Source organism: Synechococcus sp. MW101C3 (assembly GCF_002252635.1).
Lineage (GTDB): Bacteria > Cyanobacteriota > Cyanobacteriia > PCC-6307 > Cyanobiaceae > MW101C3.
In genome coordinates, this window is the sequence record NZ_NQKX01000005.1 from 1 (window position 1) to 53,952 (window position 53,952).

Here is a 53,952-nt window from a genome sequence, read left to right on the forward strand (position 1 = left end):
CCAGCCGACAAACACGAAGCGGTCGCGCTTGAGCCAGTCATCGAGGACGTCGAACCATCCCCGAGCCGAAGGCGCGCGCCCTACAGCAATCGTCATGATGAAGAGGCTTCATGAAGCTTTACAAGGGCACTGTACGGAAATCAGCCGGTGGCCGGGGCTTCCGCCGCCCTGGCCCGGGGGCAATGAGTACTTGCACTCACCGGCTCCGTCAGCCCCAGGCCTTGCGGCCGCCCCGCTCGTCTGAACCGCACCGGAAGCAGCCCTGAATCCAGCCCCGAGCCAAACCGGAGCCAACCGGGAGCCGGCCGGCCCTTCAGCGGAAACCGCAGCGCCGCGCCATTCGCCAGAGTGGCGGCTGCCCTCACCGAAATCGCCGTGTACGTCGTCGAGCTCTCGCTCAAGCTCAGCCCCATGCCCGTCTCGGTCCAGCGCAAGGAACTGGCCGACGCCCAGGCCCTGTATGGCCAGATCAAGGCGGTCCTGGAGAGCGGTCAACCGCGCGTGCTCGAACTCAGCTGCGAGAAAGCCGAGGAGAAACTGGTCAGCCTGCTGAGCAGTGAGCTGGTAGCCGTTCAGCTCTACGAACGTTCGGCCGCGGGTGGCACCGGCACCAAACGTCCCGGCTTCAGCGTCGACAGTTGACCAGCTCGCCACCGGCCCATGCCAGCGCCGGTTTCTCCGCCCCTGATCCTCCGCTGGTGGTGGAGAACCTGGGGTTCCGCTGGCCCAACGGCAGCCTCGCCCTTGACCACATCAACCTCGAGGTGCCCCGTCCAGGGCTGTGGATGCTCGTGGGGGGCAACGGCAGCGGCAAGAGCACCCTGCTGCGGCTGATCGCCGGGCTGCTCGATCCGCAGCGAGGGCGGATTCACCGCCAGCGCACGCCGGCTCTGGTGTTCCAGAACCCCGACCACCAACTCTTGCTGCCCAGCTGCGGCACCGACCTCCAGCTCTCGTTGGCGGAGGGCCTCAGCCGTGAGGAGCGGCGCTGGCGGGTGGCCGAAGCCCTGGCCCAGGTCGGCTTACCTGGCCTGGAAGGGCGGCCGATCCACACGCTCAGCGGCGGCCAGAAACAGCGGGTGGCCATCGCCGGTGCCCTCGCCAGCGGTGCCGACCTGCTGCTGCTCGACGAACCCACCGCCCTGCTCGATCCAATCAGCCAGACGGAGGTTCTGGAGTTGATCCATCGCCTCTGCCACCGGCAGGAGCGACCCCTCACCGCCCTCTGGATCACCCATCGGCTGGAGGAACTCGAGCGCTGCGACGGGGCCGTGCTGATGGAAAGCGGGCGCATGGGCCGCTGGCAGGACGGGCCGGAACTATGCCGGCGCCTTCGCGGCAGGGTCTCCCTCTTGCCTGGCGGCGCGACCGAGGGGTAGGTTCACCGGGTTGCCATCCTCGGTAGCTCAGCGGTAGAGCGGTCGGCTGTTAACCGATTGGTCGCAGGTTCGAATCCTGCCCGGGGAGTTCCTGTTCGCCTTGCCGCAGCGCTGCCTGCCGGTTGTTCACGTTCCGGTGGCGCGGTTGCCAGGATCGTGTCCCATACTTCTGCGAAAGCAGCTCATACGGCCTCTTCGAATCCAACGGATTGCCGCTGTCACCCGCCCTGCGCCGCCCATGAAGCCCTGCATCCTGCTGATCGAAGACGACAGGGACATGCGTGAGCTGGTGGCTGCCCATCTGATGCACGGCGGCTTCCAGGTGGAATGCGCCGAAGACGGCATCAAGGGCCAGGCCCTGGCCCTGCAGGCCCATCCCGACCTGATCCTGCTCGATCTGATGCTGCCCAAGGTGGATGGCCTCACCCTCTGCCAGCGCCTGCGCCGCGATGAGCGCACGGCCGGGATCCCGATCATGATGATCACGGCGCTCGGCGGCACCAAAGACAAGGTGAGCGGCTTCAACTCCGGCGCCGACGACTACCTGACCAAGCCCTTCGATCTCGAAGAGCTCCTGGTGCGGGTGAAAGCACTGCTGCGGCGCATCGATCGCGCCCCTCTGGCCGAAAAACACAACGAGATTCTCAATTTCGGGCCTCTCACCCTGGTGCCCGAGCGGTTCGAGGCCATCTGGTTCGATCAAGCCGTCCGGCTCACCCACCTGGAGTTCGAACTGCTCCACTGCCTGCTCCAGCGTCACGGTCAGACCGTGGCCCCCTCGCTCATCCTCAAGGAAGTGTGGGGCTACGAGCCCGACGACGACATCGAGACCATCCGGGTGCACGTGCGCCACCTGCGCACCAAGCTCGAACCCGAACCGCGCAAACCCCGGTTCATCAAAACGGTCTACGGAGCCGGCTACTGCCTGGAACTCCCCACTGGCCCCCAGCTGGAACAGCAGGAGCGGCTGGTGCGAGAGCTTCGGCAGGACACGCGCGACCAGCTGCGCTCGCTCGAATCCGCCTGATTCCACCGACCATCTGCTGCTGAAGCGGCACCGACACAGCCGGAGCGCTGCTTCAGCGACTCCCCAGGCGCCTGTCAGAGCTTCGCGCTGTTGTCCGTCAAGGGGCGCGTGGCGCAGGTGGCGGTCAGATCCCCCTGGAACTCCAGGCTCACACCAGCGATCCGCCCAGCTCCAGCAGCGCCACTTCCCAGGCCAGCCGGGGTTGCACAGCCCCCTGCAACTGGCGCCGGAGGCGCTCGATCCGCTGCTGATCGGCCTGGCAGAGATCGCGGCGCCAGCTCTGCAGTTGCCACCAGTCGAGCAGCCACAGCTGAAGATCGAGGTCCAGGGCTTCGGTGAGCTCACGGGCCAGGGCCAGCGCCTCCAGCGGTTGGCCCGGCCGCTCCAGCAGCCGCTCCGCCAGCCCCGGTGGCAGGGCCTGCCATTGCTCCCGGTGGCGCAGCAACGCCCCCGGCGAGCCGGCCGCCAGCGCGATCAGGCCGGCGGCCTCTGGCCCCTCCGCCACGGGTGAGAGATCGGCGCGGCGGTGCAGCACCGCCTGCAGGGAGGCCGGATCCAGCCGGCTGAACACGATCTGCTGGCAACGGGAGCGAATCGTGCTCAGCAGGCGCTCGGGCGCGCTGGTCAGCAGCACGAGCAGCCCGTTGCCGGGCTCTTCCAGGGTTTTGAGCAGGGCATTGGCCGCCCCCTCCGCCATCATCTCCACCGCCTCGATCACCACAAGGCAGTGGTCGCCCTCCAGCGGCCGACGGGCCAGGAAACGGCTGATCGCCCGCACCTGCTCCAGGCGCAGCTGGGGCAGCGACCGCTTCGCCACTCCCTGGGCGATCGCCTCCGAACGGGGGATCAGCTGGCCCTGGTGCTGGTAGGTGGGCTCCACCCAGAGCAGATCCGGGTGGTTGCCCTCCTCCAGCCGGCGTCGCAGCGGGGCTGAGCCAGCGACCCCGGCCAGAATGCCCTCGAGGAAGCGCAGAGCCGCCAGGCGCCGTCCCACCCCATCCGGCCCGCTGAACAGGTAGGCCGGCGCCAGCCGCTGGCGCTGCAGCGACGCGGCAAGCAGGGCCACGGCCTGGGGCTGGCCGATCAGGTCGGCGAACAGATCAGCCATCGCAGCCACCAGCAGCGGCGAAACGGCACCGCAGCAGTGCGGCAATCGCTTCCGCCACCTGTTCGGGAGCAGCGGCAGCCTCCACCCGCGCCCAGCCCCGCTGCGCCGCCAGCTGGGCGAATCCTCCAGCCACCCGCTGCAGGAAGGGCAGTCCCGCCGACTCGATCCGATCGGCGGGCCGGTGGCCGCGACGCTCCAGTGAGAGCGGCAGGGGCAGGTCCAGCCAGAGGGTGAGGTCGGCCGTCAGGCCGGCGGTGGCGATGGCCTCCAGCTGGCCGATCAACGCGAGATCCAGGCCACGGCCATAGCCCTGGTAGGCGGCCGTGGAGCCGGCAAAGCGGTCGCTGATCACCCAGTGGCCCGCCGCCAGGGCGGGCGCGATGCGGGCCTCCACGTGCTGGGCGCGGTCGGCCGCATAAAGCAGCAGTTCCGCGGTGGGGCAGGGGCTGGCCGCCTCCGGCGGATGCAGCAGCAGCTGCCGCAGCGCCTGGCCCAGCGGCGTCCCTCCCGGCTCGCGGCATACCACCAGCTCCGCCCCGGGCGCCAGCAGGCCGCTGCTGGGCAACCAGGCCTGCAGACGTTCGAGCTGGGTGGTCTTGCCACAGCCATCGATGCCCTCCAGCACGAGAAAGCGCCCCCTGGGGCGATCGGGGTCAGGCTGGACCATGCAGCAGCAGCGCGTTCACCACCACGGTGATCGAGCTCATCGCCATCAGCAGGGCCGCCAGGGGTGGGGAGAGCACCACACCGAAGCCTGGCAGCAGGGCGCCGGCCGCGATCGGCAGCACCACAAGGTTGTAGCCGAAGGCCCAGAAAAGGTTCTGGCGCACCTTGGCCAGCGTGCGCCGCGCCAGCTGCAGCGCCAGCACGAGCGAGGACAAGCGGTCGCCAAGGATCACCAGATCGGCGGTGTCCTGAGCGATCTGGGTGCCGGTGCCCACGGCGATGCCGAGATCGGCCGCCGCCAGAGCGGGCGCATCGTTGATGCCATCGCCCACCATCGCCACCGGCCCCAACTGCTGCCAGCGCACGATCCGGTCGAGCTTCTGCTCGGGGCGCAGTTCCCAGGCAAGGGCGTCGTCCGGCAAGCCGAGCCGTTCACCGAGGCGCCGCACGGCAGGCTGCCGGTCACCGCTGAGCACGCCGAGGTTCAGCCCCATGGCACCGAGCTCCTGCACGGTGGCGACCGCATCGGCGCGCGGTTGGTCGTGCACCGCCACGAGGCCCAGCAGGCGGCTGCCGACCGCCACGGCCAACACCGAGCCGCCGTCGGCCTCCAGTGCTGTGAGTCGCTGGCGGAGCGGAGCGCCCAGACCAACCCCTCGCTGCTCCAGCCAGTCGAGGCGACCCACCCGGCAAGGGCCGCTGACCCCTTCCAGTTCCCCCTCCACCCCGGCCCCGGCGAAGGTGACGCAGGTGCTCACCGGCCAGAGAGGAAGCTGGCGGCGCTCCGCCTCCTGCAGCAGGGCATGGGCGAGCGGGTGGCGGGTCTGCTGCTCCAGGCTGGCCGCCACACGGATCAGGGCATCGGCGTCGACCAGCTCGCCCGCCAGCTGGTGAGCTGGATCCGGGGGGGACAGTTCGATCGCCACCACGAGGGGGCGGCCCAGGGTGAGCGTGCCGGTCTTGTCGAACAGCACCGCCTGCAGACGCGCGGCGGTCTCGATCGCATCGCCGCCCCGGAACAGCACACCGGCCCGGGCCGCCAGCCCTGAGCCGACTGTGATCGCCGTGGGGGTGGCCAGGCCCAACGCACAGGGGCAGGCCACCACCAGCACCGAAATCGCCAGCTGCAGGGCCAGGCTGAACGGGGTCTCGGCGGCGGCCCCCGCCAGCCCGTGGCCGGAGCCTCCCATGCCCATACCACCAAGGCCGTGCCCACCGAAGCTGTGAGCAGCCCCGGCCCCATGGCCCAGCAGCGGAGCCACCATCAGCACATCCGGCCAGAGGCGGGTGCCCCACAGCCACCAGAACAGGAAGGTGGCCAGGGCGAGAACAAGCACCAGCACGGTGAAACGGCCGGCCACCCGGTCCACCAGGCGCTGTATCGGCGCCTTGCGGGCCTGGGCCTGCTCGACCAGCGCAATGATCCGGGCCAGGGCCGTCTCCGCACCGGCGCGGGTCACCTCCAGCACCAGCGGCGCCTGCAGGTTGAGCATGCCGGCGGCCAGCTCACAGCCCGGGCGGGCCTCCAGCGGCAGGGGTTCGCCGGTGAGACTCGACACATCCACCGCCGAGCAGCCCTCCAGCACCACCCCATCCACCGGCACCCGGTCGCCCGGCAGCAGTTGCAACCGATCTGCGGGCCGCAGCCCTCCCACCCGCACCTCTCGCGGGGGGCCATCGCCCACCAGCAGCAGCGCCGTTTCGGGTTGGAGCTGGGCCAGCTGCTCCAGCGCCCGGCCGGTGCGGAAGCGGGCCCGTTCCTCCAGGAAGCGGCCCAGCAGCACGAAGCCGAGCAGCATCACCGGCTCATTGAAAAAACAGGGCCAGCCCGCCGCCGGCCAGAGCAGGGCCGCCAGGCTGGCGAGGTAGGCGCTGCCCATGCCCAGGCCCACCAGGGTGTCCATGCTGGGCATGCGGTGCCAGGCGCTCAGGGCGCCGCGCACCAGGATCGAACGACCCGGCAGCGCCAGGGCCAGGGTGGCCACGAGGGCGTGGAACCAGAGCGCCGCCAGCAGGGCTCCGAGCGGGGACGCCAGCAGCGATGCCGGCAGGCTGCCCGCCTCCGCCAGATGGCCCAGCACCGACACCACCAGCAGCGTCAGCGCCGCGATCAGCTGGCGCCACTCCAGCCACCAACGATGGCGCTGGGCCAGCTCGGCCGCCGTGGGTGCCGGCAGCGACTGATCACGCAGGCGTGCCGCAAAGCCGAGCCCCTCCAGGCTGGCCAGCAGGGCCGCCACCTGGGTGTCGAGGCCTGGCTGCGCGGCCTCGACAGGAGCGGCCAGGCCCACCCAGGCGGTGTGGGTGAGCAGGTTCACGCTTGCCTGGTGCACACCGGGCACGGCCAGCAGGCGCTTCTCCACGGCACGCACGCACCCCCCGCACTTCATGCCGTCCACCTCGAGCAGCACCGGCACCAGGGGGCGGGGAGACGGTGCAGCCGGAAGCGGTGAGACGGCGGGGCCGGGGGAAACCTGAACCACTGGGATCGGCAGCTGGGTTTCAGGCTAGAGATGCCCTCCGGCAGAAGCTGGCTCGCCGCGCAGGCGTCAGGATGGGTCCACAAACCAGACCGTTCCCGTGCCCCGCAGCCAACGCAACGACAACTTCATCGACAAGAGCTTCACGGTCATGGCGGACCTGATCCTCAAGGTGATTCCCACCAACCGGCGGGCGAAGGAGGCTTTCGCGTACTACCGCGACGGCATGAGCGCCCAGGGCGACGGCGAATATGCCGAAGCGCTGGAGAACTACGAGGAAGCCCTGAAGCTGGAGGACGACCCCAACGACAAGGCCTTCATCCTCTACAACATGGCGCTGGTGTTCACCAGCAACGGCGATCACCAGAAGGCGCTGGAGTTCTACGAGCAGGCGCTGGATCTCAACCAGCACATGCCGCAGGCCCTCAACAACATCGCGGTGATTCACCACCACCTCGGCTCCCTGGCGGAAGAACGGGGCGACACCGATGAGTCGGACCGCTGCTTCTCCCGCGCCGCCGACTACTGGACCAAGGCGATCCGCATGGCGCCGAACAACTACATCGAAGCCCAGAACTGGCTCAAGACCAGCGGGCGCGGCAACGTCGACGTCTACTTCTGAGCCTCGTCGGGGCGCCTGGGCAGGGCGTTGCCCGGGGCGGGGTGTGGCCTGGCCGGGGCAGGGTGGAGCCGCCGGCCCGGCTCAGTCGGCAGCAGGGTCAAACCCCAGCCCGGCCACCAGGGCCTCCGCCACAGTGGCGGCCTCCAGCAGCTGGAGATCAAGCCCGGCGGCGATCGCCCCGAGGCCGCTGCCGCGCGGCACCACCGCCCGGCGGAACCCCAGCCGCGCCGCCTCCTGGAGGCGCAGCTCCAGCTGGCCCACCGGCCGCAGCTGCCCTCCCAGCCCCAGCTCCCCTACCAGCACCGTGCCGGCCGGCATGGTCAGATCGCGGTAGCTGGCCACCACCGCCGCGGCCACGCCGAGATCGGCCGCCGGCTCCTCCACGTCGAGGCCACCGGCCACCGCCAGGTAGCAATCGAAGCGGGAGAGGGGCAGCCCCATGTGCTTTTCAAGCACGGCCAGGATCTGGTGCAGCCGGTTGATGCCGATGCCGGTGGCCGTGCGGCGTGGGCTGGCATAGCTGGTGGTGCTCACCAGGGCCTGCAGCTCGACCACCAGCGAGCGGGTGCCTTCACAGGCCACGATCGTGGCGGTGCCGGCGGCGGGGCCGTCATGACCGAGGAACAGCTCGCTGGGATTGGTGACTTCCGCCAGCCCCCGGTCGCGCATCTCGAACAGGCCCAGTTCGTGCGTGGCACCGAAGCGGTTCTTGACCGCCCGCAGCAGCCGGTGGCTGGCGAAGCGGTCGCCCTCGAAGGTGAGCACCGCATCGACGAGGTGTTCGAGCACCTTGGGCCCGGCCAGCATCCCCTCCTTGGTGACATGCCCCACCAGCAGCAGGGCGGTGTCCTGGCGCTTGGCCAGCCGTTGCAGGGCACCGGCGCATTCGCGCACCTGGGCGACCGATCCCGGCGCGCTGCTGAGCTGGTCGTCATGCAGGGCCTGGATGCTGTCGATGATCGCCACCGCCGGCCGCAGCGCCTCAAGCTCCTGCAGCACCAGCTCCAGATCGGTTTCCGCCAGCAGCTGCAGCCCGGCACCCGCCGGCACGGTCCCATCGGCCCCAACCGGCTGCTCCGCAGCGCCGGCACCTGGCGGGGCGAGCCGGCTCCAGCGCAGGCGAACCTGCTGCGCCGACTCCTCGGCGCTCACGTAGAGCACCGAGGTGATGGCGGCCAGCGCCTGGGCGCTCTGCAGCAGCAGGGTGGATTTGCCGATGCCGGGATCGCCCCCCACCAGCACCAGCGCCCCGGGCACCAGCCCGCCGCCCAGCACCCGATCGAACTCTGCGAAGCCGCTGGGCAACCGCTGGAGCGGCCGCTCCACCGCCATCAGGATCGATTCCGAGCGCCGGGGACGCCCTGGCGCGAGGGCCACCTTCTCGCCCGCACCGGTACGGGCAGGCGCGCCCTCAGGCGCGGCGCGGCGGCGGCGGCCATCAGCGGCGGGGCCGCTCTGTTCCACCAGCGTGTTCCAGGCACCGCAGCCATGGCAGCGGCCGAAGAACTGGCGGGTCTGAGCTCCACAGGCCTGGCAGATGAACAGCGGTGCGGATCGGGCCACGGCGGTGTGTGAAGAATGGTGGCGTTGGGTGAATTTGCCGCCCCTCCGACCAGTTCAGTGGTCAGGACTTGTGTACCCAGGCCGGCGCAACCATGACGGCTTCCTCCTCCGCCAAGGAAACCATCCTGGTCGTTGACGACGAGGCGAGCATCCGCAGGATTCTCGAAACCCGCCTCACGATGATCGGCTACGACGTCGTCACCGCCTGTGACGGCGTGGAGGCGCTTGAGGCCTTCCGCCATTCCAGCCCGGATCTGGTGGTGCTCGACGTGATGATGCCCAAGCTCGACGGCTATGGCGTCTGCCAGGAGCTCCGTAAGGAATCCGATGTGCCGATCGTGATGCTCACCGCTCTGGGCGACGTGGCCGACCGCATCACCGGCCTGGAGCTCGGTGCCGACGACTACGTGGTGAAGCCCTTCAGCCCGAAGGAGCTGGAGGCCCGCATCCGCTGCGTGCTGCGCCGGGTGGAGAAGGAGCAGGTGGTGGGCATCCCCAACTCCGGCGTGATCCAGGTCAACGAGCTGCGCATCGACACCAACAAGCGCCAGGTGTACCGGGGCGAAGAGCGCATCCGCCTCACCGGCATGGAGTTCAGCCTGCTGGAGCTGCTGGTCAGCCGTTCGGGTGAGCCCTTCAGCCGCGGCGAGATTCTCAAGGAGGTCTGGGGCTATACCCCCGAGCGTCACGTGGACACCCGGGTGGTGGATGTCCACATCTCACGGCTGCGTTCCAAACTGGAAGATGATCCAGCCAACCCCGAGCTGATCCTCACCGCACGGGGTACGGGTTACCTGTTCCAGCGCATCGTGGAAGCCGTTGCCTCCGAAGGACTCTGATTCAGAACTGAGACAACGCCGCGCCAAACCCAGCCGCGCGATCCGCCGGCTGGTGGTCTGGTATCGCCGCAATGCGACGGTCACCAGCCTGGTTGACACGGCCACCTCCTCAGCCAGCACTGCCGCCTCCGCTGCTTCCGCCGCCGCCTCGGTGGCCGGCTCGATGGCCTCGGCGGCAGGTTCGGTGGCCTCCTCCGCCGGCACCATGGCGGGATCGGTTGCCGGCACAGTGCTGCAGCCGCTGATGAGCTACCCCCGCCGGCGCCTGCAGACCGGTGGCGATGGGTCCGCTCCGATCCGCGACCGTGACCGCATCTGGATGGCCGTCGACGGCATGGGGGGAGACCATGCCCCCGGCCCGATCCTCGAGGGCTGCCTGGCTGCCGTGCGCTGCCTGCCGGTGAAGATCCGCTTCGTGGCCGAAGCCGCGGCAGTGCAGCAGGCCGCGGCCGCCCTGAACCTGGAAGACGACCTGCGCGAGAGCCTGCAGGCCGGGCTGCTGCAGCTGGTCGCCAGCGGCCCTTCGGTGGGCATGGACGAGGAAGCCACGGTGGTGCGCCGCAAGCGCGACGCCAGCATCAACATGGCCATGGACCTGGTCAAGAGCGGTGAGGCGGCGGCGGTTTACTCCGCCGGCAACTCCGGTGCCGTGATGGCCTCGGCGATCTTCCGGCTCGGCCGGCTCAAGGGCATCGACCGCCCCGCCATCGGCGCCCTCTTCCCCACCAAGGACCCGGGCCGGCAGGTGCTTGTGCTCGACGTGGGCGCCAACATGGACTGCAAGCCGGTGTACCTGCAGCAGTTCGCCCTGCTGGGCAGCATCTACAGCCGCGACGTGCTCGGCATCCCCCAGCCCCGCATCGGCCTGCTGAACATCGGCGAGGAGGCCTGCAAGGGCAACGAGCTCACCATCAAGGCCTACGCCCTGCTCGCCGCCGAGCAGCGGCTGCGCTTCGCCGGCAACTGCGAAGGCCGCGACGTCCTCTCCGGCAGCTTCGATGTGGTGGTCTGCGACGGCTACACCGGCAACGTGCTGCTCAAGTTCCTGGAGTCGGTGGGCAGCGTGCTGCTCGATGTGCTGCGGGCCGAACTGCCCCGGGGCAGGCGCGGCAAGGTGGGCTCCGCCTTCCTGCGCAGCAACCTGGTGCGGATCAAGAAGCGCCTCGACCATGCCGAGCACGGCGGCGCCCTGCTGCTCGGCGTCAATGGGGTCTGCGTGATCGGCCACGGCAGCAGCAAGGCCCTTTCGGTGGTCAGCGCGCTGCGGCTGGCGCACCTGGCCGCCAGCCATGGGGTGATGGAAGATCTGCACAAGCTCAGCAGCGAGGAGAGCTCCGTTCCTGCCTGTGGTTGACTGAGCCGAACCGTGGGTGAGTCGGTGGCGCTTGGCCGGATGGGCGCAGGCATGGCGCTCGTGGGATGCGGCAGTTCGCTCCCCGCTCTGATCGTCAGCAACGACGCGCTGAGCCTTCGCGTCGACACCAACGATGAGTGGATCCGCAGCCGCACCGGCATCGCTGCGCGCCGTGTGGCCGGGCCCACGGAAACGGTGACGTCGATGGCCACCGCCGCCGCCCGCAACGCCCTTGATCACGCCGGCTGGTCGGCGGAGACGGTGGATCTGATCCTGCTGGCCACCTCCAGCCCGGACGACCTGTTCGGCACCGCGCCGCGGGTGCAGGCGGGGCTGGGGGCCACCAACGCCGTGGCCTTCGATCTCACAGCCGCCTGCAGCGGCTTTCTCTTCGCCCTGATCACCGCAGCCCAATACATCCGCGCCGGTAGCGCGCGCAAGGTGCTGGTGATCGGGGCCGACCAGCTCAGCCGCTGGGTCGACTGGGACGACCGGCGCACCTGCGTGCTGTTCGGCGACGCCGCCGCCGCCATCGCCGTGGAGGCCTGTGAAGGCGAGCGGGATGGCCTGCTGGGCTTCCGCATGCGTTCTGACGGCCGCCGCGCCGCCTGCCTGACCCTGGCGCAGCGGGAGGAGCGGCAGGCGCTGCTCGACGGCCACACGGCCCAGCGCGGCGGCTTCGCGCCGATCCACATGAACGGCCAGGAGGTGTACAAGTTCGCCGTCAAGGAAGTGCCGGCCGTGCTGCAGGAGCTGCTCGCCGCCACTGGCACCACCGCAGCCGAGCTCGACTGGCTGCTGCTGCATCAGGCCAACCAGCGCATCCTCGATGCGGTGGCCCAGCGTTTCGCCATTCCCAACCAGCGGGTGCTCAGCAACCTGGCGGCCTACGGCAACACCTCTGCCGCCACGATCCCGCTGATGCTCGATGAAGCGGTACGTGATGGCCGCATCCAGCCTGGCCACCTGATCGCCAGCAGTGGCTTCGGCGCCGGGCTGAGCTGGGGAGCGGCGCTGCTCCGCTGGCGTGGACCCGGCGGCTGAGGGGGCTAGCCAGGGCGTCGCCGTAATCTCAGATTCCGTTCAAGACGAACAGGATGGGCATTGCCTGGGTGTTTCCCGGCCAGGGATCGCAGAAGCTGGGAATGGTGGGTGATCTGCTCGATCTGCCCGGAGCGCGCGAGCGGTTTGCTTCTGCTTCGGATCTCCTGGGCAGGGATCTGCTGGCGATCTGCGCCGGTGAACCGCTCAGTGATCCCACCGCACCGGCCGACCTGAACGACACCCGCAACAGCCAGCCGGCCCTGTTCGTGCTGGAAAGCCTGCTGGTCGATGCGCTCAAGGGGATGGGGCGCTGCGCCCACCTTGTGGCCGGACACAGCCTTGGGGAGCTGGTGGCGCTCTACGCCGCTGGTGTCTTCGACCTTGAGGCAGGCCTGGCCCTGATGCGGCAGCGAAGCGAGCTGATGGCCGCCGCAGGTGGCGGGTCGATGACCGCCGTGATCGGCTTCAACCGGGAGGAGCTGGACGAACGGATCGCCGCCAGCGAAGGGGTGGTGATCGCCAACGACAACAGCGCCTCCCAAGTGGTGCTCTCCGGCAGCACCGAGGCGGTTCAGGCCCTGTGCCAGAGAATCAACTGCAAGCGGGCGATCCCCTTGGCTGTGTCGGGGGCCTTCCATTCCCCCTTCATGGCAGAAGCCGCGGCCGCCTTTCGCCAGCTCCTGGAGCAGGTCCCATTCGCCAATGCGGCCATTCCGGTGCTCAGCAACACCGATCCCACCCCGGCCACTGACGGCGCCCTGCTCAAGGAGCGCCTGAGCGAGCAGATGGTCACGGGGGTGCGCTGGCGCGAAACCATGGACCAGTTCCCGCGGCTAGCAATCGAAACCGTGGTGGAGGTCGGGCCGGGCAACGTGCTGAGCGGCCTGCTGCGCCGGGCAGTCCCCGGCCTCGCCACCGCCCAGATCGGCGCGGCGGCCGACCTGGCGCTTTGAGCGAATCCAAAGGGCTGGATTCCTCCGATCCGCTGGCGCTGTTGAATCCCCGCCCCAGCCTTACCTACCGGCTGATCAGCTATTTGCTGGTGTTCCCGCTCTACCGGATCCTGTTCCGTGGGCGCACCAGCGGCAATCGAAATGTGCCCACGGAGGGTGCACTGGTGGTGGTGGCCAACCACGGCTCCCACTTCGACCCGCCGTTGCTGGGCCACGCCTTGGGCCGACCCGTGGCCTTCATGGCAAAAGCAGAGCTGTTCAGGGTCCCCCTGCTGGGCCCGATCATTCGCGCCTGCGGGGCCTACCCGGTGCAGCGGGGGGCCAGCGACCGCGAAGCCATTCGGGTCGCCACAGCACGGCTGGCCCAGGGCTGGGCCACCGGGGTGTTCATCGATGGCACCCGGCAGCTGGACGGCCGCGTCAACCAGCCGCAGGCGGGCGCTGCTCTGCTGGCGGCACGGGCCGGCGTGCCGCTGCTACCGGTGGCGATCGTCAACAGCCACCGGGCCATGGGCGCAGGCCGTACCTGGCCACGCCTGGTGCCGATCCACATCCGTATCGGCCAGCCGATCCCGCCGCCCGCCTCGCGCCGTCGCGAAGACCTCCTGGCGACCACCCAGGCCTGCCAGGACCAGATCAATGCCTTGCTGAATGAGGGCCTGATCAGGCCCGGGTCTGAGCGTGCTGCGCTTGCGCCCAGTTCTTCAGATCCCGCCCGCTGAGCACCCACACCACGGCCCGCAGGCCGTCGCCCCAGCGCTTGGGGAGGCTCTCAGGATGGCAGTGCTCCCCGCAGGACACCGCCACGGGCGTCAGCTGGATGCCGCGGCTGCCGGCCACCACCCGGCCGACCAGCAGGGCCCGGTCCATGTGATCACTGCTGGTGACCAGCAGCACGTGACGGATGCCGCCACGGCGCAGATCATCCACCACGGTGGTGAAGTTGGAAAGCGTGTCATGGGCGCGGTAATCCAGCCGGTATTGCTGCTGCCGCAGGCCTTCCTGATCGAACAGCCAGCGGGCGTATTCCGGGTTGCTGCCGCCGCTGACCACCACCGGCAGACGGTATTGCGTCGCCAAGCGCCCGGCCACCTTCTCGCGCTTCACGTCACCGCCCAGCACGAGGATGAGCTGGGGCGGCGAAGCCGGCGGCAGCAGCAGGGAACGTCCCAGCCAGAAGCTGCCCGCCGTCAGCAACGTCAGCAGCACCAGGCGGCGCATCAACCCTCTCCCCCCACGGGGCTGGTGGGATAGATCGGCAGCACCGTGCTCCAGGGGGCCGGCCCGCCGGCCATCGCCGCCGCCTTGCTGAAGGCGAGCAACTGGGCCACATCGGCTCTGGCTTCCACCACCGCCGGCAGCCGTGGGCCAGGAGGCACGGCATCGGCATCGGCGAACAGGCGCGGCGGCTGGCGCTCCACCACCCCCCCTGGAGCCCCTGCATCGAGCCCGTAGGCACCCGCCACCACACCCCGGCGCGGCAGCTCGTGCAGCAGCCAGAACGGATCGGCGGCCGTCAGCGGCTCTCCGTCCTGCCAGAGGCGCCGCGCCACCAGCAGGAAACTGCTGACACCATCAAGGGGCAGAGCCAGCTGCTGGGCCAGCGTGCGGGCCATCACTACGGTGAGCCGGGTGCCAGTGAAGCCACCGGGCCCGGTGGCCACCGCCAGCCGTGCCAGCTGCGGCCAGCGGCAGGCTGGCAATACCTCCTCCACGCAGGCGAGCAGATCGTTGGAGAGCCGGCGCCCCAGCGGGAAGGTGTGGATCAAGGGCGGCGTCTCCGGCTCCAGCAGCGACTGGAGCGCCACTCCCAGCACCTCGCTGCTGCTGTGCAGGGCCAGGCCCCAGGCAGGAGCGTCCATCACCGCGGGACCGCCGCCAGAGGACGCAGCCGTTGCCAGCGACCCGGTTCAGCCTGGAAGCTGGCGCAGGACCGCACGTCCCACTCCACGCCCACGCGGTTCTCCGGCAGATCCATCACCTGCACATGGATGCGTGGATCCACCGGGCGAAAGTCGGGGGCAACGGCGAGATGCTCGACGCCGTGCTGGCGCTCCACCGCGTGATAGGCCTGGCAGCGGTCCACCCAGTGGCAATCCACGCAGATGCACATGCCTGAGTGGTCTCCGAATGCAGCCATTCTGGCGGGCCAGGCCAGCGTGCCTCTGGATCTGGCCGCCGCCACGGCTCTGCTGCGCCGCCGCCTGGCGACGGAACGCTGGCCGGTGCCTCCGGCGGCCTTTCCTGCGGGCACCGCCCTGGTGGGTGGCGCCGTGCGCGATGGCCTGCTCGGGCGGCTGGGGGAGCGGCCCGACCTCGATCTGGTGGTGCCGGTGGAGGCCATTGCCCTGGGCGAGCGGCTGAGCCGGGAGCACGGTGGTCGCTGCGTGGTGCTGGATCAGGAGCGCTCGATCGCCCGGCTGGTGATCCGGGGCTGGAGCGTGGATCTGGCCCGCCAGGCCGGCGCGGACCTGGCCACCGATCTGCTGCGCCGCGACTTCTGTCTCAACGCCCTGGCCCTGCCCTTGGCGGCGAGCAGCCAGCTGCTCGACCCGAGCGGCGGCCTGACCGATCTGGCGGCGGGACTGATCCGGGCCGTGAGCGAAGCGAACCTGCTGGACGACCCGCTGCGACTGCTGCGAGGTGAGCGACTGGCCGCGGAACTGGGCTTTCACCTCGACGCCACCAGCGCAGCCTGGATCCAGCACCACAGCCGCCGGATCGACCAAGTGGCCGTGGAGCGCGTGCGGGTGGAGCTGGAGAAGCTGGCGGCGTGCGCCGGCGGCGGCGAAGGGCTGGCCCGGGTGCTGACGATCGGCCTGCTGGACGCCTGGCGCCAGCCGGACGCTGTGGAAGGCGGTGCAGCCGGCAATGAAGCCGCCGGTGCCGCATTGCGACAGCTCACCCCGGCGGCGGCCGCAGCCAGGGGCCTGAGCGAAGACGAAGCCCGCGTGGCCCTGCCCCTGGCGCGCCTGGCCACGCTGCTTGATGCCGCCAGCTGGGGGCGGCTGCACGCCAGCCGGGCGCTGCAGCGACGCTGCGGTCTGCTGCGGAGCTGGCGGGCGCAGCTGGAGGGGCCCGGCGGGGTGCGGGATCCCGCCGCCCCGTTCGGCTCGGAACGGGAGCAGGTGCACTTTCACCGCGACCTGGAGGACGACCTGCCCGCCCTGCTGCTCATGCTGCCGCTGCCGTTTGCGCGGGAGTGGCTGCCCCGCTGGCGTGATCCGGGCGATCCTCTCTTTCATCCCAGGCCCCCGCTCGACGGCACGGAACTGCAGCAGCGGCTGGGGCTGGCCCCGTCACGGCGGCTGGGCGAACTGCTGGCCCACCTGACGATCGAGCGCGCCTTCGGCCGCCTGGAGAGCAGCGAGGAGGCCCTGGCGGCGGCGCGTCGCTGGCTGGCTGGACCGGCGCCGTGATTGACTGCTCTGTGTACAGGCATCTTCCATCGCTTCATCGAAGCCCGAACGGCAACGGTTGACGTCCAGTTCCTGAACGTCAGAAACACCTCCCCGATCGCTCTTTGGCGCCTCCTGCGCTGCCCTGCGTTTCGCCGGTGCGTTCACCCGATGGCGCAGGCCGCCACCTCCCTTCTCTCCCCCCTCCTCCCATGAGTGTTCGTCTCTACGTCGGCAATCTGCCGCAGACTTTCGATGCCGCCGAGCTCGATGCTCTGTTCACTTCCATCGCCGAGGGCGTGCGCTTCAAGACCGTTCAGGACAGGGAAACGGGTGCCTGCCGTGGTTTCGGTTTCGCCAATGTCGAGGATGAGAAACTGGCCGACACCGTGATCGAGCAGCTCAACGGCCACGACTTCGGCGGCAACAGCCTGCGCATCGAGCGCTCCGAGCGCCGTGACAGCCGCCCCGGCACCGGCGATCGCCGGCCCGCCGCCGGCGGTGCCGCTCCTGTGGCGGCCCGCAAGGCCGTCAACAAGGTGGTGCACAGTGACACCATCACCGAAGGCGCCCCCGATCCGCGTTGGGCCGGTGAGCTCGCCAAACTGAAATCCCTGCTGGCCAACCAGACAGCCACCACGGTCTGAGCCAGCACCCCGTTCCGCCGGTCGGCGGCGATGCTGCCTTGACCCACCCGCTGGCTTCCACCGCGCCCAGCCCTGCCTCCTCCTCCTGGACCTGGCAGGGTCACATCATTCGCTACCGCTGCCTCGCCGGCCCCGAACCGGCGGGGCTTCAACGTGTGGTGCTGATCCACGGGTTCGGCGCGAGCCTGGGCCACTGGCGCCACAACCTGCCGGTGATCGCCAGCCGCTTCTCGGTGTGCGCCATCGATCTGCTCGGATTCGGCGCCAGCGACAAGCCGCGCTCCCGCCTGGCCGATGAAGCAGAGCAGCCCGGAGCGGTGCGCTACTGCTTCGATCTGTGGGCCGAGCAGGTGGCGGATTTCGTGCAGAAGGTGGCCCTGCAGCACGCTCCCTCCGCCCGCGTGCATCTGGTGGGCAACTCGATCGGCGGCGTGGTGGCCCTAAGGGCGGCCCAGCTGCTGGTGGCCCGAGGCGTTCCGCTGGCCCAGGTGATCCTGATCGACTGCGCCCAGCGCACGTTGGATGAAAAGCGCGTGGCGGAACTGCCGCTGCTGGAGCGCTGGAGCCGTCCCCTGGTGAAGCAACTGGTGCGGCAGCGCTGGCTGGTGGCTCCCCTGTTCCGCGCCCTGGCCCGGCCCGCCTTCATCCGTCAGGTGCTGGAGCGGGCTTACCCCAGCGGCGCCAACATCGACGACGCCCTGGTGGAGCTGCTGCACCGGCCCAGTACCGATGCCGGAGCGCCCGAGAGCTTCCGCGGCTTCGTCAACCTGTTCGACGACCACCTGGCACCGGAGCTGCTTGCCGAGCTCACCGTGCCGGTGCGCATGCTGTGGGGAGCAGAGGATCCGTGGGAAGCGCCAGCCGAAGCCGAACGCTGGGCGCGCCTCTTCCCCTGCGTGCAGGAACTGAAGGTGCTGCCGGGGTTGGGACACTGCCCCCACGACGAAGCTCCCGAACGGGTGAATCCGATCCTGCTGGACTGGCTGCAGGCGGAGGCCGGGGCCACTGCAGAGGTTCAGCGGGCCTGGGAGATCACGTAGGAGAGCGGCAGGTCGAGCAGCTTGAAGGGCTTGGGAACGTAGGCCCGGTGGTTGAAAACGTCGTAGTTGAGTTGCTCGATCACTGTGAGAATGCCGCGATACAGCCGCAGCGAGGCCCACACCGGCCAGCGGGCATCGGCCGCCAGCCAGCGCACCCCCGCCTCCGAACGGCCGAACCAGTAGCGGGCGCGTTGCAACTGAAAGGCCATCAGGGCCCGCCAGTTTTCATTGAGCAGCCCCGCCATCAGGTCGGATTCCGAGTAGTTGAAGCGCTGCAGATCTTCCTGCGGCAGATAGATGCGGCCACGGCTGCGGTCTTCGCCCACATCGCGCAGGATATTGGTGAGCTGGTTGGCGATGCCAAGGGCCACCGCCGCTTCGGAAGTGTCGGGCCGTTCGCTCCAGGGGGCCGTGGTGTAGGCCGGATCAAGCCCCATCACTTCCTGGGTCATCAGGCCCACGGTGCCGGCCACCCGATAGCAATAGAGCTGCAGTTCATCGAAGCTGGCGTAGCGATGGCAGACCAAGTCCATGCGCTGCCCCTCGATCATGTCGAGGTAGGGCTGGAGCGGCTGGGGATAGCGCTGGATGGTGTCCACCATGGCCAGATCGAGCGCATCGTGCACCTCGCCGGCAAACAGCCGGCGGGTGCGGGCTTCCCAGCGATCGAGCCGCTCGGCGAGTTGGTCTGTGGGCAGCCGCTGCGCCTGGGGGCTGTCCATCAGTTCGTCGGTGCGGCGGCACCACACGTAGATCGCCCAGATGGCCCGCCGCTTGGCGGGGGGCATCAGCAGGGTGCCGAGATAGAAGGTCTTGGCCCACTGAGCGGTTTCCTGGCGGCAGGCCTCGTAGGCGTGCTCCAGGTTCAGGCCGGAGCGGAGGGAAGCGGCGGTGGGTGAAGCGGCCAGCACGCTCACACCGCCACCGGCTGCACCAGCGCGGACGCCTGCCGGCTGACCGCCTCGGCGCACAGCTTGCCGCTCAGCACTGCCCCTTCCATCGAAGCCAGATAGCGCTGCATCGTGTAGTCGCCGGCCAGGAAGAAGTTGGCGATCGGCGATTGCTGCGAGGGCCGCAGCTGCTGGCAGCCGGGCACCGTCTTGTAGACGGAGAGGGGGGTTTTGACCACCCGGGCCTTGCGCAGCTTGGCCTGGTCGTCGCCGTTGAAGTGGTCGGGGAAGAGGCGGCGCAGCTCCTCGAGGGTGGCGGCCACGATGTCGTCATCGCTGCGGCCGATCCACTCCGCCGCAGGGGCGAAAACCAGCTCGAGCATGGAGCGGTCGGGGTCGGCGTACTCGCGGCAGGTGTTGCTCATGTCGGCGTAGACGCTGAGCAGGTCCGAACGACTGAACAGAAGATGGTCGATCGCGGTGAGTTTTCGATCGAACCAGAGATGAATGTTGATCACCGGCACCCCCTTGAGCCCGTCGAGCTTCTGGAAGTAGGGCAGCTGGCGCCAGGGATCCGGCAGCAGGAGCTTGAGCGGATCCACCGGCAGGGCGCTGACGTAGGCATCCGCCTCCACCTCACGGCCGGGCTGGCCCTGGATGCCGCCGATCCGGAAGCTGCGCACGCTGCCATCGGCGGCCAGGCGGATCTCGCGCAGGGGGCTGTCGAGGTGCACCTCGCCACCGCGCTCCCGGATCGAGGCCACGATCGGCTCACAGAGACGCTCTGGGGGGTTGCCGTCGAGGAAGGCCATCTTCGAGCCGTTCTTCTCCTGCAGGAAGCGGTTGAGGGCCGTGAGGATCACCGTTGAGGAGATTTCATCGGGATTGATGAAGTTGAGCGCCTTGCTCATGGCGATGAACACTTCATCGTTCACCCGCTGAGGAATGTTGTGAAGGCGCAGCCATTCCGACCAGGAGTATTTGTCGCACTCCTCCACGTAGTCCTGGCCGCGGAGCATGGCGGGCACCAGGCCGAGCCCGAAGGCGATCTTCTCGGGCCAGGTGAGCATGTCGTTGTTGCCGAGGATGGCGGCAACACCGTTGAGAGGGGCGGGAAGGTCGGGGAAATCGAAACGGCTGTAGGTGCCTGGCGCCTCCTTCTGGTTGAAGATCATCGCGTGATCCTTCCACTGCAGGCGATCCTCGATGCCCAGCTCCGCGAACAGCTGCAGCATGTTGGGGTAGGCCCCAAAGAAGATGTGCAGGCCGGTTTCGTACCAGTCGCCGTCTTCGTCCTGCCAGGCCGCCACCTTGCCGCCGAGCACGTTGCGCCCCTCGAGCAGCACCGGCGTGTGGCCGGCATCGCAGAGGTATTTGGCACAGGACAGGCCGGCGAGTCCTGCTCCGGCAATGGCGACGCGCATGCAAAGACGAAAACCAGACGCCAACCTAAAAGGATGCCCCCTGCCAACGTCGGGCGCCTGGCTGCCGTGGCCCTGCACGCACCGGCGGTTCCTAGAGTTGCGGCGGCCCATATCCGTCCGTTCGCCTCCGTTCCATGGCCGACGACCTGCTGCTCAAGTCCACCACCCGTCATGTGCGGCTGTTCACGGCACGGCTCGAGGGGGGTGAACTGGTCCCCGACCCGCACCAGCTGACCCTCGACCTCGACCCGGACAACGAGTTCCTCTGGGACGCCGGCGTGCTGCAGAAGGTGCAGCAGCGTTTCCGTGATCTGGTGGCCGGTTTCGCCGGCGCCGAGCTCACCGAATACAACCTGCGCCGCATCGGTTCGGAGCTGGAGGGCACGATCCGCCAGCTGCTGCAGGCGGGCGAACTCCGCTACAACCCGGACGCGCGGGTTCTCAACTACTCCATGGGCCTGCCCCGCAGTGCCGCTTCCACATGACCCGCTCCCGTGATGGCAGCGCCTTCTCCAGAGGCGATGGCAGAGGCAGCCGCGGCCGCTCCAGCGCCGATTACGCCGGGTCGGACTACGCCAGCTCCGACTACGCCTACGACCGCCGCGGCTCCCGTTACGACGCCGCCGATGAGCGGGATCCCGGCGACCGCTCCCGCGCCGCCCGCCCCACCCGCAACGGGGGTGGCGGCGGTGGCGGTGGTGCCACACCGGGTGGGGGTGGTGGCAAACCCGGAGGCGGCCCCTTCGTGTTCAACGTGGCCACGATCGCGGTGCTGGCCGGGGTGCTCGTGGTGGGCATCGGCATCGGCACGGCCCTCTCCAGCAACACCGCGGGCAACCAGGGCAACATCGCCAGCAGCCAGCAACTCGACCTGGCCGTGCCCGACCCCGAGTTCTGCAAGCAGTGGGGTGCGAGCGCCTTCGTGATGGACGTGGAGCTCTACACCACCATGAACCCAAGCAGCAGCTTCGTGACCCAGCCGACGCTGCAGCCGGGCTGTGTGATCCGCCGCGAGAACTGGAGCGTGCTGCAGAAGGAGGGCGCCGTCACCTCCGAGCAGATGCGCCAGTGCAAGCAGCGCATGAACACCTTCGCCTACATCGGCTCGATCCGCGACAAGCCGATCGTCCGCTGCGTCTACCAGACCGACATCAGCGGCAACAAGTTTCAGACCCGGGGCATTGCCGGCGCTGCCGACGACGCCGTGGGCATCACCCCGGAAGGCGACCAGTTCTGAGTCTGATCCCGAGTCCCCGCCTGCAGGAGCCTCCGGGCTCGTGCAGGGGGCTCAAGGGGCGGGCTGAAGCACCGTGGTGGCGGCTTCGGCCGGAGGGCTGGTGCGGGGGGTCTGCCGCAAGGGGCTGTCGGGGCTGGCGAACACCGGCAGCACCTCGCGGCGGAAGGCTTCCGAAGCCCTGGAGCAGTAGCGGGCCGGATGGGTGATCAGCTTCAGCTGGCGGCGCACCAGCAGGTCGGTCACGTTGGGACGGTGCAGGGATCCAGTCGCCAGTTCCCGCTCGATCGACACCACCGGCAGGAAGGCGGCACCCAATCCCGACTGCACGGCGTTCTTGATCGCCTCGAAGGAATTGAGCTCCATCTCGATCTTGAGCCGCTGCACTTCCAGGCCGGAGCGGGCCAGCAGCTGGTCCACCATCTTGCGGGTGGTGGACTGGGCATCAAGGCAGACGAAGCTGAGCCGGTAGAGGTCGTCCTTGTGGAGTTCCGGCAGGCGGGCGAGGGGATGGTTCACCGGCAGCACCAGGGCCAGTTCATCGCTGGCGTAAGGAATCACCTGAAGCAGGTCGTTGAGCTCGCCGGGCAGCTCACCGCCGATGATCGCCAGATCCACCTGGCCGTTGGCCACGCTCCAACTGGTGCGCCGGGTGCTGTGCACCTGCAGCTGCACCGACACGTCGGGATACTTCTGCCGGAACAGGCCGATCATGCGCGGCATCAGGTAGGTGCCGGTGGTCTGGCTGGCGCCCACGATCAGGGAACCGCCCTTGAGGTTGTGCAGGTCGTCGAGGGCGCGGCAGGCCTCCTGGCACTGGCCCAGGATGCGGTCGCAGTAGCTGAGCAGGAGATGACCCGCCTCGGTGAGCTGGGCCTTGCGGCCGCCCCGGTCGAAGAGCGACACATCGAGCTGCTTCTCCAGGTTCTGGATCTGCAGGCTCACCGCCGGCTGGGTGACGTAAAGGCTGTCGGCAGCCTTCTTGAAGCTGCCTTCGCTGGCGATGGCCCGCAGGATGCGCAGCTGATCAAGGGTGAACGGCAGATCAGCCATGGAACGACCCCGGGGCTGGACGCCGGCATGAACAGAGAACTTTAGGAGCAAAGCCCGGGCCGCACTGCACGCCATGCCGCGGCGGACGAAGCAGAATCGCCGCTGCAGCTTCTGCCCCGTGCTTTCCCCGCTCCACCACACCAGCCTGGTGATGGTTGCCCTGCTGGTGGCCTTTGCGGTGCTGCACAGCGGCGGGGCCGCCCTGCGCGTGTGGGGGGAGCAGCGCATCGGGGCCCGGGCCTGGCGCCTGCTGTTCGCGGCTGTGAGCATTCCGGCCGCTGTGGTGGTGGTGGGGTACTTCCTCGCCCATCGCTATGACGGGGTGCGGCTCTGGACCCTGCAGGGCACCCCCGGACTCATCCCCGTGATCTGGGTGGGAACAGCGATCAGCTTCTTCTTTCTGTATCCCGCCACCTACAACCTGCTGGAGATCCCCGCGCTGCTGCAGCCCCAGGTGCGCCTCTACGAAACCGGGATCATCCGCATCAGCCGCCACCCGCAGGCCGTCGGTCAGATCCTCTGGTGCGCCACCCACCTGCTCTGGATCGGCAGCAGCTTCATGGTGGTCACCTGCGCCGGATTGATCGCCCATCACCTGTTTGCCGTCTGGCACGGCGACCGACGCCTGCGGGCGCGCTTCGGCGAGGCCTTCGAGCAGCTCAAGGCGCGCACCTCCGTGGTGCCGTTCCTGGCGGTGATCGACGGACGCCAGACGCTGCAACTCACAGAATTCCTGCGGCCTTCCCAGCTGGGGATCGCCATCGCCATCGGCCTGTTCTGGTGGAGCCACCGCTACATCGGGCCTGCGGCCAGCGCCTTTCTGAACGGACCCCTGGGACGGACGCTGGGCTGATCGCACACCCACACACAGGCCGGCCGTGCCCAGGAAGCTGCCTACACTCGCGGGGCCGCTAACTGGAGCTGGATGACATCGGCCGCTGAAATCGCCTGGTTGATTCCCGTTCTGCCCTTGGCGGGGGCGGCACTCACCGGTCTCGGGCTGATCAGCTTCAACCGCACCGTCAACCGGCTGCGCAAGCCCGTTGCCCTGCTGCTCATCACCCTGATCGGGGCGGCAGCCGTGCTGAGTTACGCCGTGCTGGCGGAGCAGCTGGCCGGAGCGCCAGCCACCGAAGTGCTCTTCAACTGGGCCAGCGCCGGCACCTTCAACCTGCAGATGGGGTTCCGGGTTGATGCCCTCGGCGCCGTGATGCTGTCGCTGGTCACCACCATCGCCTTGCTGGTGATGGTGTATTCCGATGGCTACATGGCCCACGACAAGGGCTATGTGCGCTTCTTCACCTATCTCGCCCTGTTCAGCAGCTCGATGCTGGGGCTTGTGATCAGCCCCAACCTGCTTGAGATCTACGTGTTCTGGGAGCTGGTGGGCATGTGCTCCTACCTGCTGGTGGGCTTCTGGTACGACCGCGAGGGTGCCGCCCATGCCGCCCAGAAGGCCTTCATCGTGAACCGCGTCGGCGACTTCGGCCTGCTGCTCGGCATCCTCGGCCTGTTCTGGGCCACCGGCAGTTTCGGCTTCGAGGAGATCGGCGCCGGCCTCTCCGCCGCCGTGGCTGAAGGCTCGCTCTCCAACGGCGTGGCGGTGCTGCTGTGCCTGCTGGTGTTCATGGGCCCGATGGCCAAGTCGGCTCAGTTCCCGCTGCACGTGTGGCTGCCCGATGCGATGGAGGGTCCCACCCCGATCTCCGCCCTGATCCACGCCGCCACCATGGTGGCCGCCGGCGTGTTCCTGGTGGCCAGGCTGCAGCCGGTCTACGAACCCTTCCCGCTGGTGCAGGCCGTGATCGCCGTGATCGGCACGATCACCTGCTTCCTGGGGGCCTCGATCGCCCTCACCCAGATGGATCTCAAGAAGGGCCTGGCCTACAGCACCGTGTCACAGCTGGGTTACATGATGCTGGCGATGGGTTGCGGCGCTCCCGAGGCGGGCATGTTCCACCTCGTCACCCACGCCTTCTTCAAGGCCATGCTCTTCCTCTGCTCCGGCTCGGTGATCCATGCCATGGAAGAGGTGGTGGGCCATGAGCCGGTGCTTGCCCAGGACATGCGCCTGATGGGAGGGCTGCGCCGCTTCATGCCGGTCACCTCCACCACCTTTCTGATCGGCTGCGTGGCGATCAGCGGCATTCCGCCGCTGGCGGGCTTCTGGAGCAAGGATGAAATCCTCGGCCAGGCCTTCAACGCCTTCCCGCTGCTCTGGGCGGTGGGCTTCCTGACTGCCGGCATGACCGCCTTCTACATGTTCCGGCTCTACTTCCTCACCTTCGAGGGCAGCTTCCGCGGCGGTGACCTCAGCGTCCGCAGTGCCCTGCTCCAGGCAGCCGGCAAGGCCCCGGAAAGCCATGAGGAGGGCCATGGCTCCCACGCCTCCCACCCGCACGAATCGGGCTGGCAGATGGCCGCACCACTGGCGGTCCTTGCCGTTCCCTCGGTGCTGATCGGCCTGCTCGGCACGCCCTGGAACAGCCGCTTCGCCGCCCTGCTCAACCCCGGCGAGGCCGCCGAGATGGCCGAGCACTTCAGCTGGGGCGAGTTCCTGCCGCTGGCCGGCGCTTCGGTGACGATCTCCGTGATCGGCATCACCATCGCGGTGCTGGCCTACGCCCTGCACAAGCTGGATCTGGCCACCGCCGTGGCCGCCCGCTTCCCCACCATCAATGCCTTCCTGGCCAACAAGTGGTACCTGGATGCGATCAACGACCGCCTGTTCGTGAAAGGCAGCCGCAAGCTGGCCCGTCAGGTGCTGGAGGTGGACGCCAAGGTGGTGGACGGGGTGGTGAACCTCACCGGCCTGCTGACCCTGGGCAGCGGCGAAGGACTCAAGTACTTCGAAACCGGCCGCGCCCAGTTCTATGCGCTGATCGTGTTCGGCGGCGTGATCGCCCTGGTGCTGCTCTTCAGCAGCTTCTGAGTCCGCTCCGTGCGCGCCTCGGCGCGGGCTCTGTGTGTCATCCCATATCTGGGCGGTACTGGGCAGTTGAGCATTTCTACACTCCGTCCAGAACCGAATTCCCTGGCCAGTGCCGCTTGACCCTGCCGTTGCTCCGGAGGCCCTTGCGGCCCTGGGCACAGCCTCCACCGGGGCCTTCCCCTGGCTGAGCGTTTCGATCCTGATGCCGATCGGAGCCGCGCTGCTGATCCCCTTCATCCCCGACCCAGGCGACGGCAAGACAATCCGCTGGTACGCCCTCGGCGTTGCCCTGCTCACCTTTCTGGTCACCGCCGGGGCCTACCTGAACGGCTACGACCCCTCGGTGGCGGGGCTCCAGCTGGTGGAACGGGTGGAATGGCTGCCTGATCTGGGGCTGGCCTGGTCGGTGGGCGCCGACGGGCTGTCGATGCCGCTGATCCTGCTCACCAGCTTCATCACCGCGCTGGCGGTGCTGGCCGCCTGGCCGGTCACCTTCAAGCCGCGGCTCTTCTACTTCCTGATCCTGGCCATGGATGGCGGCCAGATCGCCGTGTTTGCTGTGCAGGACATGCTCCTGTTCTTCCTGGCCTGGGAGCTGGAGCTGCTGCCGGTCTATCTGCTGCTGGCGATCTGGGGCGCCAAGAAGCGCCAGTACGCCGCCACCAAGTTCATCCTCTACACCGCTGGCGGCTCGGTGTTCATCCTGCTGGCCGCCCTGGCCATGGGCTTTTATGGCGGCGGCACGCCCAGCTTCGAATTCACCACTCTCGCGGCGAAGGAGTTCGGCACCCGCTTCCAGATGCTGGCCTACGCGGGCCTGCTGATCGCCTTCGGGGTCAAGCTGCCGATCGTGCCGCTGCACACCTGGCTGCCAGACGCCCACGGCGAGGCCACAGCACCGGTGCACATGCTGCTGGCCGGCATTCTGCTGAAGATGGGCGGCTACGCCCTGCTGCGCTTCAACGTTCAGCTGCTGCCCGAGGCCCACGCCCAGTTCGCGCCGCTGCTGGTGGTGTTGGGGGTGGTGAACATCATTTATGCGGCACTCACCTCCTTCGCGCAGCGCAACCTCAAGCGCAAGATCGCCTACAGCTCGATCAGCCACATGGGCTTCGTGCTGATCGGCATCGGCAGCTTCAGTGCCCTCGGCACCAGCGGCGCCATGCTGCAGATGGTGAGCCACGGCCTGATCGGTGCCAGCCTCTTCTTCCTGGTGGGCGCCACCTACGACCGCACCCACACGCTTCAGCTCGATGAGATGGGCGGCGTGGGCCAGAAGATGCGCAAGATGTTCGCCCTCTGGACGATCTGCTCGCTCGCGTCCCTGGCCCTGCCTGGCATGAGTGGCTTCGTGTCGGAACTGATGGTGTTCGTGGGCTTCGTGAACAGTGAGGCCTATGCGCTCAGCTTCCGCATCGTGATGGCAGCCCTGGCGGCCGTGGGGGTGATCCTCACTCCGGTGTACCTGCTCTCGATGCTGCGCGAGATCTTCTTCGGCAAGGAGAACGTGGAGCTGGCGGCCCACACCCGCCTGGTGGATGCCGAACCGCGCGAGATCTACGTGATCTCCTGCCTGCTGGTGCCGATCATCGGCATCGGTCTTTACCCTCGCCTCGTCACCGACAGCTACCGCGCCTCGATCGAAGCGCTCGTGGCCCGTGAGGACGTTGCCCTCACCAAGGTGGTGGGCCCCACGCCCAAGGGGCTGATCCGGGGGGCGGTGGGCAAGCAGCTGGCCTTGGCGCCGCCCCTGCTCCATGCGCCCGCCCTGGGCTGAGCGAATCGAGATCCTGCCGGCTGCCCAGCACCATCACCAGCACTGTGCGACGGCTTGCGCCCAATTCCGCTCAGGTGCCGCAAACTGGTCGACGGGATCGCTCCGCTGAGGCTGCCACCGGCCTGCCAGCCATGCGCCCCCGATTCAGAGCCTCGACCCACCACCCGCCATGCGACAGCTGAATTTCCTGCTGATCTTCAGTTTCGGCCTCGCCACGGTGATGTTCACGCTGGAGAACACCGATCCCACCACCGTGCGCTTCCTGCCGGGAGCCGCGGTCACCCTGCCGCTGGCGGCCTTGCTGCTGGTGGTGGGTGGCATCGGCGCCACCGCCGCCTGGGTGTTCGCCGTGTGGATCGGCGTGGTGAAGAAAGTGGAATTGATGCAGGACCGCAGCGAAATTGACGCCCAGCAGGTGCGCATCCGCGAGCTGGAAGACGACCTGCAGCGTTACCGCGCCACCGTGGACGCCCAGCTGGCCCTGTTGCCGGCCGCCGGAGAAAGTTCAGGGGGATCCGCGGCAGCGGATGCCGCTGGCTGAGTCGCCTCAGACCGGGTACGTTTCCGGCAGATCGGGGAGAACTGTGCCGAACGCAGGCGCCAGGCTGGCGATCCGCCTGCTGCAGGAGGCCGCCGAGCGCGGTGACCTCGACCCCTGGGATGTCGATGTGATCGCCGTGGTGGACGGTTTCCTCGATCAGCTGCGTCAGCGCATCGAGGTGCCACGCCTGGTGGCCCTCAGCTCCGGCCAGGGCGGCAGCTATGAGCAGGATCTCGCCGCCACCAGCGAGGCATTTCTGGCGGCATCAGTGCTGGTGGGCCTCAAGGCCGAAGTGCTGGAACGCCAGACCTTTCCGCCCATTGCCCTGGTCGCCGATCCTTGCGAGAGCGAGGATCCGGGCGAGGACAGCTGGTCGCTGGGGATCCAGCTGCCCCATCGGCCGGAGCGACAACTCTGGCGCAGGCCCGTGGCACCGCCGCCGCTGCAGCGGCCCGTGAGCCTCGGCGAGTTGATCCGCCAGCTGGAAGACATCGCCGAGCGGCTGGAGAGCGATAGCGGCCCGCGGCGCCACAAGCCGCGCAGCCGCCCCTACAGCGAACGCGACGCGATCGAGCAGGTGAGCGCCCTGGCCCACCGGGAGAAACTGCCTGAAACCACTGCCGCCCTGAGCTTCTTCCTGCAGCAGTGGCCAGAGGCCCTGGAGTGGGTGAACTTCGATGCGCTGGTGGAGGCCTGGAAAGACGCAGCGCCCCCCGATCTTGATCACGACCGGGTGGGGGTGTTCTGGGCGCTGTTGTTCCTCTGTTCACAGGGACGCATCGATCTGCGGCAGGAAGGGGGCCTGTTCGGGCCGCTGCACCTGCGCCGCGCACGCGAGGCCGAATGCACGCTTCCGCTTCCCAGTCAGAGCGCTGCCGCAACCGCCACAGGCTCCTGGCCGGCCGTGCCAGCTCCCTTGCCGGCTAGGCCGGCACTGGCAGCCTGACGCCCTTAATTAGGGTGCATGCAGAACCAACCGAGCAGTAAGGCGCCCATGAAGGCGATGATCCTCGCAGCCGGCAAGGGAACACGGGTGAGGCCCATCACCCACACGATTCCCAAGCCGATGATTCCGATCCTGCAGAAGCCGGTGATGGAGTTCCTGCTGGAGTTGCTCCGGGAGCATGGATTCAACGAGATCATGGTCAATGTGTCGCACCTGGCGGCAGAGATCGAGAACTATTTCCGTGATGGGCAACGCTTCGGCGTGGAGATCGCCTACAGCTTCGAAGGCCACATTCAGGACGACGGCGAACTGATTGGCGAAGCCATGGGTTCTGCAGGCGGCATCAAGAAGATTCAGACCTTTCAGACCTTTTTCGACGACACCTTCGTGGTGCTCTGCGGCGATGCCCTGATCGACCTCGACCTTACCGAAGCGGTGCGGCGGCACAAGAAGAAAGGAGCGGTCGCCAGCCTGATCACCAAGCGGGTGCCGAAAGATCAGGTGAGCAGCTACGGTGTCGTGGTCACTGACGACAACTCTCGAGTGCTCTCCTTTCAGGAGAAGCCCTCGGTGGAAGAGGCCGCCAGCGACATGATCAATACCGGCATTTATATCTTCGAGCCCCAGGTGCTCGACCACGTTCCCGCCGGCGTGCCCTTCGACATCGGCGCTGATCTGTTTCCCCGTCTGGTGGCGGCAGGGGCACCTTTCTACGCGCTGCCCATGGATTTCGAGTGGGTGGACATCGGCAAGGTGCCGGATTACTGGCAGGCGATCCGGAGCGTGCTGCTGGGGAAGGTTCGCAAGGTTTCGATCCCTGGCCGCGAGGTGCGGCCCGGCGTGTTCACAGGCCTGAACGTAGCGGCCGACTGGGACAAGATCAACGTGCAGGGGCCCGTTTACGTGGGCGGCATGAGCAGGATCGAACCGGGGGTCACGATCATCGGACCAGCCATGATCGGCCCCAGCTGCCACATCTGCGAAGGCGCCACGATCGACAACTCGATCATCTTCGATTACTCCCGCATCGGGGCTGGAGTCAGGCTCACCGAGAAGTTGGTGTTTGGCCGTTATTGCGTGGACAGCAATGGTGACCATTTCGACCTCCAAGAGGCCGCCCTCGACTGGCTGATCACCGATGTACGCCGCCAGGATGTGGCTCTACCCTCCCCCGAGCAAAAGGCCCTCGCCGATCTGCTGGGCAACGATCTCACCGCCAGCCAGCGCGGCGGCTGAACAACTCTGGATGCGCCTGCCCCAGTGTCAGGCGGATGGGCATGCCGTGAGCGGATCGATCGCCTCGATGCCGGCGAGGCTGAGGATGTTGGGGATCCGCTCTTCGGCCTTCACAGCCATCAGGTGCACGCCCTGGGCGATCTCACGGAAACTCGTAACCTGCTCCGCTGCGATCCTGATCCCCTCACTGGCTGGATCTGCCGCTGCCGCAAGACGCTCGATCACGTGCTGGGGAATGGAGGCGCCGGGCACCACACGGTTGATGAATTCGGCGTTGCGGGCGGATTTGAGCAGAAACACCCCCGCCAGCACCGGGAGGCCCAGCGGCGCGGCGATCTCCTCGCAGAAGCGGCGCAACACGCTCGCCTCCATGACCATCTGGGTCTGGAGGAACTTGGCGCCAGCAGCCTGCTTGCGGCTGAGGCGGCGGCGCAGGCCGCTCCAGCTGGGGGACTGGGGATCGGCGGCGGCGCCGGCGAACAAGGCGGTAGGGCCATCAGGGAGCGAGCCTCCCAGCGGATCACGGCCGGCATTGAAATCGCTCACCTGCTGCAACAGCCGCACCGCCTCCAACTCGTTCACCGGCCGGGCGTTCGGCTGATCGCCGGCCCGCACCGGGTCGCCCGTGAGGCAGAGCAGGTTGCGGATTCCCAGCGCATGAGCGCCCAGCAGCTCTGCCTGCAGGGCAATGCGGTTGCGATCCCGGCAGGCCAGCTGCAGCACCGGTTCGAGCCCTGCGTCGAGCAGCAGGCGGCAGAGGGCCAGGCTGCTCATGCGCATCACCGCACGGCTCCCGTCGGTGACATTGACCGCGTGCACCCGCCCCTTCAGCAGCCTGGCCATCGCCAGGGTGCGGCTCGGATCACCGCCCCTGGGCGGCATCACTTCCGCCGTGACCGCGAACGCTCCACGCGCGATGGCCCGCTGCAGCAGCACGACAACCGGGAAACAACCAGCGCCCATCATGCGTGAAGAGCGGCACCATCCAGGCCCCCCAGGCCGGCAGCACCCCCGGCTGGCTCGAGTGCGGCCTGACCGTGGCGGTGGGCGTCCGTGGGGAGGTGTTGGAGGGGCTGTCTAGGATGCATCCAGTCAGGCGGAGTGCGTTGATGTCCGTTCGAGACGACCTCAGCGCGCCGCGAACCGGCTTATCCGAACGGGAGCTGGAGATCATCAGCCTGGTGGCCACCGGCCTCACCAATCAGGAAATCGGCGAGCAGCTGATGATCAGCAAACGCACCGTCGACAATCACGTCAGCAACATCTTCACCAAAACCGGCGCGAAGAACCGGGTGGCGCTGCTGAACTGGGCGATGGACAACGGCAAGATCTGCCGGGACGGCTTCAACTGCTGCAATCTGCCGGCCCCGTCGCCGGGGCTCTGAGGCCCATCGCCGCCAGTACGGCCCGGCGCTCGTCCTCAGGCCACTGCGACAGCGGCGTGATCGACAGGGAGGCATTGCTGAGCTCCAGGCGGCCGGTGACCTCCAGGGCGCACCAGGGAGGCACCACCAGGGGCTGATCGGCCCGCTCCAGCTCCACTTCCGCCAGCACCAACGGCGCATTCGGGGGCTCGAACACATCGAGTACCCAGTCGCCGCCCGGCAGATCGAGGCCATAGCGGGTCTTGCCGAGGCGGTGGGCCGCCAGGCTCAGCAATGCCTCCCCATCGGTGGCGGGAATCGGATACTCGAACTCGTGGCGGGCGATGCCGGCGGCGGCCGCCTTGATCGTCAGCCGGGCCTGGTCGATGGCGGTGTCTTCCCCGAGGCGCACCCGCACGGTGACACCAGCGGCGTCGCGCGTGAGGTAACCCTGCCGCAGCGGGCGGCTCCAGCGCACCTGCGGCCGCCAGCCGTCGCCATGCACCAGGAAGCGCCGCTCGATCTCCAGGGCCAACGCCGTTCTCCGGGGCTAACCCCTCCAGCATGGGCCGCAACAGACCCGTTGGGCGACGGCCTAGTTCGGCGACGGCTCCGCAGCGGTGAGGTCACCGGCCCAGTGCAGCTTGTGGCTGAGGGTGCGGTAGTAGGAGGGGCTCTGATCGAGCACCACCATCAGTGCGTCGTGGCTGGAGCGCTGCACCACGCAGCGGTCACCCGGTTCGAGCACGGTGGCATGGGCGCCATCTTTCCAGAGCTTCACCCGGCGACTGGTTTCCCCCAGTGGCCACACCGCCAGCATCGCCCGGGGTGGCACCACGATCGGCCGACTGGAGAGGCTCATCGGGCAGATCGGGTTGACCACGATCGCGTCGATGCCGGGATGGAGGATCGGACCGCCCGCCGCCATCGAGTAGCCGGTGGAGCCGGTTGGGGTGGCGATGATCAGGCCGTCCCCGCGGAACTGGTCCACCACTTCGCCGTCGATCTCCAGCTCCAGCACACAGGTGGGCGACACCTCATCAAGGCTGGGCCGGAAGTAGAAGTCGTTGAGGGCGCGGTGGATCGGCTCGCCATCCACGCTGCCGTCACTGCGCACCACCCGGCCCTCCAGCATCATGCGCCGCTCCAGAGCGAAGCGGTCATCGCGCAGCCGCTGCCAGAGGTTGTCCTCACTGGAGCCTGAGCTGAGCACGAGCCGCTTGCGCTCGTGGGTGAGGAAGCCAAGGTGGCCGCCGATGTTGAAGCTCAGGATCGGCACCTGCAGGGGCGCCAGATGGCGGGCCGCCCCCAGCACCGTGCCGTCGCCGCCAAGCACGACGGTGAGATCGGGCAGGAGCGGTTCGCTGGCCAGGAGCCCCGGAAAGGGGTTGGAGGCGAGACCACTGACGGCCACGGCCACATGCACGCCCTGGTTGCGCAGATCCTCCGCGCAGATGCGGGCCTTGCGCTGGGCGGCCTGGCTGTGGGCACGAACAATCAGCCAGACCCGCTGGAGCTGCATGACGGAACCGTGCCGCTACCAGCGCAGCAGGTTGAAGCGCTCCATGTCGACGGTTTCGCGGTTGCGGTAGAGGGAGAGCAGGATGGCCAGACCCACCGCCGCCTCTGCGGCCGCCACGGTGATCACGAAGATGGCGAACACCTGGCCGCGGATCTCCTGGCCATCGATGTAGCTGGAGAAGGCCATCAGGTTGATGTTGACGGCATTGAGCATCAGCTCGATGCTCATCAGCACGCGTACGGCGTTGCGGCTGTTGATCAGGCCCCACACCCCCGTGCAGAAGAGAACGGCAGCCAGCACCAGGTAGGCCTGGAGCGGCACATCGATGGGTGTTTCGATCGGCATCAGAGGGTCTCCTGAAGGGCGGAGGGAGATGGGGTGGGGGGATCGAGGAGCAGGGGCGGGCGAACCTTCTCGATCAGGCCCTGATCGACGTCTTCGCCGGTGGTGAGGTCGGTGCCGAACACATCGCGGCGGGCCAGCACGATGGCGCCGATCATCGACATCAGCAACAGCACCGAAGCGAGCTCGAAGGGCAGCAGGTAGTCGCTGAAGAGATGCTCGCCGATACGGATGGTGGCGCCTTCACCGAGGGAGGCCGGACCTGGAACGGCCCAGGGAGTGGTGAGATCGACCCGGAGCAGCAGCAGGAACAGGCCGAGGCAGACGCCACCGGAGAGCAGGCGCCGCAGGGCAAGACGGGGGATCTCAGAGAGGTCTTCCTTCTTGTTCACGAGCATGATCGCGAACAGGATCAGCACGTTCACTGCGCCCACATACACGAGCACCTGGGCGGCGGCCACGAAGCTGGCGTTCAGCAGCAGGTAGAGGCCCGCCACCGAGAGGAAGACACCGCAGAGCAGGAAGGCGGAATAGACGATGTTCGGCAGCAGCACGACCCCGAGGGCTCCCAGCACCAAGGTGATGGAGAGCGCCACGAAGCAGATCAGCTGGGTGGTGGAGGCGATCGTCATCAGACCCCTTCCTCGCTGGCGGTGGTGGTGGTGGTGGAGCTGGACGCGGCCAGCACCTGTTCAGGCAGTTTGCCGGCCCGGGGGCTGGCGGGATCCACCGTGTGGGGATCGAGCTCGCCGGCGGGCAGATAGGCCAGCTCGCGCAGAGCCACCACGGCAGGGTCGCTGGTGACGCTGGTGGGCAGGCGACCGAGGGCGACGTTGTCGAAGTTGAGGCTATGGCGATCAAACGCCGCCAGTTCGTACTCCTCGGTCATCGAGAGGCAATTGGTGGGGCAATACTCCACGCAGTTGCCACAGAAGATGCACACCCCGAAATCGATCGAGTAGTTGCGCAACTCCTTCTTCTTCGTTTGCTTGTTCATCGCCCAATCCACCACCGGCAGATTGATCGGACAGACCCGCACGCACACCTCGCAGGCGATGCACTTGTCGAACTCGAAGTGGATGCGGCCGCGGTAGCGCTCCGAAGGGATCAGCTTTTCGTAGGGGTACTGCACCGTGATCGGCCGGCGGCGCAGGTGATCGAAGGTGACCGAAAGCCCCTGGGTGATGGCGCTGGCGGCACCGACGGCGTCCTTGGCGTAGTCGCCGACCTTTTGGAGAAAACCGAACATGGGCGTGGCGGAATTCGAGGAGAGGGACGGAGGAGGAAAGCGGTGGGCTCAGCGGGCCTGGGTCAAGGCCTGAGGGCCGGTGGGGTCATGATGGCTGGCCCCAGGCTCAACCGCCGAAAAAGGCGGGAAAGGCCAGTTTGAGCCCGGCGGTGACGAGCAGATTCACCAGGGCGATGGGCAGCAGGAACTTCCAGCCCAGATCCAGCAGCTGGTCGATGCGCACCCGTGGCAGGGTCCAGCGCAGCAGGATCGCGATGAACACCAGCAGGTAGGCCTTCAGCACGGTCATCACGATGCCGACAGACCCGGTGATGACCTGCACCAGCGGAGCGTCCACCGACTGACCAAGGGCGCCGGCCAGCCATTCGACCGGCAGGGGGAAGCCCCAGCCACCCAGGTAGAGCACCGCCACCAGCAGGGCGGAGAGCACCAGGTTGATGTAGCTGCCCAGGTAGAAGAGGGCGAACTTCATGCCGGCGTACTCCGTTTGGTAGCCGGCCACCAGCTCCTCCTCGGCCTCGGGCAAGTCGAAGGGCAGGCGCTCGCATTCGGCCAGGGCACAGATCCAGAAGATCAGGAAGCCCACCGGCTGACGCCAGATGTTCCAGCTGAGGATGCCGGCGCCGCTCTGCTGATTGACGATGTCGACGGTGCTGAGCGAATTGCTCATCATCACGACGGCCAGCACGGCCAGGGCGAGCGGGATCTCGTAGCTGATCGACTGAGCCGCTGCCCGCAGGCCGCCCAGCAGCGAATACTTGTTGTTGCTGGAGTAGCCGCTCATCAGCAGACCGATCGGCTGGATGCTGCTGAGGGCGATCCAGAGGAAGATGCCCACCCCCACATCGCTGATCACCAGGTGCTGGCCGAAGGGAACCACCAGCCAGGAGAGGATCACGGGGATCAGCACCAGCACGGGGCCGAGCGTGAACAGCAGGCCATCGGCCCGCTTCGGGATCACGTCTTCCTTGAAGAGCAGCTTGAGGCCATCGGCCAGGGGCTGCAGCACCCCGAGGGCACCGGCATACTCCGGGCCGATGCGCTGCTGGACGGCGGCGGAGATCTTGCGCTCCAGCCACACGTTCACCAGCACGCCCACCACGGCGGCCACCAGCACCAGCAGCATCGGCAGGGGCAGCCAGATGAGATGGGCGGCGGCGGGGCTGAGGCCGAAGCCCTCCAGGATGGTGGTGAATCCGCTCTGCAGGTCGATGCCGGGGGGCACCGCCGCCTCGAGGACCGGGGGAGGCGACAGGGTCGCGGCTGTGGTCATGATCTCCACGGCGTCCGAACTCGAAACCGAACCGACGAGGGCAAGTTAAGCGCCCGCACCGCTGGATCGGGTGTCGATGGGCAACCAGGTCTTGCCGGACGCCCCCGTGTAGATCTGCGTAGGCCGGTAAATCCGGTTGGCACCGAGCTGCTCTTTCCAGTGGGCCAGCCAGCCGGCCACCCGCGCGATCGCGAAGATCGGCGTGAAGAGGTCGCGGGGGATGCCGAGCTTGCGGTACACGAGCCCGGAATAGAAATCCACATTCGGATAGATCCCCTTGGCGCCGAGGCGGCTTTCAGCAGCCTTCTCGAGCCGTCGGGCCACGTCGTACATGTGGTCGTGGCCGAAGCGGTCGAACAGCTCCTCGGCCAGCTCCTGCAGGATCACGGCACGGGGATCCTTGACGCGGTACTCGCGGTGGCCGAAGCCCATGATCTTCTGCTTCTCGGCCACCGCCCGCTCGAGGTAGGCCTCCACCCGGTCTTCGCTGCCGATCTGGTCGAGCATGGTGAGCACGTCTTCGTTGGCGCCGCCATGCAGCGGGCCGGCCAGGGTGCCCACGGCCGAGGCCACCACCGCGTAGGGATCGGTGAGGGTGCTGGCGGTGACGCGGGCACTGAAGGTGCTGGCGTTGAGCGAGTGTTCGGCGTGGAGGATCAGGCAGGCATCGAAGATGCGGGCCGCCATCGGGTCAGGCACCCGCTCGGTGATCATGTACAGGAAATTGGCCGAGTACGACAGGTCGTCGCGGGGCTGGATCGGGTCCTGGCCTTTGCGGATCAGCTGGAAGGCCGCCACCATCGTGGGGATCTTGGCGATCAACCGCACCACCGCCTCCTCGATGTACTGGGGGTCGTCGAGGGCGCGGCGCGAATAGAACAGGCCCAGTGAGGCTGCGCTCGACTGCAGCGCGTCCATGGGGTGCCCGTCGGCCGGGAAGCACTTCATCATGTCGCGGATGCGGAAGCTCACCCGCCGGTGCATCTGCACCTCGTACTCGAAGCGACGCAGCTGCTCGCCCGTGGGCAACTCACCCCAGATCAGCAGGTAGGCGGTTTCCAGGAAGCTGCTGTGGTTGGCGAGCTGCTCCACCGGATAGCCCCGGTAGGTGAGCACGCCGTTGCGGCCGTCGATGTCACAGATGGCGGACTGGGTGGCCGGCACCCCTTCAAGGCCGGGGCGGAACGCCGGCATGGCCGGCTGGGCCGCGACAGGTTCGCTGGCCAACGGGGTGGCCGCTGGAGTTGTGGCGGAGTCACCGGCCGCTGAGAAATCCGTGACCGCCGGCGCCCCATCCGTTGCCATGCCGAGCTTCCACGCTGTTGATCGAAACCTAGATCCATTCCTGACAGCCGCGCCGTAACACCGCCGACCGGCCACCAGGGCCCCGTTTCAGCGGCGTCCGCGCCTCAGCCCTCCCCCAGCAGAGCGCGGGGGGAGAGCAGCAGGGTGAGCCGCGTGCGGCCCAGGGCAGCCTCCCAGCCGCGCGCCTGCCCGGAACCACCGGAAGGCACCGGAGCCTGCCAGGGAAGCGCCAGGACCACCACACCGGCCTTGCGCAGGCGCAGGGCGCCGGGAGGGGCGCCGCAGAGCCGGCAGGCCAGCTCGCTGAGATCGGGTTCATGCCCCACCAGCGCCAGGCGCCGCCAGGGGCTGGGCCGCTCGGCGCCTTCGCCCCCGGCGCTGAACCAGCGCTCCAGCAGCGGCGCTGGGTCACCACCCGGGGCCAGCTCCCCGCAGACCTCGAAGCGGTGGAGGGCCAGTCCGCCCTCGCGGGCCAGCTCCGCCGTCTGGTGCGCACGCAGCAATGGGCTGGTGAGCAGTGGATCCACAGCCAGTCCGAGCGTCACGAGACGGCGCACCACGGCGGCGGTGCGCCGGCGGCCGGCGGCGGTGAGCGCCCGTGCCTCGTCGTCCAGGCCGCGATCGGCCGCCAGCTGGCGATCGATCGCGACCCCATGGCGCAGTAGCAGCAGCTCCGCAGCGGCCATGGCCTCAGCCCAGCTCCAGGCGGCCATGCAGCCGCAGTGCCGGGGCCGCGGCGGCAGGATCGCTCTCCAGGCTCACCGCCAGGCCCTGCACAGTGGGAGCGAGCGGCTCGCCGGCCAGGCCGGTGAGCAGCAGCCAGGGGTCCCAGCGGGCCAGCAGCGCACGGGCCGACGGGGCGGCCATGGCCCACTGCAGGGGCGCGGCCTGATCCTCCAGGCCCTGAAGCTGGGCCAGCCTCTCGCTGGGCGGCGCGGCCCCCTCCAGCAGACCGGTGAGGGCGGTGATGCCCTCACTCCACCAGGCCACACCGCGCTGGTCGAGGCGGGCGCCGGCGATGGCGGCGTCCAGTTGGTCGGGGTGGCTGCGGGAATTGCCGGCGGTCAGCTGGGTCCAGAGCTGCAGCGTTTTGCCATTGCGGCTCAGCGGAGCAGCGATCAGGCCTTTGCGCGCCAGCACGTCGCTGATCGAGGCGATGGCGGGGCTGTCAGGAGCCGTGGCCAGCAGCCAGCCGCGGGAGCTATGGCTCAACAGCAGGGGGCCTGGATCCTGGGCAACAACCAGCGGGGGCAGCACCCCCGGCAGGCTCGCGAGGGCTTGGGCGAGGACAGGTGCCACCAGCTCCGACCAGACATCCGGAATGTCGGCGGGGACGCTGCTGGTGGCTTCAGGGCTGGGGATGGTGGTGTCTCCGTCACCATCGGCAGCGGCACTGTCCGTGGCGTCCCCATCGGAGCCGGCGGAATCCGGGCTGGAGGCGGTAGCGATGGCTGCCGCTGAGGCAGCTGTTCCTGGTGCAGCAGGAGCTGAGAGCAGGGCGGGGTTCTGGATCATCGCCAGGCTGTCCGAGGGCCCCTGCAGGCCCGCCAGCAGATCCGGCGTGGGCGTGAGCGCCAGTGCTGCGGGGGCGTGGCGCAGCTCAAGGCGGCCGTTGAGGTCGAGGGTGCGGCCTCGGGGCGCCAGAGCTGCCACCAGGCCGAGCACCTCCTGCTGTGCTGCGACGAAAGGGGAAGCAGCCAGCCAAGGGGTGAAGCTGTCGGGGCGGGCCACCACCAGGGCCACGCCCTGGCCGAGGGTGGCCACGGCGGTGGCGAGGCGGGGGTCGCCGGCCTGGTTGAGTTCATCGATCTGGGAGACATCCAGCGCCTGCTCCAGCACCCCCCGACCCGAGGCGATCAGCACCAGCCGGTCGTCGATCAAGGCGGTGGCCAGGGGCAGGGCGTTCTGGCCCAGCAGGGCGCCCCGGCCGCTGATCAGCCCCATGCCTCGATAGGTGCTCACCTGCAGCTCGTTGCCGGCCAGGCTGCGGGTCTGCCAGAAGCGCTGCAGAAAGCGCCGAGCCCCCTCCGACTCACGGCTGCGCAGGGCCAGCAACCAGCCCGCCGGCTGTGACGCACCCGCCGGGGTGAGCAGCGCGACACTGGACTCCTCCCCCACCCAGCCGGCCAGTTCCTCGGCGTAGTCGAGGCCGGCGGCGGCGAAGGCCCCGTCCCGCAGCTGCTCAAGGGCGGCGGCGGCATGGCGGCGTTGGCGGGGCGGCGCCACGGCCCGGGCGTAGGCCCCGAGCTGGTCGGGCGGGACCAGCAGGTGCAGGCTCAGCGAGGCCTGCCGGGGGATGAAGCGAGCCGCCAGTGGCAGGGTGAGGGGTTGGTGCTGCAGGGCGAGGGGGCTGCTGCGCCAGAGCACCACCCAGCCCGCCGCTCCGATCAGCAGCAGCGTGACGGCCACGGCCAGGATCGCCGCCAGGAATGGGCGGATCTTCATGCGTAGCGCGCAGGAATGGCCTCATCCTTATGCATGAAGCCGCCTCCGTGCATCGTCAACGCACACCCGGCCAGCCACCACGCCCATGCCCGCACCCATGCCCCAGGAAAGCCAAACCACCCCCACCCCGGCCCCGTTGCAGGCACGGGAGCTGCAGCAGCGGCTCAACGAGGGTGCCGATCTGCAGCTGGTGGATGTGCGGGAACCGGCAGAGCTGGCCATGGCCGCGCTGCAGCAGAGAGTGATCCATCTGCCCTTGAGCCGCTCCTCGGAATGGGTCAGCCGGATCGACGCGCTGCTCGACCGCGAGCGTGAGGTGGTGGTGCTCTGCCATGCCGGCATGCGCAGCTGGCAGTTCGGCTGCTGGTTGATGGAGCAGCAGGGTTTCGAGCGGGTCTGGAACCTGGAGGGGGGCATCGATGCCTGGAGCGTCCAGGTCGATCGGTCGGTGCCGCGTTACTGAGCAGCGCTACCAGACCGATGGCGCGGGACAGGTACTCCTCTTACCGCAGTCAGCGGAGCTGCGGCGGTAAGACGGGCTGGCCCAGATCGGCTCCAGCCTCTGACGCCGGAGCAGCTCCACAGTTTGTGGCGGTGATGGTGCTGAGCTGCGCAACAAGCAGGGACTGGCCGACCCGGCGGGTTAGGACCCCGCTCCTCTTTTGCACGTGCTGACGCTGGAGATCGTGGAGGGTGATCGCCTGCTCCAGCCGCACCGCTCCATGAGCAACAGGGGCCGCGCCTGTGAGCGGAGTGGTCTCGGCGATCCTGGGCACGCTGGTGTCCTCAAGGGTCAGGTTGGATTCACTGTCGACTGCGGCCGCTGCCAACGCTTCACTGGCTTCTGCCTGCTGCCATCCAAGCGATCAGCCATGAAACCCGAACCAACACCTAGCGGCCTTGTTGCCCAGACGAAATGGTGTTCCTGTTGGCCAGCGGCGTCGTTGGTATCGGTTACGGTTCGCGCACCATCCGTTGACTAGCCCCTCGTTGCCTCACCTCAGCCGCCGCCATCAGCAGGTGTTGCAGGCAACGGTGCAGCATTACGTGGACACGGTCGAGCCCGTGGGGAGCCGCACCCTGGTGCAACGCTTCGGCTTCCAGACCTCACCTGCCACGGTGCGTTCGGCCATGGGGGCGCTGGAGCAACAGGGCCTGCTTGTGCAGCCGCACACCTCTGCCGGGCGTATTCCAAGCCAGCGCGGCTACCGCCTCTACGTGGACAGCCTGCTGCCACCCCCCGGTGCCGGAGCGCTGCAACTGGAGCAGGAACTGCTGGGGCTGAGCCTGCGCTGGGCTGCCCTCGACGATCTGCTGCTGCATCTGGCGCGGCGGCTGGCTGATCTCACCGGCCTGCTGAGCCTGATCACACGCCCCCAGGGCGATCGCTCCGCCCTTCAGGCCGTGCGCCTGGTGCCCAGCGGCGACCGCCTGCTGGTGTTCCTGGTGGAGAACGCCGTGATGACCAGCTGCCTGAACCTGCATCTGCCACCGGCGGCGGCCCCCGAGCTGCTGCCGCTCGAGCGCTGGGTGATGGATCAGCTCAGCCTGCATCCGGGCCAGCCAATCCCCTGGAACGCCCTGCCGCCTCAACTGCAGCGCAGCGGCTGGCTGCTGCGCGAGGCGCTCCGCAGCCACCGCATGGCCCGACCGGGCGATGCCGACGGCGCCCTCGCGCTCGGGCTGGGGGGATTGCTGGGGCAGCCGGAATTCAGCCGCACCGCCACGCTGCGGCCGCTGGTGCAGCTGGTGGAGGAAGACCCCCATCTGCTGCTGCAACCTGACGGCAGACCCAGCGAAGGCGTCTGGATCGGTGCCGAAAATCCCCATCCCGCCCTGCAGGACTGCGCACTCGTGCAGGCCACTTACCGCACCGGCGACGGCAGCCAGGGGCACGTGGCCCTGGTGGGGCCGATGCGGATGGCCTACGCCACCGCCCGGGCGGCGGTGCGCTCGGTGGCCGCCAGCCTGCAGCGGTTGCTCAGTTGAGCGGCCGGCGGCTTGAGAGCATGGCGCCATGACTTACTGCGTCGGTTTCCTGCTCAAGGAGGGTCTGGTGATGTGCGCCGACTCCCGCACCAATGCGGGGGTGGACTACATCTCCAGCTACCGGAAGCTGCACGTGTTCCAGCCGGCGCCTGACCGGCTGTTCGTTCTTCTGGCGGCTGGCAACCTGGCCACCACCCAGGCGATCCTCAACTGGATCCGCCGCGACCTCAGCGCCGCCGCCACTCCGGCGGCCGTGGGGGCGCCGGCCAGCGCTGCAGCTGATGACCGGACCGCCGGACCGGACCTGCTCAGCTGCCGCCATCTGTTCGAGGCGGCGGCCTACATCGGCCGCCTGAGCGTGGCGGTGCAGAACGAGAACGAGAGCGCCCTCAAGCAGGTGGGAGCGAGCGGTGAGGCCACCTTCATCCTTGGCGGCCAGATCGCCGGCAACGACCACGGCCTCTACCGGATCTACGCCCAGGGCAACGCGATCATGGCCACGCCGGAAACGCCGTTCCTGCAGATCGGCGAGAGCAAATACGGCAAGCCTCCCCTCGATGTGGTGGGTGACTACGGGATGTCGCTGGAGGATGCCACCCGCCTCTGCCTGATTTCCCAGGTGATCACCCGGCGCTCCAACCTCACGGTGGGGCCCCCGTTCGAGGTGGCGCTCTATCCGCGCAATTCGCTGGCCATCTCCCAGCACCTGCGCCTGGAGCGGGGCTCCAAGCTGCTCGGCGAGATGGCCCGGATCTGGGCAGACAGCCAGCGCGATGCGCTCAGCAACCTGCCCCGGCTGCCCTGGGAGCCTCAGCCGGCCAGCTGATCCCCCAACCGGTCAGCCACGGTGTTCACGTCCTTGTCGCCGCGGCCGGAGAGGTTCACCACCACTTCGGTGCCCGGCGCCAGGGTGGGGCAGAGCTGCTCCAGCCAGGCGAAGGCGTGAGCGGTTTCCAGCGCCGGGATGATGCCCTCGAGCTCAGACACCAGGCGCAGGGCAGTGAGCGCCTCGTCGTCGGTGACGGCGGCATACTCCGCCCGGCCCACATCCCGCAGGTAGCTGTGCTCGGGGCCGACGCCCGGGTAATCCAGGCCGGCGCTGATCGAATGGGCCTCCTGCACCTGCCCTTCGCCGTCCTGCAGCAGCAAGCTCATGGCGCCATGCAGCACGCCGATCCGCCCTTCGGTGATCGTGGCGGCATGGCGGCCCGTGGCCACGCCCTCGCCGGCGGCCTCGACGCCGATCAGCCGCACGGAGGTGTCTTCCACGAACGGGTGGAACAGGCCCATGGCGTTGGAGCCACCACCCACGCAGGCCACCAGCACATCGGGCAGACGGCCGAAGGCCTCCTGGCACTGGCGCTTGGCCTCCTGGCCGATCACGGCATGGAAATCACGCACCAGCATCGGGTAGGGGTGCGGGCCGGCCACCGAGCCGAGGATGTAGTGGGTGGTTTCCACGTTGGTCACCCAGTCGCGGATGGCTTCGCTGGTGGCGTCCTTGAGGGTGGCGGTGCCGGCGGTGACCGGCTGCACCGTGGCGCCCAGCAGGCGCATGCGGAACACGTTGAGCGCCTGGCGGCGCATGTCTTCGGCGCCCATGTACACCACACACTCGAGGCCGAAGCGGGCGCAGACGGTGGCGGTGGCGACGCCGTGCTGGCCGGCGCCGGTTTCAGCGATGACCCGCTTCTTGCCCATGCGCAGGGCCAGCAGGGCCTGGCCGAGGGCGTTGTTGATCTTGTGGGCACCGGTGTGGTTGAGGTCTTCGCGCTTCAGCCAGAGGCGCGGGCCTCCTTCCGGGCGGGCGTAGTGGGCGGTGAGCCGCTCGGCTTCGTAGAGCGGCGTGGGGCGGCCCACATAGGTGCGCAGCAGGTGGTCGAGCCGGCTGGTGAAGGCGGGATCGGCCCAGGCCTCCGCAGCCGCCTGCTCCAGCTCCGCCAGGGCGGGCATCAGCGTTTCCGGCACGTATTGCCCGCCGAAACGTCCGAAGCGCCCCTGGGGAGTGGGCCGCACGGACACCTGAAGGTCAGCGGGATTAGGGGAGAGCGGGGGGAAGGTGCTGGTCACCGGTGCCGAGCGGTATCGGGCCAGCCTAGGAAGCGGAAGTCGCTGCCACACTCCCGGGCGTCAGCGCCGCTGACCAGCTCAGGGGGGAAGCGGTGGTGGCGGCGTCAGCCGCGGCCAGGTCGACGGGGCACGCTGGCTGGGGGGACCGGCCGGCGGGACGCAGGGGGCCTGCCCGGGCACCACGAAGCGCAAGGCCCGCACCTGGCCCGGCGCCGGCGGCCCGGTGCCGCCGATGGCGGCGTCAGGCGGCGGCGAGGGAGTCAGCCCCGCGGGCGGGCAGGGCAGGGGTTGGCGCGTGTCCAGATCGAGGCGAAGCATCTCCAGACGGAGGGGTGGCAGGTCCATGCCCGGCAGGTGCGCTGTGATGGAAGCGTCGCCACCACGATCGCCATGGGCAAGGGAAGCTGGCAGGAATTCAGCCGCGCCGAGAGCACGGCACGGCCGGCGGGCCCGGTGTCCCCGGCCGCTCCCCGCAACCAGCAACGGGTGCGGGTGCAGCGCACCAAGGCAGGCAAAGGCGGCAAGACCGTCACCGCCATCACCGGCCTGGAGTTGCCGGAGGATGACGCCCGCACCCTGCTGAAGCAGCTCAAGGCCCGTGCCGGCACCGGCGGCACCCTCAAGGACGGGGTGATCGAGCTGCAGGGCGATCAGGTAGGGCCGGCGCTGGAAGCGCTCACGGCAGCGGGCTTCCGACCGAAGCAGGCGGGGGGGTGAGCGGCTGGGGCTCCGGCAGCCCCAGCCGCCGGGCCAGTTCATCGAGAAAGGTTTTCAGGCAGCTCGCCACCGGCACCGCCAGCAGCAGGCCCAGCAATTCACCGAGCCCCAGCAGGCTGCCCACCCGGGCACCCACCGGCAGGCTGAGCAGCAGCCAGGCCGGCTGCAGACCCACGATCTGGCCCATCAGCCGGGGCTGAATCACCTGATCCACCACCTGCCCCACGCTGATGGCCGCCACCAGCACCTCCACGCCTGTGCGGGGGTCTTCAAGCACCAGCAGGCCGCTCACCAGCAGGATCGTCAGCGCGCTGGCATAGGGAACCAAGGTGGTGAAGCCGATCGCCACGGCAAACAGCACGCCGTAGGGGATCTGCAGCAGGGTGAACACCACGATCTGCGCCACGCTGAGGATCAGGGCCAGCACCACCTGGCCGCCGAAGTAGCCGCGAAAGGTGGTGACCAGGGTGTTCAGGACCATCGCCCGCCAGCTGGAGGGCAGCCAGCGGGCCAGACCGCGTGGGATCGCCTCGCCGCCCACCAGCAGAAAAACAGCCAGCACCACCACGATCAAGGTGTTGATCGTGAGGTTGAGCGTGGCGCCGAGCAGCCCAAGCAGGCGCTGGCTGAGCTGGCTGGCGAACTTGGTGGAGCCGGTGAGCAGTTCGCTGCTGAAATCGCTGAAATCAGCGGGCAGGCCATGGGCGGCGGCCCAGAGCTGGGTCTGATCCAGCAGCATCTGCCCCTGCACCAGCCAGCCGGGCAGGGCATTGAGCAGATCGCCGAGCTGCTGCACCAGCCGCGGCAGCAGCCAGAGGCTCGCCAGCACCAGCAGGGCAAGCCCCAGCCCGAGCACCAGGAGCAGCGCCAACACGCGCGGCATGCCGCGCTGCGTGAGCCAGCGGCTGGGGATGTCCAGCAGGAAGGCGATCAGGGCAGCGCCCAGGAACAGGGAGGGGAAGGGCGCCAGCGGCACCAGCACCTGCCGCAGCACGAACATGTTCAGCACCAGCAGCGGCAGAGTGAGCCCGAAGCGAACCCAGAGCGGCAGCGGCATGGTGAAGCGTTCAGCCATCGATCAGCTCCCCATGCCCTGCAGGTAGGCCGCACTGCCCAGCTCCTGCAGACGCCGGTCCTTGGTGGTCACCTGGTCGTGGAGAGCACGGCGATGGGCGAGCACACGGTCAGCCAGCTCGGCATCGGCGGTGGCCAGGATCTGTGCCGCCAGCAGGCCCGCATTGGTGCCGCCACCGATCGCCACGGTGGCCACCGGGATGCCGGCCGGCATCTGCACGATCGAATGGAGTGAATCCACCCCAGACAGGGCCCGGCTCTGCACTGGAACGCCGATCACCGGCAGAGGCGTGAGCGCCGCCACCATGCCGGGCAGGTGTGCGGCACCGCCGGCACCGGCAATGATCACCTTGAGCCCCCGGCCGGCGGCGGCTTCAGCGAAGGCCACCATCTCCAGCGGCGTGCGATGGGCGGAGAGCACGCGCACCTCCACCGCCACCCCGAACTGCTCCAGCACGGCCACCGCCGGCTGCAGCGTGGGCAGGTCGGAGTCGCTGCCCATCACCACGGCCACACGGGGACAGGCGGCCTGCCCAGGGCCGGCGGCAGCAGCGGAAGCAGACACAGCAACCACAGGGGGCAGGGCAGCGAGGATGGCATTCTCCCGCCGACCGCGGCCCGCCGCTGACGTTGATGCGCTGGCTCAGCAACGTTCGCCTCCCGGAGGCCGTGCCGCCCTGCAGCTCAGGGCGCTGGCGCGTCGGCGTGGACACGGCCGGAACGATCGCCTGCCTTGAACCACTGGAGGCGGGCAGCGCCGCCGCCGGCGACGACTGGAACGGCGACTGGCTCAGCCCGGCCGGGGTGGACCTGCAGATCAACGGCGGGCTGGGACTGGCCTTTCCGGAGCTCACCGACGCGGATCTGCCCCGCCTGCTGGAGCTGCTGGAACTGCTGTGGCGCGATGGCGTGGAGGCGATCAGCCCCACCCTGGTGACCTGCGGCGTGGCGCCGCTGCGCCAGGCCCTGGCGGTGCTGCGGACGGCCCGCGGCCTTCCCGCCCCTGGCCGGGCCCGGCTGCTGGGGGCGCACCTGGAGGGTCCGTTCCTGGCGAAGGCGCGGCGGGGCGCCCACCCGGAGGCGCACCTGGCGCGGCCCAGCCTCGCGGCTCTGCAGACGCGAATCGAGGGGTTCGAATCCGAGATCGCCCTGATGACGCTGGCGCCGGAGCTGGACGGGGCCGAAGCGGTGATCGCCGCCCTGTGTGCGCAGGGGATCGTGGTGAGCCTGGGCCACAGCGAAGCCAGTGAGCGGCAGGCGCAGCACGCCTTCGAGGCGGGCGTGGGCATGCTCACCCACGCCTTCAACGCCATGCCCGGCCTGCACCACCGGGCGCCGGGGCCGGTGGCGGCGGCGGTGCTGCGCGGCGACGTGGCCATGGGCCTGATCGCCGACGGGGTGCATGTGGCGCCGTCGCAGGCGGTGCTGCTGCAGCGGCTCGCGCCCCGGCAGGTGGTGCTGGTGAGTGATGCCCTGGCGCCCTACGGGCTGCCGGAGGGGCGGCACCGTTGGGACAGCCGTAGCCTGCTGGTGGAGAACGGCAGTTGCCGGCTGGAGGACGGCACCCTGGCTGGGGTGACGCTGCCGCTGCTGGAGGGCGTGGTGCGGCTGGCGGGCTGGAGCCGGGCGCCGGGCGCTGCGATCGCCGCGGCCACCGTGCTGCCCCGGCGCGTGCTGGGTGATCACCGCCCCGTGCAGGAGCTGCTGCTGGGTCAGCCGCTGGCGGAGGCCCTGCGCTGGAGCGGCGGCGACGCGGACCCGCTGCGTTGGTGCCGTGCCGGCGAAGCCACCCACACTCCTTAGGATCCGGCCACCCACACCCCCTGAGCGCATGGCCGCCGAACCGCTGCTGGACACCGACGCGGCGCCCACCACCAGCGAGAAGGCAGCGGAGAAGCTGGAGGTGCGCGACTACTTCAACAGCACCGGCTTCGAGCGCTGGAATCGCATCTACAGCGACAGTGACGACGTCAACAAGGTGCAGCGCAACATCCGCATCGGCCACCAGAAGACGGTGGATCAGGTGCTGGCGTGGCTGCAGGAGGAAGGCGACCTGGCCGGGCGCAGCTTCTGCGACGCCGGCTGCGGGGTGGGCAGCCTCAGCCTGCCGCTGGCCGGCCTGGGGGCCGGCAGCATCTCGGCCAGCGACCTCTCGGACGCCATGGTGCAGGAGGCCGGCCGACGCGCCGCCGCCGCCGGCATCGACCCCGCCCGGCTGACCTTCCACACCTCCGATCTGGAAAGCCTTACGGGCCGCTACGACACGGTGATCTGCCTCGACGTGTTCATTCACTACCCCCAGGCCGCCGCCGAGGAGATGGTGCGCCATCTGGCCGGCCTGGCGGAGCGGCGGCTGATCGTTAGCTTCGCCCCCTACACGCCCCTGCTGGCGTTACTCAAGGGGATCGGCCAGCTGTTCCCCGGTCCCAGCAAGACCACCCGCGCCTACACCCTGCGGGAAGACGGCATCGTGGCGGCGGCCGCCGCCGCCGGCTTCCAGCCGCTGCGCCGCAGCCTCAACCAGGCGCCCTTCTACTTCTCCCGCCTGATCGCCTTCGAGCGGGCATGAGCGCCACCGCCGGGGCTGGGGCGTCAACGCCGAAGCGTGAGCCGGTGGCCTTCATCGGCCTCGGCGCCCTGGGAGCGCCGATGGCGGCACGGCTGCTGCAGGCGGGTCACCCGCTCACCGTGCACAACCGCAGCCGTGAGCGGGAGCTGCCGCTGGCGGCTGCCGGCGCCCACCGGGCCGCCTCGGTGCCGCAGGCTGCCGCCACTGCTGCGGTGCTCTGCCTCTGCCTCAGTGACGACCGGGCCGTGCAGGCCGTGCTGCTGGAGCAAGCGCTGGCGGCCCTGACCCCCGGCGCCTTGGTGATCGACTTTTCCACGATTGCTCCCGCCACCAGCCGCGCCCTCGCCACCCGCCTGGAGGCCGATGGGATCACCTACCTCGATGCACCGGTGACCGGCGGCACCGAGGGGGCCCGCGCCGGCAGGTTGGCGGTGCTGGTGGGCGGCAGCGCGGCGGCGCTGGAGCGGGCACGGCCGCTGCTGGAGGCGGTGGGGAGTTCGATCAGCCACTTCGGCCCCGTGGGCGCCGGCCAGCAGGCCAAGGCGGTGAACCAGGTGCTGGTGGCCGGCAGCTATGCCGCCGTGGCCGAAGCGATTGCGCTGGGCCGACGGCTTGGACTGCCAATGGCACAGGTGTGCGCCGCGCTCGAAGGGGGTGCGGCCGGCTCCTGGGCCCTGCGCCACCGGGCGGGCAACATGCTCAGCGATCACTACCCGCTGGGCTTCCGGCTCGCCCTGCACCGCAAAGACCTGGCGATCGCCCTGGCGGAAGCGGCCGCCGCCGGGCTGGATCTGCCGCTCACCACCCAGGTGGCCGCCATGGAAGACACGCTCATCGCCGCCGGCCACGCCGAAGAGGATGTATCGGTGCTGGCCCGCTGGTTCGAGGCCAGGGGCTGAGGATCAGCCGCCAGCTGCCGGGGCGAGCTCCAGAGCTGGCGGCAGCGGCGCCTCCAGCTCCAGCCAGGTGCCTTCGGGCCGGGGCAGCACGAGTCGGTGGGCGTGCAGCTGGTAGCCCCCCAGGCCCGGCAGGGCCTGGGGGCGGGCCTGGCCGCCGGGCAGGTAGAGGGGATCGCCCAGCAGCGGCGTGCCGACGCTGGCGGCATGGATACGGATCTGATGGGGGCGACCGCTGCGGATCGCCACCTCCACCAGATGGGCCTGCGGGCGCACCTGCAGCAGGTGCAGCTCGCTCCAGGCCGGCAGGGGCGCCGCCGCAGAGTCCGCAGCGGAGGCGGCCGCCCACACCTGGCCCAGCAGCGGATGGGGCCAGCGGCCGATCGGCGTGTGGATCTCCAGCCGCTCGCCCACCGCGATCGGCAGGGGGCCTGCCTGCGTGAGTGCGCGGTAGAGCTTGCGACAGCCGCTCTCGGGGGCAGCGGTGCTCTCGCGCAGCAGGGCGCTGAGCCAGGCGCGGGTGGCCGGCTGGCGGGCCAGCACCAGCAACCCGGAGGTGAAGCGGCCGAGCCGATGAACGGGCCGGGGCACGCCGGTGGTGGCAGTGGCGGCCGAGTGCCGCTGTCTCCGCTCGATCAGACGCAGCACGGTGTGCTCCAGGAAGCCGCCGGCCGGCAGCACCGGCAGGCCGCTGGGCTTGTCGATCACCAGGATGTCGCCGTCGTCATGGACGACCTGCCACTGATCCGGCACCGGCGGCTCGTGCCAGGGGGGCCGATGCCACGCCAGCCGATCCCCCGGCGCGAGGCTGCCATCGGCCCGGAGCTGCTGGCCGTTCCTGTGGATCTCGCCGGCCTCCAGCCGCGCCTGCCACACCTGTTGATCGGAATGGCGGTAGCGGGCGGCGTAGAAGGCGGAGATCTTCTGGCCCGCCGCGGCGCTGCCGGCCCGGTCGGTGTAGATCCAGCCCTGGTTGAGCGACCCTGCAGGCACGGGCTTCAGGGGGATTGAGGAGAAGGACACCCTGCCCGGGCCACGACCGGTGCTGGAGCTGCCGGTGGCTATCTCACTCCACCAGGCTGTTTTCGAGCGCGTAGCGGACCAGTTCGGTGCGGCTGGTGGTGCCGGTCTTGGTGAACAGGCGGCTCACGTACTTCTCGACGTTGCGGATCGAGGTTTCCAGGCGGCGGGCGATCTCCTTGTTCATCAGGCCTTCGGCCACCAGCTGCAGCACACTCGCCTCGCGGGGCGTGAAGTCGAGCTTGACGCCGGTCGGCGCCTTCTTGCCGCCACCCCCCTGCAGCAGCGAGCGGATCTCGGTGATCTGGCGCGCCATCTGGCCGATGTCGGCATCGGCATAGCGGGCGGCCTCGGCCAGCAGCCGCTCCTGGCGCCGCACCATGTTGCGCACCCGGGCCACCAGCTCGTCAGGGTCGAATGGCTTGGGGATGTAATCGTCGACGCCCGCCTGGAAGCCCTCGATGCGGTCGGCGGTCATGCCCTTGGCGGTGAGGAAGATCACCGGCGTACCCCCCAGCCGCTCATCGCCCCGCAGGCGCCTGAGCAGGCCGTAGCCATCGAGGCGGGGCATCATCACGTCGGTGAGCACCACATCCGGCACGATCTCCTGGGCCACCTTCCAGCCTTCTTCGCCGTCGTTGGCGGTGACCACCTCAAAGCCCTCGTCCTGCAAGTAGGCCTGCACCGCGGTGCGCAGCCCCGGCTCGTCGTCGACGAGCAGCAGGCGCGGCGGCTGGGCGGCCACAGGGGTGGCGGCGCTGGCCTCGCCGGAATGGGCCGCGGCAGTGGGCTCCAGACCCTGTGCAAAGGGGTGGTCCGGGGCGGCGTCGCCGTCGGGTGCGGCTGCTGGGATGGCTTGGCTCATGGACCCACCGGTGGTGCCGGAAATCTATCCAGGGCCGCCAACCCGGCTGCGGGCCGGCTTCAGAGCGATCCTGCGGGCAGCAGTTGCTCCCGTTCCTGCAGGTTGCCGCTGTAGCCCAGCTGCAGCGCCACGGCACGCAGCCCTTCCGGGTCCTGGCCCGCATGCTGTGGGTGGCACGAGGCCCACCAGACGAGATGGTCCCGGCGGTTGACGCTGGTGATCATCACCCCGCCGGGGTTGAGCTGGCGCAGGATCAGCTGGCGGCCGTCATTGGTGACCCGCATCGGCGCCGTGGCGGAGCAGCCGATCGTTTCGCTGCGCACCTTGACATCGTTCGGCAGCTCCTCCCACACCTTGATGCGCAGCAGACCGGGGCGAGCCGGATCAGCAGTGACGGCATAGACCCCCAGCGCCTGCACGCCCCCGGGCACCACACGCTCCACCAGCAGCGCCATGCCCGGCGGGCGGTTCTGGGAAGGGATCAGCACCGGCACGCCCTGGCCATGGGCCGCGGCCACCACCAGGACCATGGAGCTGAGGGCCAGTGCGCAGCGAGGCATCAGCAGGAGAGCGCAGGGGCAGGACAGCAAGCCAAGGATCTGGCGCCTGCCGCCATTCTCCACGCTTCTTCCCGGCCAGCGCGCCCACATCGAAGCCACAACGCCGCTGTGATCGTGCGGCGACACTGCTACAAGGGAAGCGGGGTCGCCGCAGCGTCCCGACCCTTCTTCCCAGCCCCAGGCGATCCCGTGACCCATCCCTACCTGGACTACCAGGCCACCACCCCCTGCGAGCCGGCGGTGGTGGAAGCGATGGCGCCCTACTGGAGCGAGCTGTTCGCCAATCCGTCCAGCCGCCTGCACCGGCCGGGGCTGGAGGCGGCCACGGCGGTGGAGCGGGCGCGGGAGCAGCTGGCGGCGCAGCTGGGGGTGTCGATCGAGCGCGTCGTGTTCACCAGCGGCGCCACCGAAGCCAACAACCTGGCGCTCAAGGGGCTGGCGGAAGCGCGGCAGCACCTGGGCCGTCACCTGATCACGGTGGCCACGGAGCACAAGGCGGTGCTCGACACCATGCGCGAGCTGGAGCGGCGCGGCTTTGCTCTCACCGTGCTGCCGGTGGGCGCCGATGGCCTGCTGGATCTGGGCGATCTGGTGGCGGCGCTGCGCCACGACACGATCCTGGTGAGCGTGATGGCCGCCAACAACGAAATCGGCGTGCTGCAGCCGCTGGCGGCGATCGGTTCGCTCTGCCGCGCCAGCGGTGTGGCGTTTCATTGCGATGCCGCCCAGGCCTTCGGCCACCTGGCGCTGCAACCCGACGCCCTCGGCATCGATCTGCTCAGCATGAGCGCCCACAAGTTCTACGGGCCGAAGGGCATCGGCGCGCTGGTGGTGGGCGAAGGACTCACGCTCAACCCCCAGCAGCACGGCGGCGGCCAGGAAGGGGGCCTGCGGGCCGGCACCCTGCCGGTGCCGCTGATCGTGGGCATGGCCAAGGCCGCCACGCTCGCCCTGGCTGACCGGGAGGAGCGCGAGGAGCGGCTCGGCGCCCTGCGGCAGCGGCTGCTGCACGGCCTGCTGGCGATCGAGGGCGTGGCGGTGAACGGCAGCCTTGAGCAGCGCCTGGCTCACAACCTCAACGTGCGCATCGCCGGTGTCGATGGCAACCGGCTGCACAGCCTGTTGCGGCGCCAGCTCACGGTGAGCGGCGGCTCGGCCTGCAGTGCCGGCAGCCCCTCCCATGTGCTCGCCGCCCTGGGGCTCGACCGCGCCGCGGCGGCGGCCTCGGTGCGCTTCGGGCTGGGCCGCGGCACCACCACGGGCGACATCGATCAGGCGATCGCCGCTGTGGCCGCCGCGGTGGCGGAGCTACGCCAGGCGCCCGCCGCGGTGACCGCGCTGGACACGGAGGCGCTCAGGGCGCCAGCACCGTGCTGAGCAGCACAAAGCCCGCCACCCCCAGCAGCGCCAGCAGGAACTGAGCCACCCGGCTCACCAACATGCCGGCCACCACCGCCAGCCCCACGAGCAACGCACGGCGCAGCCGCTCCAGCCCCAGCGGCCCCAGCGCCGACGACGCCGACACCAGCTCCCCGAGGGTGGCCCCCAGCAGCGGCCCCACCAGGGCACCGAGCAGCGGTCCGCCCACCGGCAGGGCGGGCAGCAGCCCCAGCAAGCCCACCACCAGCCCGAGGCCGGCGCCGATGTAGGCCCAGCGGGTGGCCTGCAGACGGGCCGCCCCCAGCACCACCCCGAGCGCGTCGGCCCCCCAGCCCAGCAGCAGGATCAGGCAGGCCAGCAGCAGGGTGGGCCAGGCGGTGCTCCAGCCCGCCGCCCACACCCACAGGCCGGCCCCGAGCGGCAGGAAGATCAGCCCCGGCAGCACGGGCAACAGGGTGCCGGGAATGGCCACCAGCTGCAGCGTGAGCGCTACCCACCACAACGCATCGAGCGAAGCCATCAGCGCCTTGCCGCCAGCCGCAGCTTGGCGGAGCGGCTGCGGGGATTGGCCTCCTGCTCTGCCTCCGTGGCGATCAGCGGCTTGCGCGTGCGCCGCTCCAGGCGTTCATCGCTCAGAAACGCCGTCTTGACGCGGCGATCTTCGAGCGAATGGAAGCTGATCACCGCCAGGACACCGCCCGGCAGCAACCACTGCGGAGCCTGCTGCAGGAAGCGGTCGAGGGCGCCGAGCTCATCGTTGACGGCGATGCGCAGGGCCTGGAAGGTGCGGGTGGCGGGGTGAATGCGGCCGCGCCGGGCCGCTGGCGGGTAGCAGCCGGCCACCAGGTAGGCAAGGGCGCTGGTGCCGCCGCCCGTTCGGTCCGCCGGGCTCCAGGGGCGCTGCTCGACGATGCGGCGGGCGATCCGCCGCGAGAGCCGTTCCTCGCCGTAGGCATAGATCAGATCCGCAAGGTTTTTCTCGTCGAGGCGGTCGAGCAGCTCGGCGGCACTCTCGCCGGCGCTGGTGTTCATGCGCATGTCGAGGGGGCCATCGGCGCGGAAGCTGAAGCCGCGCTCCGCCACATCCAGCTGGGGACTGCTCACGCCCAGATCGGCCAGCACCCCGTGCACAGGAGCGGCGGGGGCGTAGGCGGCGAAA

58 protein-coding genes and 1 tRNA gene (1 of these 59 only partly in view) are annotated in these 53,952 nt (G+C 69.2%); 30 read left to right on the forward strand and 29 right to left on the reverse strand.

Annotation, left to right across the window (positions count from 1 at the left end; translation table 11 throughout):
* The first annotated feature begins 375 nt into the window (after positions 1 to 375).
* From CJZ80_RS06935 to CJZ80_RS06950, 4 genes are all read left to right on the forward strand, one after another.
* Entirely contained in the window at positions 376 to 642 is a 267-nt protein-coding gene (locus tag CJZ80_RS06935; RefSeq protein WP_094512325.1) for a hypothetical protein, read from the forward strand.
* Positions 639 to 1,379: an ABC transporter ATP-binding protein gene (locus tag CJZ80_RS06940; RefSeq protein WP_094511591.1), complete on the forward strand. Its 741-nt coding sequence runs from the start codon at positions 639 to 641 to the stop codon at positions 1,377 to 1,379. The genes CJZ80_RS06935 and CJZ80_RS06940 overlap by 4 nt, the downstream gene beginning before the upstream one ends.
* A 16-nt stretch (positions 1,380 to 1,395) precedes the next feature.
* Positions 1,396 to 1,467 (forward strand) — tRNA-Asn (locus tag CJZ80_RS06945).
* Positions 1,468 to 1,617: 150 nt separating this feature from the next.
* Positions 1,618 to 2,406 carry a response regulator transcription factor gene (locus CJZ80_RS06950; RefSeq protein WP_094511593.1) on the forward strand — a complete coding sequence of 263 codons (789 nt, stop codon included), beginning with the start codon at positions 1,618 to 1,620 and terminating at the stop codon, positions 2,404 to 2,406.
* A gap of 148 nt (positions 2,407 to 2,554) precedes the next feature.
* On the opposite strand, the gene CJZ80_RS06955 is transcribed toward CJZ80_RS06950, so the two are convergent.
* The 3 genes from CJZ80_RS06955 to CJZ80_RS06965 are packed head-to-tail and all read right to left on the reverse strand — an operon-like array spanning position 2,555 to position 6,600.
* Positions 2,555 to 3,514 carry a DNA polymerase III subunit delta' gene (locus CJZ80_RS06955; protein WP_094512329.1) on the reverse strand — a complete coding sequence of 320 codons (960 nt, stop codon included), beginning with the start codon at positions 3,512 to 3,514 and terminating at the stop codon, positions 2,555 to 2,557.
* Complete coding sequence (tmk, locus tag CJZ80_RS06960) at positions 3,507 to 4,181, reverse strand: dTMP kinase (protein ID WP_094511595.1); 675 nt, start codon at positions 4,179 to 4,181, stop codon at positions 3,507 to 3,509. The genes CJZ80_RS06955 and tmk overlap by 8 nt, the downstream gene beginning before the upstream one ends.
* Positions 4,168 to 6,600, reverse strand: coding sequence for a heavy metal translocating P-type ATPase (locus CJZ80_RS06965; RefSeq protein ID WP_369803009.1), 2,433 nt, complete (start codon positions 6,598 to 6,600; stop codon positions 4,168 to 4,170). Before CJZ80_RS06965 ends, tmk begins: the two co-directional genes overlap by 14 nt.
* Before the next feature lie 160 nt (positions 6,601 to 6,760).
* Between CJZ80_RS06965 and CJZ80_RS06970 the strand changes: the two genes are divergently transcribed.
* Entirely contained in the window at positions 6,761 to 7,282 is a 522-nt protein-coding gene (locus tag CJZ80_RS06970) for a photosystem I assembly protein Ycf3 (protein WP_094511597.1), read from the forward strand.
* An 81-nt stretch (positions 7,283 to 7,363) separates the two neighbouring features.
* On the opposite strand, the gene radA is transcribed toward CJZ80_RS06970, so the two are convergent.
* Positions 7,364 to 8,845: a DNA repair protein RadA gene (radA, locus tag CJZ80_RS06975; RefSeq protein WP_094511599.1), complete on the reverse strand. Its 1,482-nt coding sequence runs from the start codon at positions 8,843 to 8,845 to the stop codon at positions 7,364 to 7,366.
* A gap of 92 nt (positions 8,846 to 8,937) precedes the next feature.
* Here radA and rpaB point away from each other — a divergent pair, with 92 nt between their 5' ends.
* The 5 genes from rpaB to CJZ80_RS07000 are packed head-to-tail and all read left to right on the forward strand — an operon-like array spanning position 8,938 to position 13,757.
* Entirely contained in the window at positions 8,938 to 9,684 is a 747-nt protein-coding gene (rpaB, locus tag CJZ80_RS06980) for a response regulator transcription factor RpaB (RefSeq protein WP_094511601.1), read from the forward strand.
* Positions 9,665 to 11,038: a phosphate acyltransferase PlsX gene (gene plsX, locus CJZ80_RS06985; RefSeq protein WP_094511603.1), complete on the forward strand. Its 1,374-nt coding sequence runs from the start codon at positions 9,665 to 9,667 to the stop codon at positions 11,036 to 11,038. Before rpaB ends, plsX begins: the two co-directional genes overlap by 20 nt.
* Positions 11,039 to 11,089: 51 nt before the next feature.
* Positions 11,090 to 12,082, forward strand: a complete 993-nt coding sequence (locus CJZ80_RS06990) for a beta-ketoacyl-ACP synthase III (protein WP_094511605.1) — start codon at positions 11,090 to 11,092, stop codon at positions 12,080 to 12,082.
* 53 nt (positions 12,083 to 12,135) lie between these two features.
* Positions 12,136 to 13,035: an ACP S-malonyltransferase gene (fabD, locus tag CJZ80_RS06995; RefSeq protein WP_094511607.1), complete on the forward strand. Its 900-nt coding sequence runs from the start codon at positions 12,136 to 12,138 to the stop codon at positions 13,033 to 13,035.
* Complete coding sequence (locus CJZ80_RS07000; RefSeq protein WP_094511609.1) at positions 13,032 to 13,757, forward strand: 1-acyl-sn-glycerol-3-phosphate acyltransferase; 726 nt, start codon at positions 13,032 to 13,034, stop codon at positions 13,755 to 13,757. Before fabD ends, CJZ80_RS07000 begins: the two co-directional genes overlap by 4 nt.
* Here CJZ80_RS07000 and CJZ80_RS07005 read toward each other — a convergent pair.
* The 3 genes from CJZ80_RS07005 to CJZ80_RS07015 are packed head-to-tail and all read right to left on the reverse strand — an operon-like array spanning position 13,699 to position 15,148.
* Complete coding sequence (locus tag CJZ80_RS07005; RefSeq protein ID WP_094511611.1) at positions 13,699 to 14,256, reverse strand: YdcF family protein; 558 nt, start codon at positions 14,254 to 14,256, stop codon at positions 13,699 to 13,701. The genes CJZ80_RS07000 and CJZ80_RS07005 overlap by 59 nt on opposite strands.
* Entirely contained in the window at positions 14,256 to 14,897 is a 642-nt protein-coding gene (gene tsaB, locus CJZ80_RS07010; protein ID WP_094511613.1) for a tRNA (adenosine(37)-N6)-threonylcarbamoyltransferase complex dimerization subunit type 1 TsaB, read from the reverse strand. Before tsaB ends, CJZ80_RS07005 begins: the two co-directional genes overlap by 1 nt.
* Positions 14,897 to 15,148: a Ycf34 family protein gene (locus tag CJZ80_RS07015; RefSeq protein WP_094511615.1), complete on the reverse strand. Its 252-nt coding sequence runs from the start codon at positions 15,146 to 15,148 to the stop codon at positions 14,897 to 14,899. Before CJZ80_RS07015 ends, tsaB begins: the two co-directional genes overlap by 1 nt.
* Between CJZ80_RS07015 and CJZ80_RS07020 the strand changes: the two genes are divergently transcribed.
* The 3 genes from CJZ80_RS07020 (at position 15,147) to CJZ80_RS07030 (ending at position 18,120) form a co-directional block, all read left to right on the forward strand.
* Positions 15,147 to 16,454, forward strand: coding sequence for a poly-A polymerase (locus tag CJZ80_RS07020; RefSeq protein ID WP_094511617.1), 1,308 nt, complete (start codon positions 15,147 to 15,149; stop codon positions 16,452 to 16,454). The genes CJZ80_RS07015 and CJZ80_RS07020 overlap by 2 nt on opposite strands.
* Before the next feature lie 191 nt (positions 16,455 to 16,645).
* A complete protein-coding gene (locus tag CJZ80_RS07025) occupies positions 16,646 to 17,080 on the forward strand; it encodes an RNA-binding protein (RefSeq protein ID WP_094511619.1) in 435 nt (144 codons plus the stop codon).
* Positions 17,081 to 17,118: 38 nt separating this feature from the next.
* Positions 17,119 to 18,120 carry an alpha/beta fold hydrolase gene (locus CJZ80_RS07030; protein WP_369803002.1) on the forward strand — a complete coding sequence of 334 codons (1,002 nt, stop codon included), beginning with the start codon at positions 17,119 to 17,121 and terminating at the stop codon, positions 18,118 to 18,120.
* On the opposite strand, the gene CJZ80_RS07035 is transcribed toward CJZ80_RS07030, so the two are convergent.
* Together CJZ80_RS07035 and pds are read right to left on the reverse strand one after the other, a co-directional pair.
* Positions 18,096 to 19,037, reverse strand: a complete 942-nt coding sequence (locus CJZ80_RS07035) for a phytoene synthase (protein WP_094512340.1) — start codon at positions 19,035 to 19,037, stop codon at positions 18,096 to 18,098. The two genes, CJZ80_RS07030 and CJZ80_RS07035, sit on opposite strands and share 25 nt — an antisense overlap.
* Entirely contained in the window at positions 19,034 to 20,434 is a 1,401-nt protein-coding gene (gene pds, locus CJZ80_RS07040; protein ID WP_094511624.1) for a 15-cis-phytoene desaturase, read from the reverse strand. Before pds ends, CJZ80_RS07035 begins: the two co-directional genes overlap by 4 nt.
* 134 nt (positions 20,435 to 20,568) lie before the next feature.
* On the opposite strand from pds, the gene CJZ80_RS07045 reads away from it, so the two are divergent.
* Both CJZ80_RS07045 and CJZ80_RS07055 read left to right on the forward strand, forming a co-directional pair.
* Positions 20,569 to 20,919 (forward strand): NAD(P)H-quinone oxidoreductase subunit M, encoded by a 351-nt coding sequence (locus CJZ80_RS07045; RefSeq protein ID WP_094511629.1) that lies wholly within the window; start codon positions 20,569 to 20,571, stop codon positions 20,917 to 20,919.
* Positions 20,916 to 21,671 (forward strand): DUF3172 domain-containing protein, encoded by a 756-nt coding sequence (locus CJZ80_RS07055; protein WP_233132889.1) that lies wholly within the window; start codon positions 20,916 to 20,918, stop codon positions 21,669 to 21,671. Before CJZ80_RS07045 ends, CJZ80_RS07055 begins: the two co-directional genes overlap by 4 nt.
* A 51-nt stretch (positions 21,672 to 21,722) precedes the next feature.
* Here the strand turns inward: CJZ80_RS07055 and CJZ80_RS07060 are convergent, their stop codons facing one another.
* A complete protein-coding gene (locus CJZ80_RS07060; RefSeq protein ID WP_094511634.1) occupies positions 21,723 to 22,721 on the reverse strand; it encodes a LysR family transcriptional regulator in 999 nt (332 codons plus the stop codon).
* Between the two features lie 73 nt (positions 22,722 to 22,794).
* Here CJZ80_RS07060 and CJZ80_RS07065 point away from each other — a divergent pair, with 73 nt between their 5' ends.
* The 6 genes from CJZ80_RS07065 (at position 22,795) to CJZ80_RS07090 (ending at position 30,153) form a co-directional block, all read left to right on the forward strand.
* Positions 22,795 to 23,574, forward strand: coding sequence for an NnrU family protein (locus CJZ80_RS07065; protein ID WP_094511639.1), 780 nt, complete (start codon positions 22,795 to 22,797; stop codon positions 23,572 to 23,574).
* A gap of 72 nt (positions 23,575 to 23,646) precedes the next feature.
* Positions 23,647 to 25,653 (forward strand): NAD(P)H-quinone oxidoreductase subunit 5, encoded by a 2,007-nt coding sequence (locus CJZ80_RS07070; RefSeq protein ID WP_094511643.1) that lies wholly within the window; start codon positions 23,647 to 23,649, stop codon positions 25,651 to 25,653.
* Positions 25,654 to 25,855: 202 nt separating this feature from the next.
* Positions 25,856 to 27,430, forward strand: coding sequence for an NAD(P)H-quinone oxidoreductase subunit 4 (locus tag CJZ80_RS07075; RefSeq protein ID WP_233132916.1), 1,575 nt, complete (start codon positions 25,856 to 25,858; stop codon positions 27,428 to 27,430).
* 169 nt (positions 27,431 to 27,599) lie between these two features.
* On the forward strand, positions 27,600 to 27,971 hold the full coding sequence (locus tag CJZ80_RS07080; RefSeq protein ID WP_094511648.1) for a lipopolysaccharide assembly protein LapA domain-containing protein: 372 nt from the start codon (positions 27,600 to 27,602) through the stop codon (positions 27,969 to 27,971).
* Between the two features lie 43 nt (positions 27,972 to 28,014).
* Positions 28,015 to 28,917 carry a segregation/condensation protein A gene (locus tag CJZ80_RS07085; RefSeq protein ID WP_233132890.1) on the forward strand — a complete coding sequence of 301 codons (903 nt, stop codon included), beginning with the start codon at positions 28,015 to 28,017 and terminating at the stop codon, positions 28,915 to 28,917.
* 48 nt (positions 28,918 to 28,965) lie between these two features.
* The gene (locus CJZ80_RS07090; RefSeq protein WP_094511658.1) at positions 28,966 to 30,153 is read left to right on the forward strand and encodes an NDP-sugar synthase; all 1,188 of its coding nucleotides are present in this window, start codon (positions 28,966 to 28,968) and stop codon (positions 30,151 to 30,153) included.
* 27 nt (positions 30,154 to 30,180) lie between these two features.
* On the opposite strand, the gene CJZ80_RS07095 is transcribed toward CJZ80_RS07090, so the two are convergent.
* Positions 30,181 to 31,116 carry a methylenetetrahydrofolate reductase gene (locus CJZ80_RS07095; RefSeq protein WP_094512349.1) on the reverse strand — a complete coding sequence of 312 codons (936 nt, stop codon included), beginning with the start codon at positions 31,114 to 31,116 and terminating at the stop codon, positions 30,181 to 30,183.
* A gap of 146 nt (positions 31,117 to 31,262) precedes the next feature.
* Here CJZ80_RS07095 and CJZ80_RS07100 point away from each other — a divergent pair, with 146 nt between their 5' ends.
* Positions 31,263 to 31,538 carry a response regulator transcription factor gene (locus CJZ80_RS07100; protein ID WP_094512353.1) on the forward strand — a complete coding sequence of 92 codons (276 nt, stop codon included), beginning with the start codon at positions 31,263 to 31,265 and terminating at the stop codon, positions 31,536 to 31,538.
* Here CJZ80_RS07100 and CJZ80_RS07105 read toward each other — a convergent pair.
* The 9 genes from CJZ80_RS07105 to CJZ80_RS15445 all read right to left on the reverse strand — a co-directional run bounded on the left by CJZ80_RS07105 (position 31,498) and on the right by CJZ80_RS15445 (position 39,653).
* Positions 31,498 to 32,052 (reverse strand): CYTH domain-containing protein, encoded by a 555-nt coding sequence (locus tag CJZ80_RS07105; protein ID WP_094511663.1) that lies wholly within the window; start codon positions 32,050 to 32,052, stop codon positions 31,498 to 31,500. The two genes, CJZ80_RS07100 and CJZ80_RS07105, sit on opposite strands and share 41 nt — an antisense overlap.
* 60 nt (positions 32,053 to 32,112) lie before the next feature.
* Positions 32,113 to 33,039, reverse strand: coding sequence for an NAD(+) kinase (locus CJZ80_RS07110; RefSeq protein WP_094511669.1), 927 nt, complete (start codon positions 33,037 to 33,039; stop codon positions 32,113 to 32,115).
* Positions 33,040 to 33,054: 15 nt separating this feature from the next.
* Positions 33,055 to 33,384 (reverse strand): NADH-quinone oxidoreductase subunit NuoK, encoded by a 330-nt coding sequence (gene nuoK, locus CJZ80_RS07115; RefSeq protein ID WP_094511673.1) that lies wholly within the window; start codon positions 33,382 to 33,384, stop codon positions 33,055 to 33,057.
* A complete protein-coding gene (locus CJZ80_RS07120; protein WP_094511677.1) occupies positions 33,384 to 34,013 on the reverse strand; it encodes an NADH-quinone oxidoreductase subunit J in 630 nt (209 codons plus the stop codon). The genes nuoK and CJZ80_RS07120 overlap by 1 nt, the downstream gene beginning before the upstream one ends.
* The gene (gene ndhI, locus CJZ80_RS07125) at positions 34,013 to 34,630 is read right to left on the reverse strand and encodes an NAD(P)H-quinone oxidoreductase subunit I (protein ID WP_094511682.1); all 618 of its coding nucleotides are present in this window, start codon (positions 34,628 to 34,630) and stop codon (positions 34,013 to 34,015) included. The genes CJZ80_RS07120 and ndhI overlap by 1 nt, the downstream gene beginning before the upstream one ends.
* Before the next feature lie 106 nt (positions 34,631 to 34,736).
* On the reverse strand, positions 34,737 to 35,855 hold the full coding sequence (nuoH, locus tag CJZ80_RS07130) for an NADH-quinone oxidoreductase subunit NuoH (protein WP_198948273.1): 1,119 nt from the start codon (positions 35,853 to 35,855) through the stop codon (positions 34,737 to 34,739).
* A 93-nt stretch (positions 35,856 to 35,948) separates the two neighbouring features.
* On the reverse strand, positions 35,949 to 37,097 hold the full coding sequence (locus tag CJZ80_RS07135; RefSeq protein ID WP_094512362.1) for a citrate synthase: 1,149 nt from the start codon (positions 37,095 to 37,097) through the stop codon (positions 35,949 to 35,951).
* Between the two features lie 215 nt (positions 37,098 to 37,312).
* Positions 37,313 to 37,894: a histidine phosphatase family protein gene (locus tag CJZ80_RS07140; protein WP_094512364.1), complete on the reverse strand. Its 582-nt coding sequence runs from the start codon at positions 37,892 to 37,894 to the stop codon at positions 37,313 to 37,315.
* 4 nt (positions 37,895 to 37,898) lie between these two features.
* On the reverse strand, positions 37,899 to 39,653 hold the full coding sequence (locus CJZ80_RS15445; RefSeq protein WP_094511687.1) for a DUF3352 domain-containing protein: 1,755 nt from the start codon (positions 39,651 to 39,653) through the stop codon (positions 37,899 to 37,901).
* Between the two features lie 85 nt (positions 39,654 to 39,738).
* Here CJZ80_RS15445 and CJZ80_RS07150 point away from each other — a divergent pair, with 85 nt between their 5' ends.
* The 3 genes from CJZ80_RS07150 (at position 39,739) to CJZ80_RS07165 (ending at position 42,468) form a co-directional block, all read left to right on the forward strand.
* Complete coding sequence (locus CJZ80_RS07150; protein ID WP_233132892.1) at positions 39,739 to 40,116, forward strand: rhodanese-like domain-containing protein; 378 nt, start codon at positions 39,739 to 39,741, stop codon at positions 40,114 to 40,116.
* 527 nt (positions 40,117 to 40,643) lie between these two features.
* Positions 40,644 to 41,642: a heat-inducible transcriptional repressor HrcA gene (locus CJZ80_RS07160; protein ID WP_094511702.1), complete on the forward strand. Its 999-nt coding sequence runs from the start codon at positions 40,644 to 40,646 to the stop codon at positions 41,640 to 41,642.
* Positions 41,643 to 41,670: 28 nt separating this feature from the next.
* Complete coding sequence (locus CJZ80_RS07165; RefSeq protein WP_094511708.1) at positions 41,671 to 42,468, forward strand: 20S proteasome subunit A/B; 798 nt, start codon at positions 41,671 to 41,673, stop codon at positions 42,466 to 42,468.
* Here the strand turns inward: CJZ80_RS07165 and trpB are convergent.
* Positions 42,453 to 43,712, reverse strand: a complete 1,260-nt coding sequence (gene trpB, locus CJZ80_RS07170) for a tryptophan synthase subunit beta (RefSeq protein ID WP_094511713.1) — start codon at positions 43,710 to 43,712, stop codon at positions 42,453 to 42,455. The genes CJZ80_RS07165 and trpB overlap by 16 nt on opposite strands.
* A 78-nt stretch (positions 43,713 to 43,790) precedes the next feature.
* A complete protein-coding gene (locus CJZ80_RS07175) occupies positions 43,791 to 44,057 on the reverse strand; it encodes a hypothetical protein (RefSeq protein ID WP_094511718.1) in 267 nt (88 codons plus the stop codon).
* A 45-nt stretch (positions 44,058 to 44,102) separates the two neighbouring features.
* Between CJZ80_RS07175 and CJZ80_RS07180 the strand changes: the two genes are divergently transcribed.
* Positions 44,103 to 44,429 (forward strand): translation initiation factor, encoded by a 327-nt coding sequence (locus tag CJZ80_RS07180; protein ID WP_094511722.1) that lies wholly within the window; start codon positions 44,103 to 44,105, stop codon positions 44,427 to 44,429.
* Here CJZ80_RS07180 and CJZ80_RS07185 read toward each other — a convergent pair.
* Positions 44,389 to 45,504, reverse strand: coding sequence for an AI-2E family transporter (locus CJZ80_RS07185; RefSeq protein ID WP_198948263.1), 1,116 nt, complete (start codon positions 45,502 to 45,504; stop codon positions 44,389 to 44,391). The genes CJZ80_RS07180 and CJZ80_RS07185 overlap by 41 nt on opposite strands.
* A gap of 3 nt (positions 45,505 to 45,507) precedes the next feature.
* A complete protein-coding gene (purE, locus tag CJZ80_RS07190; protein WP_094512368.1) occupies positions 45,508 to 46,005 on the reverse strand; it encodes a 5-(carboxyamino)imidazole ribonucleotide mutase in 498 nt (165 codons plus the stop codon).
* A 131-nt stretch (positions 46,006 to 46,136) separates the two neighbouring features.
* Here purE and CJZ80_RS07195 point away from each other — a divergent pair, with 131 nt between their 5' ends.
* Genes CJZ80_RS07195 through CJZ80_RS07205 form a run of 3 tightly spaced genes read left to right on the forward strand, consistent with a single transcriptional unit; the run spans position 46,137 to position 48,971 of the window.
* Positions 46,137 to 47,306 (forward strand): N-acetylglucosamine-6-phosphate deacetylase, encoded by a 1,170-nt coding sequence (locus tag CJZ80_RS07195; protein ID WP_094511727.1) that lies wholly within the window; start codon positions 46,137 to 46,139, stop codon positions 47,304 to 47,306.
* Between the two features lie 28 nt (positions 47,307 to 47,334).
* Positions 47,335 to 48,072, forward strand: coding sequence for a magnesium protoporphyrin IX methyltransferase (gene bchM, locus CJZ80_RS07200; protein WP_094511732.1), 738 nt, complete (start codon positions 47,335 to 47,337; stop codon positions 48,070 to 48,072).
* Positions 48,069 to 48,971, forward strand: a complete 903-nt coding sequence (locus CJZ80_RS07205; RefSeq protein WP_094511735.1) for an NAD(P)-dependent oxidoreductase — start codon at positions 48,069 to 48,071, stop codon at positions 48,969 to 48,971. Before bchM ends, CJZ80_RS07205 begins: the two co-directional genes overlap by 4 nt.
* Before the next feature lie 3 nt (positions 48,972 to 48,974).
* Here the strand turns inward: CJZ80_RS07205 and CJZ80_RS07210 are convergent, their stop codons facing one another.
* The 3 genes from CJZ80_RS07210 to CJZ80_RS07220 are packed head-to-tail and all read right to left on the reverse strand — an operon-like array spanning position 48,975 to position 51,413.
* Positions 48,975 to 49,991 carry a pseudouridine synthase gene (locus tag CJZ80_RS07210; RefSeq protein ID WP_233132893.1) on the reverse strand — a complete coding sequence of 339 codons (1,017 nt, stop codon included), beginning with the start codon at positions 49,989 to 49,991 and terminating at the stop codon, positions 48,975 to 48,977.
* 43 nt (positions 49,992 to 50,034) lie between these two features.
* Entirely contained in the window at positions 50,035 to 50,853 is an 819-nt protein-coding gene (locus tag CJZ80_RS07215; protein ID WP_094511746.1) for a response regulator transcription factor, read from the reverse strand.
* A 59-nt stretch (positions 50,854 to 50,912) separates the two neighbouring features.
* Positions 50,913 to 51,413, reverse strand: coding sequence for a hypothetical protein (locus CJZ80_RS07220; protein WP_094511751.1), 501 nt, complete (start codon positions 51,411 to 51,413; stop codon positions 50,913 to 50,915).
* 189 nt (positions 51,414 to 51,602) lie between these two features.
* Between CJZ80_RS07220 and CJZ80_RS07225 the strand changes: the two genes are divergently transcribed.
* On the forward strand, positions 51,603 to 52,790 hold the full coding sequence (locus tag CJZ80_RS07225) for a cysteine desulfurase family protein (RefSeq protein WP_233132894.1): 1,188 nt from the start codon (positions 51,603 to 51,605) through the stop codon (positions 52,788 to 52,790).
* Here CJZ80_RS07225 and CJZ80_RS07230 read toward each other — a convergent pair.
* A complete protein-coding gene (locus CJZ80_RS07230; protein ID WP_094511761.1) occupies positions 52,768 to 53,313 on the reverse strand; it encodes a DUF456 domain-containing protein in 546 nt (181 codons plus the stop codon). The genes CJZ80_RS07225 and CJZ80_RS07230 overlap by 23 nt on opposite strands.
* On the reverse strand, positions 53,313 to 53,952 hold the 3' portion of the coding sequence (gene rsmH, locus CJZ80_RS07235) for a 16S rRNA (cytosine(1402)-N(4))-methyltransferase RsmH (RefSeq protein ID WP_233132895.1). Its footprint extends 254 nt past the window's final position; the window shows 640 of its 894 coding nt (coding positions 255-894); its start codon lies off the right edge, out of view; it ends in the stop codon at positions 53,313 to 53,315. The genes CJZ80_RS07230 and rsmH overlap by 1 nt, the downstream gene beginning before the upstream one ends.

Excerpts from the sequence above, each read along its gene's own strand:
- CJZ80_RS06950 (WP_094511593.1), top strand. The coding sequence starts at position 1,618 with ATGAAGCCCTGCATCCTGCTGATCGAAGACGACAGGGACATGCGTGAG.
- CJZ80_RS06955 (WP_094512329.1), bottom strand. The coding sequence starts at position 3,514 with ATGGCTGATCTGTTCGCCGACCTGATCGGCCAGCCCCAGGCCGTGGCC.
- tmk (WP_094511595.1), bottom strand. The coding sequence starts at position 4,181 with ATGGTCCAGCCTGACCCCGATCGCCCCAGGGGGCGCTTTCTCGTGCTG.
- rpaB (WP_094511601.1), top strand. The coding sequence starts at position 8,938 with ATGACGGCTTCCTCCTCCGCCAAGGAAACCATCCTGGTCGTTGACGAC.
- CJZ80_RS06990 (WP_094511605.1), top strand. The coding sequence starts at position 11,090 with ATGGCGCTCGTGGGATGCGGCAGTTCGCTCCCCGCTCTGATCGTCAGC.
- fabD (WP_094511607.1), top strand. The coding sequence starts at position 12,136 with ATGGGCATTGCCTGGGTGTTTCCCGGCCAGGGATCGCAGAAGCTGGGA.
- CJZ80_RS07005 (WP_094511611.1), bottom strand. The coding sequence starts at position 14,256 with ATGCGCCGCCTGGTGCTGCTGACGTTGCTGACGGCGGGCAGCTTCTGG.
- tsaB (WP_094511613.1), bottom strand. The coding sequence starts at position 14,897 with ATGGACGCTCCTGCCTGGGGCCTGGCCCTGCACAGCAGCAGCGAGGTG.
- CJZ80_RS07020 (WP_094511617.1), top strand. The coding sequence starts at position 15,147 with ATGCCTGAGTGGTCTCCGAATGCAGCCATTCTGGCGGGCCAGGCCAGC.
- CJZ80_RS07015 (WP_094511615.1), bottom strand. The coding sequence starts at position 15,148 with ATGTGCATCTGCGTGGATTGCCACTGGGTGGACCGCTGCCAGGCCTAT.
- CJZ80_RS07025 (WP_094511619.1), top strand. The coding sequence starts at position 16,646 with ATGAGTGTTCGTCTCTACGTCGGCAATCTGCCGCAGACTTTCGATGCC.
- pds (WP_094511624.1), bottom strand. The coding sequence starts at position 20,434 with ATGCGCGTCGCCATTGCCGGAGCAGGACTCGCCGGCCTGTCCTGTGCC.
- CJZ80_RS07045 (WP_094511629.1), top strand. The coding sequence starts at position 20,569 with ATGGCCGACGACCTGCTGCTCAAGTCCACCACCCGTCATGTGCGGCTG.
- CJZ80_RS07055 (WP_233132889.1), top strand. The coding sequence starts at position 20,916 with ATGACCCGCTCCCGTGATGGCAGCGCCTTCTCCAGAGGCGATGGCAGA.
- CJZ80_RS07060 (WP_094511634.1), bottom strand. The coding sequence starts at position 22,721 with ATGGCTGATCTGCCGTTCACCCTTGATCAGCTGCGCATCCTGCGGGCC.
- CJZ80_RS07065 (WP_094511639.1), top strand. The coding sequence starts at position 22,795 with ATGCCGCGGCGGACGAAGCAGAATCGCCGCTGCAGCTTCTGCCCCGTG.
- CJZ80_RS07070 (WP_094511643.1), top strand. The coding sequence starts at position 23,647 with ATGACATCGGCCGCTGAAATCGCCTGGTTGATTCCCGTTCTGCCCTTG.
- CJZ80_RS07075 (WP_233132916.1), top strand. The coding sequence starts at position 25,856 with ATGCCGATCGGAGCCGCGCTGCTGATCCCCTTCATCCCCGACCCAGGC.
- CJZ80_RS07080 (WP_094511648.1), top strand. The coding sequence starts at position 27,600 with ATGCGACAGCTGAATTTCCTGCTGATCTTCAGTTTCGGCCTCGCCACG.
- CJZ80_RS07090 (WP_094511658.1), top strand. The coding sequence starts at position 28,966 with ATGAAGGCGATGATCCTCGCAGCCGGCAAGGGAACACGGGTGAGGCCC.
- CJZ80_RS07095 (WP_094512349.1), bottom strand. The coding sequence starts at position 31,116 with ATGGGCGCTGGTTGTTTCCCGGTTGTCGTGCTGCTGCAGCGGGCCATC.
- CJZ80_RS07100 (WP_094512353.1), top strand. The coding sequence starts at position 31,263 with ATGTCCGTTCGAGACGACCTCAGCGCGCCGCGAACCGGCTTATCCGAA.
- CJZ80_RS07110 (WP_094511669.1), bottom strand. The coding sequence starts at position 33,039 with ATGCAGCTCCAGCGGGTCTGGCTGATTGTTCGTGCCCACAGCCAGGCC.
- nuoK (WP_094511673.1), bottom strand. The coding sequence starts at position 33,384 with ATGCCGATCGAAACACCCATCGATGTGCCGCTCCAGGCCTACCTGGTG.
- CJZ80_RS07120 (WP_094511677.1), bottom strand. The coding sequence starts at position 34,013 with ATGACGATCGCCTCCACCACCCAGCTGATCTGCTTCGTGGCGCTCTCC.
- ndhI (WP_094511682.1), bottom strand. The coding sequence starts at position 34,630 with ATGTTCGGTTTTCTCCAAAAGGTCGGCGACTACGCCAAGGACGCCGTC.
- CJZ80_RS07135 (WP_094512362.1), bottom strand. The coding sequence starts at position 37,097 with ATGCCGGCGTTCCGCCCCGGCCTTGAAGGGGTGCCGGCCACCCAGTCC.
- CJZ80_RS07140 (WP_094512364.1), bottom strand. The coding sequence starts at position 37,894 with ATGGCCGCTGCGGAGCTGCTGCTACTGCGCCATGGGGTCGCGATCGAT.
- CJZ80_RS15445 (WP_094511687.1), bottom strand. The coding sequence starts at position 39,653 with ATGAAGATCCGCCCATTCCTGGCGGCGATCCTGGCCGTGGCCGTCACG.
- CJZ80_RS07150 (WP_233132892.1), top strand. The coding sequence starts at position 39,739 with ATGCCCGCACCCATGCCCCAGGAAAGCCAAACCACCCCCACCCCGGCC.
- CJZ80_RS07165 (WP_094511708.1), top strand. The coding sequence starts at position 41,671 with ATGACTTACTGCGTCGGTTTCCTGCTCAAGGAGGGTCTGGTGATGTGC.
- CJZ80_RS07175 (WP_094511718.1), bottom strand. The coding sequence starts at position 44,057 with ATGGACCTGCCACCCCTCCGTCTGGAGATGCTTCGCCTCGATCTGGAC.
- CJZ80_RS07180 (WP_094511722.1), top strand. The coding sequence starts at position 44,103 with ATGGGCAAGGGAAGCTGGCAGGAATTCAGCCGCGCCGAGAGCACGGCA.
- CJZ80_RS07185 (WP_198948263.1), bottom strand. The coding sequence starts at position 45,504 with ATGGCTGAACGCTTCACCATGCCGCTGCCGCTCTGGGTTCGCTTCGGG.
- purE (WP_094512368.1), bottom strand. The coding sequence starts at position 46,005 with ATGGGCAGCGACTCCGACCTGCCCACGCTGCAGCCGGCGGTGGCCGTG.
- CJZ80_RS07195 (WP_094511727.1), top strand. The coding sequence starts at position 46,137 with ATGCGCTGGCTCAGCAACGTTCGCCTCCCGGAGGCCGTGCCGCCCTGC.
- bchM (WP_094511732.1), top strand. The coding sequence starts at position 47,335 with ATGGCCGCCGAACCGCTGCTGGACACCGACGCGGCGCCCACCACCAGC.
- CJZ80_RS07205 (WP_094511735.1), top strand. The coding sequence starts at position 48,069 with ATGAGCGCCACCGCCGGGGCTGGGGCGTCAACGCCGAAGCGTGAGCCG.
- CJZ80_RS07215 (WP_094511746.1), bottom strand. The coding sequence starts at position 50,853 with ATGAGCCAAGCCATCCCAGCAGCCGCACCCGACGGCGACGCCGCCCCG.
- CJZ80_RS07220 (WP_094511751.1), bottom strand. The coding sequence starts at position 51,413 with ATGCCTCGCTGCGCACTGGCCCTCAGCTCCATGGTCCTGGTGGTGGCC.
- CJZ80_RS07230 (WP_094511761.1), bottom strand. The coding sequence starts at position 53,313 with ATGGCTTCGCTCGATGCGTTGTGGTGGGTAGCGCTCACGCTGCAGCTG.